Source organism: Paraburkholderia sp. MM5496-R1 (genome assembly GCF_050436205.1).
GTDB classification, from domain to species: Bacteria; Pseudomonadota; Gammaproteobacteria; order Burkholderiales; family Burkholderiaceae; genus Paraburkholderia; species Paraburkholderia tuberum.
The window spans coordinates 3,613,928-3,670,259 of record NZ_JBNDLT010000002.1 but is presented as its reverse complement, the minus strand read 5'-3'; the positions used below and the strand labels follow the sequence as shown (position 1 = coordinate 3,670,259).

Sequence of the window (56,332 nt, the reverse complement as noted above, 5' to 3'; positions counted from 1 at the left end):
TCGGAGAGCAGGCGCGCGAGCGCGAGCCGCGCGTTCTGCTCGGCCATCGCGAGCCACGCGCGCCGCTGTCCTTGCGGTTGACGCAGTACGGTCACCTTGTGGCCCGCCTGCTCGATCAGCACGTCGACGAGTTCGCGCGCCGGCGCGTGGCTGACCACCAGCACCGGCGGCACGCGATTGCCGAGGTAATGCTGCGCGATGAACGCTTCGAGCACTTCGGATTCGATGCCGCCTGGCGCGCGGCCGTTGCGGCGCTTCGCCGCGGGGCCGGACCCTGCGTTCCCGTCGGTGCCTTCGTCCGCGCCTTCGTCGCTGACGGCGTCCGGAGTCGCTTCGGCAGCCTCGTCGATCGCGTCTTCTTCACTACCATCGACGTCCTCGTCTTCCGACGGCATGTCCTGAGCGATCGCGAGCGCATCGGCCGAGGCGCTCGCCGCCGCGGCCGATGGCGCGACCGCTCGTGCATCCGCCGATGCATCGTCCTGATCGCCGTCTTCTTCGAGCCCGCCTTCCGCCGCCGTCAACGCGCTCTCCACGTGCGTGGGAAAGTACGCCTTGTCGCCGAGATGTCGTCCGCCGCGCACCATCGCGAGATTCACGCACACGCGGCCGCCCAGCGCGACTACCGCGAGAATGTCGACGTCGCTGTCGCTGCCGACTTCGATTGCCTGCTGATGCAGCACCGTCGACAGCGAACTCATCTGGTTGCGCACCGCCGCGGCCTGCTCGAACTTCAACTCGCTCGCGAACGCATGCATCTTCTGCTCGAGCTCCTTCATCACCTCGCCCTGACGGCCGAGCAGAAAGCGCGACGCGTTGGCGACGTCGCGCGCGTAATCCTCCTCGCTGATGTTCGCGACGCACGGCGCCGTGCAACGGCCGATCTGATGCAGCAGACACGGCCGCGTGCGGTTGTTGAACACCGAGTCTTCGCAGGTGCGCAGCTGGAACACGCGCTGCAGGATCTGGATGCTCTCGCGCACCGCCCACGCGCTCGGGAACGGGCCGAAGTACTGGTTCTTGCGATCGACTGAGCCGCGGTAATAGGCCATGCGCGGAAACTTGTGGCCGGTCAGCTTCAGATAGGGATACGACTTGTCGTCGCGAAACAGGATGTTGTAACGCGGCGTGAGCGCCTTGATCAGATTGTTTTCGAGCAGCAGCGCCTCGGCCTCGGAACGCGTGACCGTGGTCTCGATGCGCGCGATGCGCGTGACCATCATCGCGATACGCGGCGACAGCTGTGTCTTCGTGAAGTAGCTCGATACGCGCTTCTTCAGATCGCGCGCCTTGCCGACGTAGAGCACCGCGCCACTCGTGTCGTAATAGCGGTAGACGCCGGGCAGATGCGGCAGTTGGGCGAGCACTGTTTTCGGCTCGAAGGTGTCGGGGGCGTCGCTGGCTTCGGGTTCGGTCATGCGGGATCGATTGGGGTGGGACTGTCTCGCGCTGCCTCGCCGCTTGCACCGGTTGCACTGATTGCACTGATTGCACCGATTGCACCGATTGCACCGATTGCACCGATTGCACCGATTGCACCGCCGGGTGCCCGGCATCGTGCGCCGGGGGTCATGTCGCGTGTCGCCGATGCGGCCCGCATGGCGGACAAAGGGCGCGCGCGATCGCGAGCGAGGCTTTAGAATCGCCAGTTTAGAACATTACGCGTTCGTTCGAACCCGCTCCGTTCGCCGGAGTCACCGAGCCAGCCGAGCCGCCATGTCCTCCGTCGCGCCCGATTCCGGATCACCCGCCGCCCCTGCCAACCCGATCGCCTGCGATATCTTCTGCGCGGTGATCGACAACTTCGGCGACATCGGCGTGTGCTGGCGCCTTGCGCGCCAACTCGCGCGCGAGCACGGCTGGCAGGTGCGCGTGTTCGTCGACGATCTGCATGCGTTCAGGAGGCTGTGCCCGTCGCTCGAGCTGGAGCGTGCGCGGCAGACGCTCTACGGCATCGTCGTCGAGCATTGGCACGAGCCGTCCCACGCTGGCGATACGCTCGAAGTCGCCGACGTCGTGATCGAGGCGTTCGCCTGCGAACTGCCGCCCGTCTATATCGCGGCGATGGCAGAGCGAGCGTGCGTGCCGCTCTGGTTCAACCTCGAATATCTGAGCGCCGAGGACTGGATCGCCGATTTTCATCTGCGGCCATCACCGCATCCGCGCTACGCACTCAGCAAGACCTTCTTTTTCCCCGGACTCGGCCCCGGCACCGGTGGCGTCCTGAAGGAGCGCGATCTCGACGCGGCGCGCGCCGCGTTCGAAGCGTCGCCCGCCGCGCGCTCCGACTGGTGGCGCAACGTCACGGGCCACGCGCCGCCGCCCGCCGACGCGACGGTCGTGTCGCTGTTCGCCTACGAAAACCCCGCCGTCGACAGCCTGCTCGAACAATGGCGCGACAACGCAAGCCCGATCGTGCTGCTGGTGCCCGAAGGACGCATTTCCGGCGCGCTGGCGCGCTTTTTCGGCCTACCGTCGTTTGCAGCGGGCACCCATGCGACGCTCGGCAACCTCAGCGCGCACGCGCTCGCGTTCACCGAACAGCCTGGCTACGACGCACTGCTATGGGCAAGCGACGTCAATTTCGTACGCGGCGAGGACTCGTTCGTGCGCGCGCAGTGGGCCGCCAAGCCGTTCGTCTGGCACATCTACCCGCAGGCCGACGACGCCCATCTGCCAAAGCTCGACGCCGCACTTGCGCACTACACCCGCACGCTCCCAACTGACGCGCGCGCCGCGCTCGAGCGCTTCTGGCACGCGTGGAACGGCGCTGGTCAGCCGGACTGGGCGGAATTCCAGCGCCACTATCCGGCCCTGAAACGGCGCGCCGCGGGCTGGGCGGTCGAACTCGCGCAAGTCGGCGATCTCGCCGGAAATCTGACCTCGTTCGCAAAAACTCAGTTAAAATAAGCGGTTATCCAACGGCCGACGACGCAAGCGCGGCCCGATTAGACCAACTACCCCATGGTCAGCCCGTCTGACCGGTCCCCTCGAAAAACACAGCACGCGTCCCAATCTTCCGGTCGGGCACGCGAATGTCAAAAAAGGGACGTATGTTTGGGCGTGTTGCAGATCGGCGCCACTCGTGTACACGCCCGAACAGGGTAAAAATCAGGTAACGGACAGGTGGAACGCCGAGGCATCACGCCCCCGGGTTTTCGCCGCGAGCCGATCCCGTTTCACGCATGCGGGCTGCGCGGCCGCTTCACGCGGCGCGCGGCAGGCGGTGGGCGAAACGCCGAAGCCGCTTGCGCCGTATGCCGTTGAGCAACAGTGAAGCTATTTATCTCGTACAGGACAGTTTTATGAAGACCGCACAGGAACTCCGCACCGGCAACGTCGTGATGATCGGCGCAGACGCAATGGTCGTGCAAAAGGCCGAATACAACAAATCGGGCCGTAACTCCGCCGTCGTCAAGATGAAGTTCAAGAACCTGCTGACCGGCGCAGGCATGGAAACCGTGTACAAGGCGGACGACAAGTTCGACGTCGTCGTGCTCGAGCGCAAGGAAGTGACGTACTCGTACTTCGCCGACCCGATGTACGTGTTCATGGACGCCGACTACAACCAGTACGAAGTCGAAGCCGAAATGATGGGCGACGCGATGCACTACCTCGAAGACGGCATGGCTTGCGAAGTCGTGTTCTACAACGAGAAGGCGATCTCGGTCGAACTGCCGACCACGCTGGTTCGCGAAATCATCTACACGGAACCGGCCGTCAAGGGCGATACGTCGTCGGGCAAGGTGCTGAAGAACGCCAAGCTGAACACCGGCTTCGAACTGCAAGTGCCGCTCTTCTGCAACATCGGCGACAAGATCGAAATCGACACCCGTACGCACGAATACCGCAGCCGAGCCTAAGCGCCCGCCCGCGTCACCCCGCCAGCGCCGGCGCCCTGCCGGCCTGCACAAAAAGCGCTCAATTTTTTGGGCGCTTTTTCTTTTCTGTCGCGCCGTGTATGGTTTAGGAAAACTTTACCGGCAAATTTCTCAAAATTACCATCGCGACATCCGGATTTCGCGTTGCGCGCGCGGCAAGGCCTTGATCGATTTCATCCACACCCTTTGGCACGATCTCTGCTAGGTGGAGAGAGTTACGCGAGTACGCTCATTTTCCACTCCTGGAGAGGCACCATGAACAACGACATCGCTGAAGGTAAATGGAGACAGATGATCGGCAAGGCGAAGACCGCATGGGGCGAACTGACGGACGACGAGTTGACCAAGGCCGAAGGCCGGGCCGACAAGCTCGCTGGTCTGATTCAGGAACGCTATGGCAAAACCCGTGAACAGGCGGAACTCGAAGTGCGCCGGTTTTTCGATAGCAACCGGGATTTCTGACAGGACCAGTGAAGGAACTACAGGCGCCGGCCCGCGCGACTCAAGGCGCAGTGCCGGCGGCTGTCGTTTTTTCACCGCCCAGGGACCGTTGGTTTAGCCCTGTCATCGAGCCCCCAGAGTCCGCGGTGCGCGCCATCAGCGTTGGCGGCGCACCGGGCATTCAACCCATTCATAAAATTGCGCTCGCCATGCCACACGCCCTGATTGTTGAAGACGATCCCAATAGCTTGTCCGGTCTGTCGGCAATCCTCGCCGCCGACGGCTTTTCAGTCGACACCGCGACCACGCTCGCCGAGGCCCGCGGCGCATTGACGCGCTTCATCCCCGACGTCGTGCTCGTCGACCTGAATCTGCCGGACGGCAGCGGCCTCGATCTGTTGCAGCATCTGCCCGCGCATCCGCCGGGCGGCGCGCTTCCGGTGATCGTGATGACCGGCAATGCGACCGTCGAGAGTGCGATCGAGGGCTTGCGGCACGGTATCTGGGACTATCTGCTGAAGCCGGTCAACATTCCGCGCCTGCGCAGCCTGCTCGCGCGCATTCCGCGGCCTTATGAGCTGACCGAGGAGGTCCAGGCGCTGCGCGCGGCGCTGCGTCAGCTTGGGCGCTTCGGCGCGATGCTCGGTCGCAGCGGCGCCATTCAGCACGTGTACGACACGATCGAGCGTCTCGCGCCGACAGAAGCCGCGGTGCTGATCTCCGGCGAGGCTGGCACCGGCAAGCAGATCGCCGCGCGCACGCTGCACGACATGAGCCGCCGCCGCAAAGGCCCGTTCGTCACGTTCGATTGCCGCGGCGCGACCGCGGGCGGGCTCAATCGCTCGCTCGACAGCATGCTGCTCGGTCACGAACGCGGAGCGTTCGGCGGCGCCGAGCAGCGCGAGCCGGGCCTCTTCGAACAGGCAAGCGGCGGCACGTTGTTCATCAACGAAATCACCGAGCTGCCGCGCACGCAGCAGGAAGCGCTGTTGCGCGCGCTCGATTCGCAGACCTTCATGCGCGTGGGCGGTACCAGCCAGATCGTGACCGACTTCCGGCTCATCGCGTCGACGCGCAAGCCGCCGCGCGCGGCGGTCGCGGACGGCTCGCTGCATCAGGACCTCGCGCTGCGCCTCGAAGCCGCCGCGGTCATGCTGCCACCGCTGCGCGAGCGTGGTGAAGATCCGCTGCTGATCGCGCAGGCAGCCGTCGACGAACTGAATGTGGAAGCGACCGCGCGCGGTACGGCCGAGGTCGCGAAGCAGGCGGCGCCGAATTTCCTGCGCGAATGCCTCGCGTATGACTGGCCGGGCAACGTGCGCGAACTGCAGGAGCGCGTGCGGCGCGCTTATCAGGCATCGGGCGACGTGATCGAGTCGTTGCGCGCCGACGAAGCCAGCACGGCGAACGGCCGCGATCTGAACGGCAGTCGCGTGCAGGTGACCGTCGGTACGCCCCTCGCGGATGTCGAAGAAATGCTGATTCGCGCGACGCTCGACGCGGTCGGCGGCACGCGGCATCGAGCGGCGTCGTTACTCGGAATCAGCCCGAAGACGCTGTACAACAAGTTGCAGCGCATGCGCTTGAACTGAGCGATCGGATCGCGCGTGCTGCGGTTGTCAAGCAAAGCTTGACGGCGGCTCGCACCGTTCGAAGCTGTTAAAAAATGGCGCCTTGAATTGCTTCAAGGCGCCATTTCCGTTTATGCAAACGTACTGCGCAGCAGCCTCTGCGCTTCGGCGTACCGTGGCTCGGCCATCAGCTTGCTCCACCTGAGCGCTTTACCGCGCGGCCGCATGCGCTTCAGCCGCCGCTGCGATTCCCTCGCCGGCGTGACGCGCAGCGCGTCGAGCACCTTCTCCGCTTCGTCCGGCTGGTTGCAGATCAGCACCATGTCGCAGCCGGCCTCCAGGGCCGCTTGCGCACCTTCGGTCAGCGTGCCGCCCTGGCGCGCGGCTTCCATCGACAGATCGTCGCTGAAGATCGCGCCTTCGAAGCCAAGCTTGCCGCGCAGGATGTCCTGCAACCAGATGCGCGAGAAGCCCGCCGGCTTCGCATCGACGCGCGGATAGACGACGTGCGCGGGCAGCACCGCGCCAAGCGACAGACCGAGCCAGTCGTACGGCGCGACGTCGTTGCCGAGGATTTCCTCGATCGGGCGTTCGTCGACGGGCATCGCGACGTGCGAATCTGCCTGCGCGAATCCGTGCCCTGGAAAATGCTTGCCGCAATTGCTCATGCCGGCGAGCGCGAGGCCGTGGTTCAAACTCTTCGCGAGCAGCGCGACCACGCGCGCATCGCGATGGAACGCGCGATCGCCGATCACCTGCGAGTGTCCATAGTCGAGGTCGAGCACCGGCGTGAAGCTCATGTCGATACCGCACGCGCGCAGTTCCGCGGCGAGGATATAGCCGACCGCGGTCGTCACCTTGGTCGCGTGCAGCACGTCCTGGTCCCACAGCGCGCCGAGCTTACCCATCGACGGCAGCACCGTGAAGCCGTCGGTGCGAAAGCGCTGCACGCGGCCGCCTTCGTGATCGACGGCGATCAGCAGATCCGGGCGAATCGCGCGGATGGCATCGGTCAGCCCGACCAGTTGCGCGCGGCTCTCGTAGTGGCGCGCGAACAGGATCACGCCGCCGGTCATCGGGTGAGCGAGACGCCTTTTGTCATCGCGGTTCAACGTTTTGCCGACCACGTCGAGCATCACCGGTCCGGGTGTGGTTTTCATCGAATTCCGCGGGAAAACTGTGAGACAACACAAACGCGACCGCCAGTGGCCGCGCTCAACCTTTTCATTCTGTGGCGGAACGGGCGGACGAAGCCCGCGACGCCGACGCCGCCAACGAACCTTCCGTATCGCCCGGCCGCTGCGTCTCCGCGATCACGAACGACACCGCGTAGTCGCGCTCGTCGCTGATCGTCACGCGCGCCGTGATGCCGCGCGCGTCGAGCCAGTCGGCCAGCTCGCCAGAGGCGACCACCATCGGCTCGCCGCTCGGCCGGTTCAGCGTTTGCAGCGCGCGCCAGCTCATCGGCCAGTGCATGCCGAGGCCGATCGCCTTCGAGAACGCCTCTTTCGCCGAGAAGCGCGTCGCGAGAAACGCGAGACCGCGCGCCGCCGAACGGGCGTGGCGCGCGTGGTACACGCGTAGTTCGTCGGGACCGAGCACCTTCTCCGCGAAACGGCCATTGGTGCGAGTCATCACCGCTGCTACGCGGCTGACCTGAACGATGTCGGTGCCGATTCCGTAGATTGCCATGCGTGCGTCCGTCGCCAGGTTGCGTTACGCGCGCGCGCCGAGACGCGCGGCGACCATGATCGCCTTCATCTCGCGCACCGCGTTGTCCCAGCCCGCGAAGATCGCATGCGCGACGATCGCATGACCGATGTTGAGTTCGACGATGCCGTCGATCGCCGCGATCTGCTGCACGTTCGTGTAGTGCAGGCCGTGGCCCGCGTTCACTTTGAGGCCGAGCGTCGCGCCGAATTCGACTGCTCGCACGATGCGCTCGTATTCGCGCTGCTGTTCCGCGGGATCATGAGCTTCCGCGTAACGGCCTGTGTGCAGCTCGATCACCGGCGCGCCGGCTTCGTGCGCGGCGCGAATCTGCGTCTCCTCGGGGTCGATGAAGAGCGACACGCGCGAGTTCGCGTCCGCCAGTTGCTTGCATGCGGCGCGCACCGCCTCGAACTGTCCGGCGACGTCGAGACCGCCTTCGGTCGTCAGCTCCTCGCGCTTTTCCGGCACGAGGCAGACGTCGTGCGGTTGCACTTCGCACGCGATGTCGAGCATTTCCGGCGTGACCGCGCATTCGAGATTCATGCGCGTTTTTAGCAGCGGACGCAGCTTGTGTACGTCGGCGTCGACGATATGCCGGCGGTCTTCGCGTAGATGCAGCGTGATCGCGTCGGCGCCGGCTTCTTCGGCCATCAGCGCGGCGCGGATCGGATCGGGATAGGACGTGCCACGCGCGTTGCGCAGCGTGGCGACATGGTCGATGTTCACGCCGAGGTCGATCGCGGTCGGCGAAGTCAGGAAGAAGCTCATAGGTTCTGCAGGTCGATCAGGATCTGGCGGGTAGCAAGCGGCGCGCCGCCAAGATAGGTGTTGAGCAGGAAGCGCATCAGCGTTTTGCTTTGCGCGACGGTCTGCGCTCGATGGTAATCGTCCTTTTCCATATCGAGCAAGGTTTGTCCCGACACTACCGGCCACTGCGCGGGCCATTCGTCCGATGCCTCGCGTACCCCGCGCTCGGGATCGAACACGTAGCGGCCGTCGGCGAGCACCGCTTTGCGTGCGACCGTGCGGTCGAGCGCCATCGCATATCCGGTCTCGCGTAGCAGCACGCGTTCGAACGAGCGCAGCACCTGCACCGCCGGCTCATCGTGCGCGAGCCGCGTCAGCGTGACGACGTAGTGATGGAACAACTGAGGATGCGGGTCTTCGCGCGCGCAGAAGCGCACCAGCAGTTCGTTGACGTAGAAACCGCACAGCAGCGCGTCGCCGGTCAGCGGCAGCATGCCGCCGACCCATTCGGCGCCGGTCAGCGTGCGCATTTCGGACTTGCCCGACCACGCGAGCGACAGCGGCTGGAACGTTTGCAGCACGCCGCGCAGCGCGGAGTGCGGGCGCTTCGCGCCCTTTGCGACCAGCGCGAGACGGCCGTGATCGCGCGACAGCACGTCGATGATCAGGCTGGTCTCGCGATACGGATAGCTATGCAGCACGAACGCGGGCTGCTCGGTGATCCGATATTCGGATGTGGAGGTGCGCGGCGCGCGGCGCGCCGGCGTTTTGCGTGGCTCGCCATCGTCGGCGGGTGCGCTTTTCGCGCTTTTTGGGCTTTTTGCGTCGGCCGACGATTTCCTCGAGCTACGCGCGGGCCGAGACGGTTCGTGCTCCGGCTGATCCGAAGCCTCGTCTGAATTGAGCGTCATCCACGCGTCATTCGTACCCATACGCACGAAGCCCGGCTTCATTGTCGGCCCAGCCGCTCTTCACCTTGACGAAGGTTTCGAGGTACACCGGCCCGTCGAACAGCTTTGCCATGTCGAGGCGAGCCTCGGTGCTGATCTGCTTCAGCTTCGCGCCCTTCTGGCCGATGATCATCGCCTTGTGCATGTCGCGATCGACGAGGATCGTCGCGAAGATACGGCGCAGCCGCCCTTCGGTTTCGAACTTCTCGATCAGCACGGTGCTCGTGTACGGCAGCTCGTCGCCGGTCCAGCGGAAGACTTTCTCGCGCAGGATTTCGGCGGCAAGAAAGCGCTCGCTGCGATCGGTCAGGTCGTCCTCGCCGTAGATCGGCTCGCCTTCCGGCAGGAACGGCTTGACGGTGGCCATCAGACGTTTGATGTCGTCGGAATTTTTCGCCGACAGCGGCACGATCTCGTTGAACTCGCGCAGCGTGCTCATCTGCTGCATGAACGGGAACAGCGAGTCTTTATCCGACACGCGATCGAGCTTGTTCGCGATCAGCAGCGTCGGGACCTTCGCCGGGATCAGATCGAGTACCTTCTGGTCGTCAGGGCCGAAGCGGCCTGCTTCGATGACGAACAGGATCGCGTCGACCGAGGTCAGCGTCGACGTAACGGCGCGGTTCAGCGAGCGGTTCAGGGCGCCGCTGTGTTTGGTCTGAAAACCGGGCGTGTCGACGAAAATGTACTGGGCGTCTTCGAGCGTATTGATGCCGGTAATGCGATGGCGCGTGGTCTGCGCCTTGCGCGACGTGATGCTGACTTTCTGGCCGACCAGCGCGTTCATCAGCGTGGACTTGCCGACATTCGGGCGGCCGACGATCGCGACCATGCCGCAGCGAAAACCAGTGGGAGTGTGAGCGTTCATATTCGGACTACGGCAGGTTCAGTTCGGCGCGCGCGACGCGCACGCCGATGGCAATCAATGGCCCGCATCGGCGACGCGCGTTTGCACCGCGTCGGCGACGCCGGGTTCGTGTTCGGCAGGTGCCGGGGGCACCGAGACAACCGACGCGGGCGCGGCGCTCACGCTGGACGCAGCAGTCCCCGGCGCGGCTTCGCGGCTGCGCAGACGGTCTGTGCCGCGAGCGTGTGACGGCGTGTCGGCTTTGAGGTCGGGGGTTTTGTCCGCTGCGGGTTTTTCGGCCGGCTTGTCGACAGGTTTCTCGCCCGCGTGGATCGAAACCTTGTCGGCCCTCTCCGTCTTTTCGGACTTTTCGGCGCGCTCCGGCTTGTCCTGTCCGCTGTACTCCACATGCGCGGCACGAATTACAGCCAACGGCGCACCGGCGGGACCCGGCGCGGCACGCTCGGCCGCCGGTCTTTCAGCGGCTGATTTTTCCACGGAAGGTTTGTCGGCGTGCGCTTCCAGCGCGACAGGCGCGCGCCCTTCACCGCGCGCGCTCTTGCGATCCGGTGTGCGCAAATCCAGTGCGGCCTGTACGCCGGTCACGCCCGGCACGATTTCCTGCTCGGCATTTTTCGCGGCACGCGCGCCCTTCGAGCGCTTCGGCTTCGCGACCACGGCAGGCGCCGCGGCCATCACTTCATCGAGCGCCTTCTTTGCGGCCGCCTGCTCCGCCGCGCGACGGCTCGCGCCGGAGCCAGACACCTTGACGTCCAGCTTCGGCACCGTACATTCCACTTCGAACTGCTGATTGTGCGCCGCACCATGCGTGGCGACGACCGTATAAGTAGGCAACGCGATCTTGTGGCCTTGCAGATACTCCTGCAGCAGCGTCTTCGCGTCCTTGCCAAGCGTGCGCGGGTCGATATGGTCGAGAATCGCTACGTAAAGGCGCTTGATGACCGTCTGCGCAGCCTCGAATCCGCCGTCCAGAAATATCGCACCGAGCACCGCCTCGAGTGTATCCGCGAGGATCGACGGGCGGCGGAAGCCGCCGCTGCGCAACTCGCCCTCGCCGAGGCGCAGGCCCTCCGAAATATTGAGTGCCTGAGCAATCTCGTAGAGGGACTGCTGTTTGACCAGATTGGCGCGCACGCGAGACAGGTCGCCTTCGTCGAGTTTGCCGAAACGTTGGAACAAAAGCGCAGCCACCGCGCAATTCAGAACGGAGTCGCCGAGAAATTCGAGCCGTTCGTTATGCGTGGAGCTATGACTGCGGTGTGTTAGAGCCTGGCGCAGCAATTCCGCATTGCGAAATTCGTAGCGCAAACGGCTTTCCAACGGAGATAGGGGCATGGGCAGAGTATAACGCGGGCGCCTGACCCGGCGGAAACACGGGGCGCCAGCGGAAAAAGCGTGGTGAACCGACGTTACCGCGAGTTCTTAAAGTAGCATGACAACACGCCGCGACCGAGATAACCGGGTGCCGGTTATTCGCGCGGCGTGTGAGAAGCGCTCATGAAGCGATCGATGCATGCGACTCACTGGAAAGGGCCGATGCGCCGCAGATCGCTGAAGTTCATCCAGATGAAAAATGCGCGGCCGACGATATTGCGTTCAGGCGCAAAACCCCAGTACCGGCTATCCGCGCTGTTGTCGCGGTTATCGCCCATCATGAACAAATTGCCCGGCGGCACTTTGCAGATCACGCCACGCGCGTTGTACTGGCAGTTGTCGCGATACGGATAATCTTCCGCACCGACGATGAACGGCGGCACCGCCGGATTATTCAGAATCGCGTTCTTGCGGCCGTCGATATCTTCCTCGAACTGCTTCGCATAACCGAGACGCTCTTCGTCGAGATAATCGGGCAACGGCGTTTCAGGCACCGGCTTGCCGTTGATCGTGAGTTTCTTGTCCTGATACTCGATCACGTCGCCGGGCAGACCAATGACGCGCTTGATGTAGTCGACCGATTCGTCTTTAGGATAACGGAACACCACCACGTCGCCGCGATGGACCGGACTGCCCTGCGTGATCCTCGTGTTGGTAATCGGCAAACGTAGACCATATTCGAATTTATTGACGAGGATGAAGTCGCCCACCAGCAGCGTCGGCACCATGGAGCCCGATGGGATCTTGAACGGCTCGATCACGAACGAGCGCACGGCGAACACCACAAGAATCACCGGAAAAAAGCTCGCCGTATATTCGAGCCACCACGGCTGACGCAGCTTGTCGTCGCGCAGACGCGCGCGCGTTTGCGCGGCGTTTTCATCGGCGAAGCGCTCGCCGATGCGTGCCTGCTGACGATCGAATTCGGCGACTGCGGCTTCCGCCTCGCGGCGCCGTTTCGGCAGGAAAACCAGTTTGTCCGCGACCCATGCGACACCCGTCAAAACGACGAGCACAAAAAGAATCAGCGCAAAATTCATAGGGTTCCGTTATTCAACTTATTTGTCTTCGACACGCAGAATAGCGAGGAAAGCCTCTTGCGGGATTTCAACCGAGCCCACCTGCTTCATTCGCTTCTTGCCTGCCTTCTGCTTTTCAAGCAGCTTCTTCTTACGCGTGATATCACCGCCGTAGCATTTTGCCAGCACGTTCTTACGCAACGCTTTAATGTTTTCGCGCGCAATAATGTTCGAACCGATCGTGGCTTGAACCGCTACGTCGTACATCTGACGCGGAATCAGCTCGCGCATTTTCGCCGCCACTTCGCGGCCGCGGTACTGGCTTTGCGACCGGTGCACGATAACCGACAGCGCATCGACCTTGTCGCCGTTGATCAGCATGTCGACCTTCACGACGTCCGACGCGCGGTATTCCTTGAACTCGTAATCCATCGACGCATAACCGCGCGAAATCGACTTCAAACGGTCGAAGAAATCGAGCACGACTTCACCCATCGGAATTTCGTACGTAAGCTGAACCTGACGACCGTGATACTGCATGTTGATCTGGTTGCCGCGCTTCTGCGTACATAACGTGATCACCGCGCCGACGTAGTCTTGCGGCATGTACAGGTTCACGGTGACGATCGGCTCGCGCACTTCCTCGATCTTCGACGGCTCCGGCATCTTGGCCGGATTCTCGACCATCAGGGTCGTGCCGTCGCGCTGCAGGACTTCGTAGACCACGGTCGGCGCCGTCGTGATCAGGTCCATGTCGAACTCACGTTCGAGACGTTCCTGCACGATTTCCATGTGCAACAAACCAAGGAAGCCGCAGCGGAAACCGAAACCGAGCGCCTGCGACACTTCCGGTTCGTACTGCAGCGACGCGTCGTTCAGCTTCAGCTTTTCGAGCGAATCGCGCAGCGCGTCGTACTGATTCGCTTCGACCGGATACAGACCCGCGAACACCTGCGGCTTCACTTCCTTGAAACCCGGCAGCGGCACGGCCGCCGGCTGGTTCACGAGCGTAACCGTGTCGCCGACCTTCGCCGCCGCGAGTTCCTTGATGCCGGCGATGATGAAGCCCACCTGCCCCGCCGACAGTGATTCGAGATCTTTCGACTTCGGCGTGAACACGCCGATATGTTCAACCGGATACTGCGCGCCGGTTGCCATCAGCCGGATCTTGTCCTTCGGACGCAGCGTGCCGTTGACGATGCGCACCAGCATCACGACGCCGACGTAGTTGTCGAACCACGAGTCGATGATGAGAGCCTGCAGCGGCGCTTGCGGATCGCCCTTCGGCGGCGGCACTTTCGCGATCAGCGCTTCGAGCACGTCTTCGACGCCGAGGCCCGTTTTCGCGCTGCAATGCGTCGCGTCGGTCGCGTCGATGCCGATCACGTCCTCGATCTCGGCGATCGCGTTTTCGGGGTTCGCCGCCGGCAGATCGATCTTGTTCAACACCGGCACCACTTCGACGCCGAGTTCGATGGCCGTGTAGCAATTGGCGACGGTTTGCGCCTCCACACCCTGGCTCGCGTCGACGACGAGCAGCGCGCCTTCGCACGCGGACAGCGAGCGGCTGACTTCGTACGAGAAGTCGACGTGCCCCGGGGTGTCGATCATGTTCAGGTTGTAGAGCTGCCCATCGCGCGCGCGATACGACAACGCGGCGGTTTGCGCCTTGATGGTAATGCCGCGCTCGCGCTCGAGATCCATCGAGTCGAGCACCTGAGCTTCCATCTCGCGGTCGGACAAACCGCCGCAAATCTGGATGATGCGATCGGCGAGCGTCGACTTGCCATGGTCGATGTGCGCGATGATCGAGAAGTTACGAATATGATCCATTCAGTGCCGATCAAGCGAAAAGGCGCGCCCCGGACAATAGCGGAGCACGCCTTGTAAGTAGGTGAAAATCTTATCTATTTTAGCCGAAAAGCCCATCGGCCGGCGCATCTTGCGAAGCGCGGGCCTCAAGACGGCGTAGAGGATGCGAGAAAATTACCGCGCGCATCGCAGTGAGCCGAGGCAAAAATGCGCATGGATCGCGCGAAACCAGATGCCGCGCGGGTGCGTATCAGGATGCCGCCGCGACACGCGACGCATGTGCAGCCAATGCTGCCCGCACGGCCGCTTCGTCGAGGTGATAGTGGCACAGTTCGACGCCATCGCAAACCAGCACCGGCACCAACTCGGTGTAACGCGCTTCGAGCAACGGATCGCTGTCGACGTCGATCACCGCCAGCTGCGCTCCGAACTCGGCCAGCATTGGCTCGAGCGCAGCGCGCATGTCCTCGCACAGATGGCACCACGCGCGCCCATAGAGCGTGAGCAATGCCGTCTTCGTCATTTCTGCGCGCTGCGCGGACGAATCGGCACGAACTGCGTGTTGTCGCCGCGACGAACCAGCAACGCGACCATCTTCTGCGAATCGAGGTGTGAGGTCAGCTCGTCGAACTGTTTCGTGCTCGTCACATCCGTATCGCCAATCCGCAGGATGATGTCGCCCTTTTGGAGCCCGACACGCGCGGCCGGACCGTCGACCGCGTCGATCTGCACGCCGTTCTGAATCTTCAGCGCTTTCTGCTGATCGGCGGGAATGTCGCTGACCGCGATGCCGAGCGCGTTGGTCGCGCGCTGCTGCGGCGCTTGCGGCTTCTTCTGATCCGCCTTCGCGACCTTGTCCGGCTGCATTTCTGCGATCGTGACCGGCAGTTCGCGCGTTTGACCCTTGCGCCAGATCGTGATCGACGTCTTCGTGCCCGGCTTCGTATCGCCGACCATGCGCGGCAGGTCCGTCGCCGTGTCGACCGAATGACCGTTGAACTTCAGGATGATGTCGCCCGGCTGCACGCCGGCCTTATCGGCGGGTCCGCCCGGCTCCACGCTGCTCACAAGCGCGCCCTGCGCCTTCGGCAAACCGAGCGACTCGGCGACGTCCTTCGTCACTTCACCAATCGCCACCGCGATGCGGCCGCGCACCACCTTGCCCGAACTCTTCAGCTGATCGGCCACGCGCATCGCCTCGTCGATCGGAATCGCGAACGAAATGCCCATGAACCCGCCGGTGCGGCTATAGATCTGCGAATTGATGCCGATCACCTCGCCCTGCATGTTGATCAGCGGACCGCCCGAATTGCCCGGATTGACGGCCACATCAGTCTGGATGAACGGCAGGTAGTCGCCGGTGTCGCGTCCCTTCGCGCTGACGATACCGGCAGTCACCGTGTTTTCGAGACCGAACGGCGAACCGATCGCGACGACCCATTCGCCGACGCGCACCTTGTTCGAGTCGCCGATCGTGATGGTCGGCAGGTTCGACGCGTTGATCTTCACGACCGCGACGTCGGTACGGTCGTCGACGCCGATCAGCTTCGCCTTGAATTCGCGCTTGTCGGTCAGCGTCACGTAGATCGTGTCCGCGTCGTCGATGACGTGCGCGTTGGTCATCACGTAGCCGTCCGCCGACAGGATGAAGCCCGAGCCTACCCCGCTGTTCTGTTCGGCGTCCGAGTTGTCCGGTGAATCCGGGCTGCCGCCACTACCGCCGCCGCCGCCGTTATCACCCCCGTGCGGCGATTGCGGTGACTGCGGCAACGGAATCCCGAAGAAGCGCCGGAAGAACTCCGACATGTCGCCGTCGTCCATACCCGGCGGCAGGCCGCCGCGGGAACTACCGTTCGACACGCGCGTTGTCGTGCGAATGTTGACGACCGCCGGGCCAACCTTGTCGACGAGGTCGGTAAAGTCGGGCAGGTTGGCAGCGGGAGCCGCCGATGCCATATGCGGCACAAGCGGCAAACACGCCGCCACTACTACGGCCGCGAGGAATTTGCGCACCGAGAAAGTCGTCATATCGTAGCAAGCCGAGGGATTTCAGGATTCGGAAGGGTTACTTCGGAGCTTTGTATTCTATGGCAGACGCGAACTGCTGCAATGTGGTTTGAGGCACTTCACCGAGCAGGGTAATCCAGAAGTCGCCCTGACGCTTGACCAGTACGTGCGTCGCGCCGCTATCGCCCGTGCCTTCCTTACGCGTATTTTTCTCGACGGGCTCGACGAACACCGAAATCGCTGCGAGGCCGTCGGAAAACACGGCCTGGTCGACCGGGATCGGAGGCTGCCCCGCCTCGCGCGACGCCATCGGACGACGCAACTGGCGGATCATATGGAAGCCCGGTACCGGCGGCATGATTTGCCAACCCTGCGCGGCCATGTCGACCGGCTCGACTGGCGGACGCACTACCGTCCAGCCCGTGAGATTGCGGATGCCGTTGACGATGCCCGTTTTGTCGACCGGCACGCCGATGCGGACCTGCGAAAACGACAACTGCTCGAGCACCTGACCGCTCGGGTCGAGCGTCTGCGCGCGCAACAGCAGACCGGTCTTTTTGTCTGCCCACAGCTTGTACGCGAAGCGGTACGCGTCTTTCGGATCAAGTTCCATCACGAGGCTGTCGACGCCCGCGACGCGGTCGTCGTCAAGCATCTTCGGCTCGTAGACGGACAGCACCTGCTCGCCGTTCACCGACAGCAGCGCAGGGAATGAGTCCTTGTTCTGCCGTTTTTCGAAGACCACGATACGCCGCTCCGGCAAGAACGTGTACATGTCGTCGTTGTGACGCAGCATTTTGCGCGGCTTGCCGTCGAGGCTTTCGAGCTGCTCGAACTCGCCGTCCGTACGCGTGGAGTAATGTGCGATGCGCGACGTCTGCACGAAACTGCCGCGCTGATAGACGAACGCGCCCTCGTAGTTCTGCTGCTGGGCGGCCTGATGGATGCGATCGAGCAGTTCCGCGGCCGCGCGACGGGCGACGGCAGGATCGTCTTGTGCGAAGACCCGCGGTGTAGCGGACAACAACACGGCTGCGCAGAACAGAAATGCTGGCAACCGCCCCCAGATAGTCGTTTTATTGAACCGCGGAGTCTGCATCAAACTATTGGCCCTGCGTGGAGACTGAGGCAGCGCGAATCAGCGGCATCGAGCCTGCCATCGCCGGTTGTTGCGCGAATTGCTGATGAGCTTCGAGGTACTGATCGAGGCTCGCGTCGCGGATGATGTTGGAGTCTTGCGCGGGCACCGAGGCCATGGCGACACGCTGCACCGCGTCGCCGTGCGATTGGAGCGAAGCGAGCTGGGCACCCGGACCACCCGGCACGCCCTGCAGCTGCGGCACGACGATCCAGGTCAGCGTAGCGGCCGCGGCAGCGACGGCAAGAGCCGGCACGACTCTGCGGCGCAGCCCGAGCAGGCGGCGCGCGACCGATGCAGACGCGGCGGCGGGCGCCAGCACATGCGGCTCGCTTTCAAGACGCGCGGCAAACCCGCTCAGAAAGGCACTGCTCCGTGCGGGGCTGACTGCCAGATCGTCGGAACGTAGCGCGTCGCCGATCAGGTGGTAGCTCGACCAGGCAGCGCGATCATCGCCGCCCAGCTCCGCAAGAAACTTGTCCAGATTCAGATGCTCTTCGCCGAACAACTCACCGTCGACGAAAGCGGACAGACGCTCGCCGTGCGAGCCTGCTTGCGATTGCATCGAGACCGACCCCATGATGCTCCCCATCTTCCAAATACCCCGTAGTGACACCACTAATCCAGATATTGCACCGCTGCCCCGCCAAGCCAGCCGGACGTTCGGAAACGTCTACCAACGCTTGCCTTCGGGGGTGTCAAGCAACGGTCGCAATTTTGCCGCAATGGCTTCGCGAGCGCGGAAAATTCGTGATCTGACTGTGCCAATCGGGCAACCCATCATCTCGGCGATTTCCTCGTAGCTCAAACCCTCAATTTCTCGGAGAGTAATGGCGGTGCGCAATTCTTCCGGTAAAACCGCCATCGCAGCATTGACCGTCTCAGCGATCTGCTTGCTCATCAACATCGACTCAGGCGTGTTGATATCCCTTAGTTGGTCGGCATCGGAGAAAGTTTCAGCTTCTTCAGCATCCGCTTCGGTTGAGGTCGGCGCGCGCCGGCCCTGGGTTGCAAGGTAGTTCTTCGCGGTATTGACCGCAATCCGGTACAACCACGTGTAAAACGCCGACTCGCCGCGAAACTGCGGCAACGCGCGATACGCCTTGATAAAAGCGTCTTGCGCGACGTCTTCGACTTCGGCGGGGTCCCGCACGAGACGCGAGATCAGCCGGAGAATCTTGCGGTGGTATTTGGAGACCAGAAGCTCGAACGCGGCCTTGTCGCCCTTCTGGACGCGCTCGACCAGCACCTGATCAATTTCTTTTTCGCTCACCTGATAAATCCGTTAACTTAACTATAGGGCGCACGGCGGGGGACCATTGTAGCGTCCCCCTGGTGAGGGCACGTTACTACGGTAACAGCGGTTACAGTCGTTACAGTCAGGCGCCGGCCGCACGCCGGCCCAGCACGGAAAGTTCGCGGAAAACAGTGGACGGCAGCGCGTCCGCGGCGAGCAGCAGGGAGCGCCTGCGACCCGACGGTGCGCGCATGAGGCCGCGCCTGCGACCACCCTCGGGCTCGAGCTCAAGCACCAGCAAACGGCCGCTCCACTGCGCGCAACCGACCATGCGGCCCCGCGCGAGCAACTCACCCGCGTGGTTCCAGGCGGAAATCTCGCCCATCGCGACATGCAGCGCGATGGCCTGCGCCGCGTCATGCCTCGCCGCGCAGAGCATGAGCAGTGCTGCGACGGCGAGCGTCAACGGAGCGGCCTGCCAAGCGCCCACTCGCGGCGCGAGACAGGTATAAACGGCTAACGTCGCAATCAGCACGAACGCTCCCACCGCGGCACGCATTGCGATAGAGCGACGCAGCGCTATCCGCTGCGCTGCCCTACCCAACGTTGCCGGTGCGGGGGAAAGCGCCGGCGAAGCCGGCGTCGTGAACCGACGCGTCACCCGAGATCAGGCGATCCGGCGCGCTTGAACACCAGCGTGCCGTTCGTGCCGCCGAACCCGAACGAGTTCTTCAGCGCGACGTCGATCTTCATTTCCCGCGCGGTGTTCGCGCAGTAATCGAGATCACAGGCCGGGTCCTGGTTGAAAATATTGATGGTCGGAGGCGACACCTGGTGATGCACGGCGAGCACCGTGAACACCGACTCCAGACCGCCAGCGCCGCCCAGCAGGTGACCCGTCATCGACTTGGTCGAGTTGACGACCATGTTCTTCGCGTGGTCGCCGAACGCCCGCTTGATGCCGGTCGTTTCCGCCAGATCGCCGAGTGGCGTGGACGTGCCGTGCGCGTTCAGGTAGCTCACCTGATCGCCGTTGATGCCCGCGTTCTTCAGCGCTGCGAGCATGCAGCGGCGTGCGCCGTCACCGTCTTCGAGCGGCGCCGTCATGTGATACGCATCGCCGCTCATGCCGTAGCCGCCGATTTCCGCGTAGATCTTCGCGCCACGCGCCTTCGCGTGCTCGTATTCTTCGAGCACCATTACGCCGGCGCCTTCGCCCAGCACGAAGCCGTCGCGGTCCATGTCCCACGGACGGCTCGCGGTAGCCGGATCGTCATTGCGTTGCGACAGCGCGCGCGCCGCCGCAAAGCCGCCGATACCGAGCGGCGACACGGTCGATTCCGCGCCTCCCGCGATCATCACGTCGGCGTCGCCATATTCGATCAGGCGCGAAGCCTCGCCGATGCAGTGCAGACCGGTCGTACACGCGGTAACGATCGACAGATTCGGACCCTTGATGCCGAACTTGATCGACAGGTGGCCGGAGATCATGTTGATGATCGAAGCCGGCACGAAGAATGGCGAAATGCGACGCGGGCCGCGATTGAGCAATTCGGTTTGGGTGATTTCGATCATCGGCAGACCGCCGATGCCCGAACCGACCACCACGCCAATGCGCTCCGAATTCTCCTCGGTGACTTCGAGGCCGCTGTCCCGCATCGCCTGGATGCCCGCAGCCACGCCGTAATGGATGAACGTATCCATGTGGCGCGCTTCCTTACCGGGGATGTAGTCCTCGATATTGAAGCCCTTCACCTCGCCGGCGAAACGAGTCGAGAAGTTCGACGCATCGAACTTCGTGATATTGGCAATCCCAGACTTGCCGGCGACCAGATTGGCCCAGCCATCGGCAACATTATTGCCAACAGGCGAAATCAGCCCCAGGCCTGTAACAACAACACGACGGCGGCTCACGGTAACCCCTTTTTCATAGATGACAAAAAGCAAAAGCCACAGCGGCCACAGGAATCGCCCTGTGTGCCCTGTGGCTGTTTAAGTCGGCAATCGCGCGGAAAGTTGCGCTGTCAACATCGCTGGCTCCTGCGTGGCAAGCGGCGCGACGTATGGTGTGCCAATGGACACGCCCGATAGCGTCGACCCTGCTGGCGCCGGCAAGCGGCACGGCAGGGCGTCATGCGCGGCCCGTGCAGAAACGCAGGCGCGAATGACCTTAGGCCTTGACGTTTGCGCGAGCGTAGTCGATCGCTTGCTGAACGGTGGTGATCTTCTCGGCTTCTTCATCTGGAATTTCCATGCCGAATTCGTCTTCGAGGGCCATCACGAGTTCAACGGTGTCGAGCGAGTCGGCGCCGAGATCGTTCACGAACGACGCTTCGTTCTTGATTTCCGCTTCCGCAACGCCCAGTTGTTCCGCGACGATCTTCTTGACGCGCTGTTCGATATTGTCCATTACCCCTCCAAGGGAAAAGAAGTTCAAAAATACAGGTGCGCGCATTTTATCAGGTTTGACCCGGCAAAAAAGCGGCGCATCGGGTTCCTGTCAACGCATGCGCCTCGTGCTTTCCGCAAACGCATCAAGGCGCGGATAGTAACCGAAATTGGTTACTGCATATACATGCCGCCGTTCACGTGCAGCGTCGTGCCGGTGATGTAGCCCGCTTGCGGCGACGCGAGGAACGCGACCGCGTGCGCGATGTCTTCCGGGCTGCCTAGACGGCCGAGCGGAATCTGCGTTTTCAGCGCGGTCTGCTGCTCTTCGGGCAGCGCCTTCGTCATGTCGGTATCGATGAAACCAGGTGCCACGCAATTGACCGTGATGCCGCGGCTGCCGATCTCGCGCGCGAGTGCGCGCGTCATGCCCGCGACGCCCGCCTTCGCGGCCGCGTAGTTGATCTGCCCCGGGTTGCCGGCCGAGCCGACCACCGACGTGATATTGATGATCCGACCGCCCTTCGCTTTCATCATCGGGCGCAGCACCGCACGCGACAGACGGAACACCGACTTCAGGTTGGTGTCGACCACGGCGTCCCAGTCGTCGTCCTTCATGCGCATCGCCAGTTGATCCTGCGTGATGCCGGCGTTGTTCACCAGCACGTTCAGCGCGCCGAATTCCTTGACGGTGCCGTCGATCAGCGCTTCGGCCGCGGCCGCGTCGTTGACGTCGAGCACCGCGCCGCGGCCGTTCACGCCCGCCGCCTTGAACGCTTCGGTGATCGCTGTCGCGCCGCTTTCGCTCGTCGCGGTGCCGATCACCGTCGCGCCCTGACGCGCGAGTTCCATCGCGATCGCACGGCCGATGCCGCGCGATGCGCCCGTCACGATTGCGATCTGCTTGTCGAGAGTCTTTTCCATCTGTCAGTCCGGATGCCCTTCAAATAGGGCTCATTGATTCTTGTTGATTCGTCTGTCGAGCAATGCCGCGCCAGCGCGGTATTGCTCTGTCGATACCCGTTCGCGAATGCGCGCTCAGTCTGCCGTCACGAGTTTCAGCGTTTCTTCGAGCGACGCCGGATCGAACACCGACGCGCCGACGAGATCGCCCTCGATGCGCCTCGTCAAACCCGCAAGGACCTTGCCCGGGCCGCATTCGATCACGTGCGTGACGCCCTGCGCTGCCATTGCCTGTACGCATTCGACCCAGCGCACCGCACCAGCCGCCTGGCGCACGAGCGCGTCCTTGATTTTGGCCGGCTCGTTGACCACGGCGACGTCGACGTTGTTGATGACGGGAATCGACGGCACCTGCACGTCGATGCTCGCGAGGTATTCGCGCAATTGATCCGACGCCGGCTTGAGCAGCGACGAGTGGAACGGCGCCGACACCGGCAGCGGTAGCGCGCGCTTCGCGCCCTTCGCCTTCGCGACTTCGCAGGCTTTCTCGACCGCGGCTTTGTGGCCCGCGATCACGACTTGCGCCGGCGCATTGAAATTGACCGCTTCGACGACGCCCGCCGCCGACGCTTCCGCGCAGACCGCGCGCACCGTGTCGTCGTCGAGGCCGAGAATCGCGGCCATGCCGCCTTCGCCCACCGGTACCGCGGTTTGCATCGCCTGCGCACGGAAACGCACGAGCGGCACCGCGTCGCGGAACGCAAGCGCGCCGGCCGCGACGAGCGCCGTGTATTCGCCAAGGCTATGGCCGGCGACGAGCGCCGGCGCCGGGCCGCCCGCCTGCTGCCACGCGCGATAGATAGCGTAGGCCGCGGTCAGCATGACCGGCTGGGTATTGGTGGTGAGATTGAGATCTTCGGCGGGGCCTTCGGCGATCAGCTTGCCGAGGTCCTGGTTGAGTGCGTCGGAGGCTTCCTGAACCGTCTCACGCACGATCGCGTAATCGGCGAATGCGTTGAGCATGCCGACCGCCTGCGAACCCTGCCCAGGAAAAACGAACGCGAATTTCATATCGTCCCCAAAATCTGTTTAATCGGATGTGGCGGCCGGCCACGGCTGCCAGATGGCGCGCGGTGTTATTCCGGCCGCACGGGCGCCGCCAGCGACGCCCCGGAATGCGTCGTCCCGCTCAGTAGCGGATGACCGACGCGCCCCACGTGAAGCCGCCGCCGACGCCTTCGATCAGCACGTTATGGCCGCGCTTGATGCGGCCGTCGCGCACCGCGACGTCGAGTGCAAGCGGAATGGACGCCGCCGACGTATTGCCGTGCTCGCCCACCGTGACGACCATGCGCTCCTGCGGCAGGCCGAGCTTGCGGCAGGTGCTTTGCATGATGCGGATGTTGGCCTGATGCGGAATCAGCCAGTCGATCTGCTCGGGCTTCAGATCGGCTTTTTCCAATGCTTCGATCGCGACCTTCTCGAGCACGTTGACGGCAAGCTTGAACACCGCCTGACCGTCCATGTGCAGGAAGGCGCTGCCGGCGACCACGCCGCCATTCACGTTGCCCGGCGTGCACAGAATGTTCGAATGGCTGCCGTCCGCGTGCAGCGCGCTCGAAAGCACGCCCGGTGCGTCGGACGCCTGCAGGATCACTGCGCCGGCGCCGTCGCCGAACAGCACGCAGGTGGTGCGGTCGTTGAAATCGAGAATGCGCGAGAAAGTTTCCGCGCCGACCACGAGCGCCGTGCGATGCTGGCCGCTGCGAATCAGGGCGTCCACCATCGCCACCGCATAGGCGAAGCCGGAGCAGACCGCCTGTATGTCGAACGCGGCACCGTGATTCTTGATCCTGAGCTTGTTCTGCAGCAGGCAGGCGGTGCTCGGGAACACGAAGTCCGGCGTGGAGGTGGCGACGACGATCAGGTCGATGGACTGCGGATCGATGTCCGCCGCTTCGATCGCTCGCTGCGAGGCGATCAACGCGAGGTCGCTGGTCGTGACGTCCGGCTCGGCGAAGTGACGCGCATGGATGCCCGTGCGCGCGACGATCCATTCGTCGCTCGTTTCAACGCCTTGCCTGGCGAGACGCTCAGCCAGATCCTGATTGGTGACGCGGTTGGGCGGCAGACAGCTGCCGGTGCCCAGCACGCGGGAGTAGATTGTGGATTGAGCCATTATGCCTTCGAGGATTGCGCAGCGTAGGGCTCGGCCGGCTGGCCTGCGATCGGGCTTGCGTGACCCGCACCGCTTGCGTCGCGCGCCGCCTGTTCGAGAGAACTCGCGTTCTCTTCCATCGCTCGCGCAAGGCGCTCCAGCACGCCGTTTTTGACGGCATCATACCCGCGTTTGATAGCCCACTCAAACGCGTAGGCATCGGCTGAACCGTGGCTTTTGATCACGAGACCGCGCAAGCCGAGCAGCGCGGCGCCGTTATATTGCCGATGATCGACGCGTTTCTTGAAGCGCATCAATACCGGCAGCGCGAGCACCGCCATCACCTTGGTCAGCCACGAACGGCCGAACTCTTCCTTGATGATGTTGGACAGCATCTGCGCGAGACCTTCCGACGTCTTCAGCGCGACATTGCCGACAAAGCCATCGCAGACGATCACGTCGACGGTGCCCTTGTAGATGTCGTCGCCTTCGACATTGCCATGAAAGTTGAGTGTACTCGCACGCAGCAGTTCGCCGGCGCGCTTGATGATGTCGTTGCCCTTGATGACTTCTTCGCCGATGTTGAGCAGGCCGATGGTGGGCCGCTCCTTTCCTTCGAGCGCGGACACGAGCGCGTGCCCCATCTCGGCGAACTGCAGCAGATGCTGCGGCTCGCAGTCGACGTTGGCGCCCAGGTCGAGCATCATCGTATAGCCGGTGGGATTAGGCAGTGCAAACGCGATGGCCGGGCGTTCGATGCCCGACAGCGTTTTCAGCACATAGCGCGAGACCGCCATCAACGCGCCGGTATTGCCGGCGGAAATGCAGGCTTGCGCCTCGCCTTCCTTGACGCGGTTCAGCGCCACGCGCATCGACGAATCTTTTTTCTTGCGCAGCGCGACCTCGACCGGGTCGTCCATCGCGACGACCTCGGTAGCAGGTACGACGGTCAGCGCCGGCAGATCCTGAGCCTTGAGCTTCTTCAGCTGCGCACGAATCGCACTTTCAATGCCGACGAGCAGCAATTGCGCGTCGGGATGCGAACGAACGAAGTTGACGGCAGCGGGAACGGTCACGGACGGGCCGTGGTCGCCTCCCATGCAATCTATCGTGAGCTTTACTGTCATGGAGTGCGACGAATTTCAGACACAAAAAAGCGGCAGTTGAATGCCGCCTTTTTGCCGAACCGGGAAAATGTCAAGCGAGCCGATCGCTACGCGAAACGCCACAGGGCGCATCGCAGTCAATGATTAGTCGTTCTTCGTCTTGACGACTTTCTTGCCGCGATAGTAGCCGTTCGGGCTAATGTGGTGACGTAAATGCACTTCGCCCGTGCTCGGCTCGACGGCCATCGGCGCTGCCGTCAGGAAATCGTGCGAACGGTGCATGCCGCGCTTCGACGGCGACTTCTTGTTTTGTTGAACTGCCATGACTAAAACTCCAAAAAATTTTCCGAATTCTAACACAGCCCGACACGGACTTAACCACTGGCCGAATGGCCAATGCGCCCGCATCGCGCCCCCTGCAACTGTTTAGCGCTTCTTGCCGCCCGGTTCGTCGCGTTTCAGACTTTCGAGCGCCGCGAACGGATTGCGCCGCTCGCTGGACTGGTCCGGCTTGCTGGCATCGCCAGCTTCTTCCTGCGCGGCTTCGTCGCCCTCGCCTTCGCTACCGTCCGTGCCCGAGACAAGGCTCTCGTGCACTTCGGGACAGACCTCGTGTTTGGGCACGAGCGGCAAGGAAAGCAGCAACTCTTCTTCGATCAAGTCGATGAGATCGAACTGGCGCGAGCCGACGACCACCTCGACTTCATCCTCGTCCAGCGGAAACTCTTCGGCTTCCGCCTCCGTATTGACGATCCGGTAAGTTGCATCGACGTTGAACGCCTGCGAATACGCCGTCAAGCACCGCTGGCATTCGAGCCACGCGGCACCGTGAATCGCCAGCCGCAGATAAGGCTGGGAACCTTCGGTGCCATCGTCCTGCAACTCCGGCTGCATCGTCCCTTCGGCCTGCCATGTGAATGCGGTGTCGCGATCTGGCGCTTCCGCCGGGACTTCGTTTAACATGCGCGGCAGTTGCGAGACGCGCACGACACCCGCGGCCTGACGCCCACTCCGCGCAAATTCGAACAGATCGAGTTCATGCGGGTCGGACAGACCTGCAGGTTTGCCAGGATGTTGAGTCATGTGCGCTCCTGCGTCGGCAAGCATGTTGCCGGGGTGATTCGCGAAGGATGATCAGATCCGCCGCGACGATAATCCGGTGTGCGGGGCAGCCAGTGGGGCCCGCGGCCGTTGCGTTCACCCTGCCGGGCTTTCTTCAACCTTCCGACTGCCGAAAGTGCCGAAAGCCGCTGAACGCGCCGAGACCCTTCAAGTGCAAGCATACCGTGAAAAGCCCGAAATCATATCCGTTTTGTCTTTTCGAGTCAAACACTTAAGCCCGTACGTACGGGAGCCTCGCGCGACCCCGTACGACCCGCCGCTCCCGTTGCCCGCAAACTATGCCTGAATCCTCCAAACGCCCGCCACGCCTGATTCTGGCGTCGAGTTCGCGGTATCGCCGCGAGTTGCTCGAACGCCTGCGCGTGCCGTTCGACGTCGTCGTGCCTGCGATCGACGAAACCCCGCTCGCCGCCGAAACGCCCGAAGCCACTGCGCTGCGCCTCGCCGAAGCCAAAGCGCGTGCGGTCGCCCAAGGCCTCGCCGCCGACGAACACGCGTTCGTGATCGGCTCCGACCAGGTCGCCACCTACGACGGCCTGCAGATCGGCAAACCCGGCACGCACGACAGGGCGCTCGCGCAATTGCAGGCGATGCGCGGCCGCGACGTGTTGTTCCACAGCGCGCTGTGTCTGTTCGACAGCGCGACGGACAGCGCGCAAACGATCGACGTGATCACCCGCGTGCGCTTTCGCGATCTGCCGGACGCGGCGCTCGACGCCTACCTGCACGCTGAAACACCGTACGACGTGGCCGGCAGCGCCAAATCCGAAGGGCTTGGCATCGCGCTGCTGGAGGCCATCCATTCCGACGACCCGACCGCGCTCGTCGGCCTGCCGCTTATCGCGCTGTCGCACATGCTGCTCGCGGCCAACTACCCGCTTTTGGGGGCCCGATGACCGGTACGCTCTATCTCATTCCCAACACGCTCGGCGAAGGCGACGCAAGCGCGCTCGATCTGGTACTGCCCGCGCCCGTACGCGCCCGCGCGGCGTTGCTGCACTATTACATTGGCGAAAACGCCAAAACCACGCGCGCGTTCCTGAAGAAAGTCGGCCCCGATCGGCCGATTCAAGAAATCGAGATTCGCGAACTGAACGTCAATACGCCGGCCGGCGAAATCGACAAGCTGCTCGCGCCGCTGCTGTCGGGCACCGATGCGGGCCTCGTCTCGGAGGCTGGCTGCCCGGCAGTCGCGGACCCGGGCGCGCTGCTGGTGCGACGCGCGCACGAGCGCGGCGTAAAGGTCGTGCCGCTGGTCGGGCCGAGTTCGATTCTGCTCGCGCTGATGGCATCGGGGCTGAACGGCCAAAGCTTCGCGTTTCACGGCTACCTGCCCGTCGACGCCACCGAGCGCGCCAAACGTCTGCGCGATCTCGAGCAGCAGTCGCGCAAGAGCAAGCAAACGCAGATCTTCATTGAAACGCCGTACCGGAATCGCGCGCTGCTCGATACCTTGCTCGCGACCTGCGCGCCGTCGACGCTGGTCTGCGTGGCGGTCGATCTGACGCTGCCGAGCGAACTGATCGCAAGCCGGAGCGTCGCCGACTGGAAAAAGAAGGCGGAGATCGACCTGCATAAGCGGCCGGCGATTTTTCTGATTCTGGCGGCCTGAACGTAGACACCGGCCAGGCAACCGAGGGCGACCAGGCCCGAAACTCACAACGCAAAGTCCGCGCGATCGGCCAAAACCGACCGCGCGGGCGTCTTTTTAAAACTGTGGATTCAACGCAGATTCATTTTCGCGCCGAGCGCCATCGCCCGAACCGCGCCGGCGCCGATGGCCGCGCCGAATTTGCGGGCAACGCGATCCGCAATGCTCTCTTTCACCGTGTAATCGACGATATCCGGCGCCTTGAAGATCTCACGCGCGACGTAATCTGCATCGCCAAAACCGTCCGCGAGTCCAAGTTCGACGCTCTTCTGCCCCGTCCAGAATAGACCCGAGAACATGTCCGATGTCTCATGCAGACGCTTGCCGCGCCCTTGACGCACCGCGTCGATGAACTGCGCGTGGATCTGATCGAGCATAACCTGCGCATGTTCGTCCATCTTCGGCGTTTCGGGCGAAAACGGATCAAAAAAGCCTTTGTTCTCACCCGATGTGTGCAGTCGGCGCTGAATCCCCAACTTGTCCATCAGGCCGGTGAAACCAAAGCCGTCCATCAGCACGCCGATCGAACCGACGATACTCGCCTTGTCGACATAGATCTTCTCCGCCGCCGCGGCCGCGTAGTAGCCGCCGGACGCGCACATGTCGCCGACCACGACATACAGCGGAATAGACGGATATTTGCCGCGCAATCGCCGAATTTCGCTGTTGATAATGCCCGCTTGCACTGGACTGCCGCCCGGGCTGTTGCAATAAAGAATCACGCCGGCTGTATCGGAATCCTCAAACGCGGAATCGAGTGCAGTGTTGATATCTTGGGCGTTCGCACTCGTATCGGTCGCGATCTCGCCATCAAGCGAAACCATTGCCGTATGACGGCCAGTCGTGGCGACCCGCTCGCCCGAGAAGTTCAGCGCACCCCATACCGCCAGTGCGAGCACTACGAGGAACAGGAAGCGGAAGAAAATCCGCCAACGTCGCGAGGCGCGTTGCTCGTTGATCGCGGCCAGCGCGATGCGCTCGAGCGCGGCCCTTTCCCAGCCGGGCTGGTCGGCGGGTGCACGGGAGCCGCCTCCCGAGGCAGGGTCTTTTTCGGGGGTCAAGTTGTCGGACATGCGGACAGTGGAAAATTGGAAGAGGAAATCAGCGCGTAACCGGCAGCAAATCGCCGTCAGGCAGCCAGAATACCGCACGGCCCTCGAGCGTGTCGCGTTCCTCGACCTGCACGGGACGCAATCTGCCCCCGCGACACGGACCACCGACGCATTTGCCCGTATCCGGCGCGTAAATCGCGCCATGTGTCGCGCACATCAAGTATAAGCCGGACGATTCGAAGAACTGCCCTTCCTGCCAGTCGAGCTCCATCGGCACATGAGCGCAACGGTTCAAATAGCCGTAGGCGCAGCCATCATAGCGGACGAAAAACACCACGGCATCCTGCCCGCCGAGCCGCGCGCCGCGCCGGATGCCGTCGCCACCGTCGACCAGCTCGTCGGCCGCGCAAATGCGCACTGCCTGCGCAGCCGCGGCAGTAGCAGTATCCACGCCGTCGGCGCTCATGCGTTCTCCCGCAGCCAACCGGACAGATCGCTGATGCTCGACGCCACGAACTTCGGTGACATCGCATTCAGCGAATTCGCCGGATGCGCGCCATAAGTCACGCCAATGCCCGCCACGCCGGCGTTGAGCGCCATCTGCAGATCGTGTGTCGTATCGCCGATCATGACCGTGCGCGCCGTATCCTGCCCCAATTCGCGGGTGAGCTCGTGCAGCATGGCCGGATGCGGTTTCGAGAAGGTTTCGTCAGCGCAGCGCGTGCCGTCGAACAGGCTCGTCAGGCGCGCCTGGTCAAGCGCGCGATTGAGCCCGACGCGGCTCTTGCCGGTCGCGACCGCGAGCAGATAGCCGACGTCGCGCAACTCCTGGAGCATCTCGCGCACGCCGGGGAACAGCTCCGTAGTCTGGTCTTTTACAAGAAAATGAAAGCGGTAACGCTCAGAAAGCCGCGGGTAGTCGGCCGGATCGAGCGTCGGCGCGGCAATCTGCAGCGCGTCGCGCAGGCCGAGGCCGATGACGTAGCTCGCGGCTTCGTCCGCGGGAACCGGCAGGCGGAGATCGCGGCACGCCGCCTGGATGCTGCGCGTGATATGCGCGGTGGAATCCATCAGCGTGCCATCCCAGTCAAACACGATCAGATCGAATTGCTCTCTAGCCATGCAAGGTCGTCTCCGGGTTGAACCCAGTGCGTAGTTCGTTGAGTTGTTCTATAAAGCCGCGGCAGTCGGCAGGCAGCGGTGCCTCCAGCTGCAGCGGCGCGCCCGTCGCCGGATGCGTGAGCTTGAGCCGGTAAGCGTGCAGAAACATCCGCTTGATGCCGGGCTTCGCGTTGGCGCGCGCAAGCGCCTTGTTCAGCGCGAAATCGCCATATTTGGCGTCACCGACGATCGGTAGTGCCAGATGCTGCAGATGCACGCGAATCTGGTGCGTACGCCCCGTCTTCAGTTCCGCCTCAAGCAGCGCATATTCCGGCCAGCGCTCGACCAGATTGAAGATCGTGTGCGAAGCGAGGCCATCGGCCTGCACGCGCACGCGGCGCTCGCCGTCGGCGGTCAGGTACTTGTGAAGTGGCTCCTTTACCGCGCGGCGGCGACCCCAGTCGCTCGCCCATTCGCCGTGCACGCACGCGTAGTAGCGCTTGTCCATCCGGTTATCGCGAATCTGCTCGTGCAGATTGACGAGCGCCGCGCGCTTCTTCGCGAGCATCAGGATGCCCGAGGTCTCTCGATCCAGCCGATGAACGAGTTCCAGGAATTTCGCCTGCGGCCGCGCCTCGCGCATCTGCTCGATCACACCGAACGCGACACCGCTGCCGCCGTGGACCGCAACGCCGGCCGGCTTGTCGATCACGAGCAGATGCTCGTCTTCGAACAGGATGTGAAAGCGCGGCGCGGGCACGGGCACGCGGGCTGCGGCCTGATTCGGCTGCGCGACGCGGATCGGCGGCACACGCACCAGATCGCCCAGTTCGAGCCGGTACTGCGCGTCGATCCGGCCCTTGTTCACGCGCACTTCACCGCTGCGCAGGATGCGATAGATATGGCTTTTCGGCACGCCCTTGCAGACGCGCAGCAGGAAATTGTCGATGCGCTGACCAGCCGAGCGGTCGTCGATTTCGATCAGCGAAACCTGGTCGCTTGAAACCGAGTCTTCGACCGCGCCTGCAACCGATCTCTGGGATGTTTTGCCTAACTCTTTCATTCTGAATATAATTTGCCCAGCAGTCCGCGACGGCCGGCGCAGTGTCCGGAATGCGGCGGATTGCGCGAGCGCAAGCGATAAACCGTTATTTTACTTGCGCCGGGGTCTGGTTGCTCGCCCTGAAAATGAGATGCAACAAGTTGCACGCACGAAGTCAGCTCCCGGCAGGGACGGCGCCCGCAGGCGCGTTCGGTCAAGGTCGGCTTCGACGGTAACGGAATTTTGGTAAAAAAGAATTTAGCTTTCAGCTTCGTGATCCGGGTGGTATGACGCCCAGCTGGACGAAGCTGCAAGTCGCGAAAATACGGCGTGCGCCCAAGGCGTCTTGTAGAAAGTACAAGACATGGCGACGTCAAAAGAAGGCGAGACACCCCCAGCAGGAAAAGACGCGCCGCCTGCGCGAACTTCCCGTTGCGGCATGACCGCGGACTTCGGCCCTTTGCTCGCGCGCCCATTTGGCGCGCCGGCTTCAGAGGGCGAAGACTTATGAAGGTCTGCTGGCTAAACGCGGCGTGTCAGGCCATGATTTGAAGCCGTGTTCGCATGTGCCCTGCGGCACCGTGCCCTTTTTTTTATCGGGCTGGGCCCTCTCAGGCAATTCTCCCGCCATCTTTCCCGCTCCAGCGTGTTTGTGAAAACACAATAAGACGCGGCACGCCTACTCTCCCCGCTCTCGCGACTGACAACCGCGCAGCTGGGCTGGCGAGGCCGCTCTGGAGCCGTTCAATGAAACGAATGTTGTTCAACGCGACGCAGCAGGAAGAGCTGCGCGTCGCCATCGTCGATGGGCAAAAACTCATCGACATCGATATCGAAACCGCCGGTCGCGAACAGCGCAAAGGCAATATTTACAAGGGCATCATCACGCGCATCGAGCCGTCGCTCGAGGCCTGCTTCGTCAACTACGGCGAAGACCGTCACGGCTTCCTGCCGTTCAAGGAAGTCGCCCGCCAGTACTTCCGCGACGGCGTCGACATGCGTTCCGCACGCATTCAGGACGCATTGAAGGAAGGTCAGGAACTGATCGTCCAGGTCGAAAAGGAAGAACGCGGCAACAAGGGCGCAGCCTTGACCACGTTCATCTCGCTCGCCGGCCGCTATCTGGTGCTGATGCCGAACAACCCGCGCGGCGGCGGCGTGTCGCGCCGGATCGAAGGCGACGACCGTCAGGAACTGCGCGAAACCATGGCGCAGCTGCAACTGCCGGAAGGCATGAGCATCATCGCGCGCACGGCCGGCATCGGCCGCAGCGCCGAAGAGCTGCAGTGGGACCTGAACTACCTGATGCAGCTGTGGCGCGCAATCGAAGCCGCGTCGCAAAGTGGCACGGCCGGCCAGCCGATGCTGATCTATCTCGAATCGAGCCTCGTGATCCGCGCGATTCGCGACTACTTCCAGCCCGATATCGGCGAAATCCTGATCGACACGACCGAAATCCATGACCAGGCCCGCGCCTTCATGGACATCGTGATGCCGGACAACGTCGGCAAGGTAAAGCGCTACCACGACGACGTGCCGCTTTTCTCGCGCTTCCAGATCGAGCACCAGATCGAAACCGCGTACTCGCGCACCGTGCCGCTGCCGTCGGGCGGCGCGATCGTCATCGATCACACCGAAGCGCTCGTCGCGATCGATGTGAACTCGGCGCGCGCCACCAAAGGCGCGGACATCGAGGAAACGGCCGCGCGCACGAACCTCGAAGCCGCCGACGAAGTCGCTCGCCAGCTGCGTCTGCGCGACCTGGGCGGCCTGATCGTGATCGACTTCATCGACATGGAATCGGCCAAGAGCCAGCGCGAAGTCGAACAGCGCCTGAAAGACGCGCTGAAGCACGACCGCGCCCGCGTCCAGATGGGCAAGATCTCGCGCTTCGGCCTCATGGAGCTGTCGCGTCAGCGTCTGCGTCCGGCGCTGTCGGAAGGCAGCCACGTCACGTGTCCGCGCTGTAACGGCACGGGCCACATCCGCGATACCGAATCGTCCGCGCTGCAAGTGCTGCGGATCATTCAGGAAGAAGCGATGAAGGAAAACACCGCGGCGATCCACTGCCAGGTGCCGGTCGAAGTGACCGCCTTCCTGTTGAACGAGAAGCGCGCCGAAATCAACAAGATCGAGTCGCGTTTCAAGGTCAACGTCGTGCTGATCCCGAATAAGCACCTCGACACGCCGCACTACAAGCTCGAGCGTCTGCGTCACGACGACGCGCGCCTCGACGAGCCGCGCGCATCGTGGAAGATGGCCGAAGAAGCGGCCCGCGAACTCGAATCGGAAACCGGCTACAGCAAGCGCGCTGAGGAAGTGAAGCCGAAGCAGGAAGCGGCGGTCAAGGGCATCACGCCCGAGAAGCCGGCTCCGAGCGCGCCGGCCCGCCCGGCGGCCATCCCCGCTCCGGTCGCGGTGACGCCGGCCAGTGGCGGCTTCATCGGCTGGCTGAAGAATCTGTTCGGCATGCAGCCGGCTGTTCCGGCACCTGCGGCGCCGGCCACCACCGACAAGCAGGCCCGTCCGCAACGCGGTGAACGCACCGAGCGCGGTGAGCGCACGGGCGAGCGCGGCGGCGATCGAAACCGCAATCGCCGTGGCGGCGCCGGCGGTCGCGACGCGGCAGCGCGTGGCGAAGGCGTGACCGGCGGCCGTCAGGCGCAAGGTCAGCAGCCGTCGCCGCGTCGCGAGGAACGCGAAGGCCGCGAGGCACGCGAGGGCCGCGAACCGCGCGCGCCGCGTGAGCAACGCGAACCGCGTGAAGGCCGTGAACCGCGTGAGGCTCGCGAGCCGCGTGAAGCGCGTGAACCGCGCGAGGCTCGCGAACGCGACACCCGCGGCGCCGAGCGCGCGGAAGCCGTCGAAGGCACGGCACGCGGTGAGCGTCGCGAGCGTGGCGAGCGCGCTGAACGCGTCGAGCGTGGCGAGCGTCGCAAGCCGCAGGCGGAAGTCGCCTCGGCGCTGACGCAAACCGACACGCAAGCTGCCGACGAACTGGCGCGCAACCGCGCCGCAGCGGGTGAAAACGGCGTGCCGGTCGATCAGGAAACAGTCGCACGTGACGGCGAAGAGCGTCGTCGTCGCCGCCGTGGCCGTCGTGGTGGTCGTCGCGAGCGTGAAGAGGACGTGAATGGCAATCTCGCGGCGGATGTCGCGGAAGCAGAAGGCGACAACGTTGCCGCCAGCGACGAAGCGCCGGTGCGCACCCAGCAGCCGGTCGAGCACACGCCTGCAGCCAGCGAAGCGAAGGAAGTGACCCCGCTCGAAGTGGTGGTCGCCGCTGTCGCAACGGAAAGCGCCGTCGTGGCCGAACTGCATGCGGCAGCCGAAACGCCGGCTCTCGCCGCGGAAAATGCCGCGAAGACCGAAAAGGTCGTGCCGGTCGAAGAGGCCCCGGCGGCGTCGATCGAACCCGTGGCGGCGGAGCCGGCTATCGAAGCGCCAGCGCAGGCAGAGCAAGCCGCGTCGGCCGCGAGCGAACCGGTTACGCCGGCCGCTTCGGTCGAATCCGCCGCGCGTGCCGAATCCCCGGCAGTCGAGCCGGCCCTGGAAGTGCAGCCGACCGTCCCGACCGAACCGCGAGCCGTCCCGGCTGCGCTCGACACCGCGGCTCCGGCCACGATCGTCGAAGCACCGGCAGCCGTGCCGGCACCGCAGGCCGAAATCGTCGAGCCGCAACCGGTCGTCGCATCGGAACCGGCCGTGGTCGAACCGGCGCCCGTCGCCGCGGCCCCGCAGCCGGCCCCCGTCCACAGCGCAGCCCCCGCCGCCGCGTCGGCCGACGCCTTGCAGCCGGTCCTCGAGCAGGCTGGCCTGGTCTGGGTGAACACTGACGCCGACAAGCTGCGTGCCGCGCAGGAAGCGGCGGCGCAGACGGTCAAGCCGCCGCGCGTGATCCGTGAGCGCAAGGCGCTGCCGCCAGACGACCACGCGCCGATGCAACAGGTAGAAACGATCAAGCATCCGCAGTAAGCCGCGTCGTTGTTCGTGAAAAAGCCCGCCCTTTCCGGCGGGCTTTTTCTTTAGGCGGTCGTTTGTCGCCGCGAGCCGCGCCGCTCCCCGTATACCCCCACAACGTCCGTCGCGCATCTGCCGCCACCGGCATTTCCGATAGAATCAAATCATCCCCGTCCGTTAAAGCACCTGACGAACCATTTCATGTCACGACGCATCATCCCTGTTGCCGATCTCAGCGCGGCGCCGGTCATCACCGGCCCAGTGCAGACACCTAGCGGCGTGCTGCACGATGCGCTCGCGCGTCCGCTGCACGATCTGCGCATCTCGGTGACGGACCGCTGCAACTTCCGCTGCGTGTATTGCATGCCGCGCGCCGTGTTCGACAAGGACTATGCTTTCCTGCCGCACAGCGCGTTGTTGAGTTTCGAGGAGATCGAGCGGCTCGCGCAGTTGTTCGTCGCGCATGGCGTCGAGAAAATTCGCCTGACCGGCGGCGAGCCGCTACTGCGCAAAAACCTCGAATTCCTGGTCGACCGGCTCGCCCGGTTGACCACGCCTGCGGGCCGTCCGCTCGATCTCACGCTGACCACCAACGGCTCGCTGCTCGCGCGCAAGGCGCGCAGCCTGAAGGACGCCGGCCTCACGCGCGTGACCGTCAGCCTCGACGCGCTCGACGACGCGCTGTTCCGCCGCATGAACGACGCCGACTTCGCGGTCGCCGACGTGCTCGATGGCATCGCCGCCGCGCACGCGGTCGGACTCGCGCCGGTCAAAGTCAACATGGTCGTCAAACGCGGTACCAACGACGGCGAAATCGTCCCCATGGCGCGTCATTTCAAAGGCACGGGCGCGGTACTGCGCTTCATCGAGTACATGGACGTCGGCACCTCGAACGGCTGGAACATGACCGAAGTGCTGCCTTCCGCCGACGTCGTCACGCGCATCGCCGAGCATTTCCCGCTGGTGCCGCTCGAAGCGCACAGCGCCGCCGAAACTGCGCAACGCTGGGGTTATGTCGACGGCGGCGGCGAGATCGGCGTCATTTCGAGCGTCACCCGCGCGTTCTGCGGCAATTGCACGCGCGCGCGTTTGTCGACCGAGGGCAAGCTATACCTGTGCCTGTTCGCATCGACCGGACATGACTTGCGCGCGCTGTTGCGCGGCGGTGCGAGCGATGCCGGGATCGCCACCGCCATCGCCGAAATCTGGCAGGGCCGCGGCGACCGCTACTCGCAGCTGCGCGGCAGCCAGCCGGCCGATCAGGGCGAGCCGGCCAAGCGTCGCGTGGAAATGTCCTACATCGGCGGCTGAGCGGCCGACGCATGTCCATCCCCCGCGAACAGATCACTGGCCTCGTGCTCGCGGGCGGGCGCGGCACGCGCATGGGCGGCGTCGACAAGGGGTTGCAGCCGCTGCACGGCGAACCGCTCGCCGCTCACGTGCTGCGGCGCCTCGCGCCGCAGACCGGCCCGCTGATGATCAGCGCGAACCGCCATCCCGACACCTATGCGGCGCTCGGCGCGCCATATCGCGCAACGCTCGTCGCCGACACCCTCCCCGACTTTCCCGGCCCGCTCGCCGGCATGCTCGCCGGACTGCGCGCCGGCGGCACGGCGTACCTGCTGAGCGCGCCCTGCGATTCGCCGTGGCTACCGGCCGACCTCGCCGCGCGCCTCGCGGATGCGCTCGACGCGAACCACGCCGACATCGCAACGGTCACCACCGTCGACACCGGTGGAGAAACCTCCCTGCACCCGGTATTCGCGCTGATGCGCACCGCCGTCGCGGACGACCTGGCCGCGTTTCTGGCCTCCGGCGAGCGCAAGGTCCGCGCGTGGTACGCGCGCCACAAGACGGTCGAAGTCGTCTTTGCCGACGAGCGCGCGTTCTACAATGCCAACTCGTTACAAGAACTCGCCGACCTCGAACGCAATCGGGGCCCCGGCTGACATCCGCTCCGGCCGCACGGCAACAGCCGCGCCCGTCACCGGTCGCGACGCCCAGCCATTCATGACCACGCTCAACGACTTTTCCCGCTGCGTCGCGCAGTACGATCCTCATGCGCTACCCGTCCCGGCCGCTCAGGCGATCGTCCGGCAGTGGGCGACGCCGGTCGCGGCCGTCGAGCGCCTGGCGTTGCGCGATGCACTCGACCGCGTGCTAGCCGCCGACATCGTGTCGCCGATCGACGTGCCCGCGCACGACAACTCCGCGATGGACGGCTACGCGTTCAATCACGCGGCGCTCGCGGCCGCTATGCGAGGCGGCGCGGACAGCGTCGAGCTGACGGTCGCCGGCAAGGCGCTCGCCGGTCATCCGTTCGCGGGCCGCGTCGCGGCGAACCAGTGCGTGCGCGTGATGACGGGCGCCTGCATGCCTGCCGGTTGCGACACCGTCGTGCCGCAGGAACAGGTGGAGCGCGACGGTGCGGAGTCCACGTCGATCCGCTTCGCCGCCAGCGCGGCGGCGGCGGGTGCGAACCGCCGCCGCGCCGGCGAAGATCTCGCGCGCGGCCACGTCGCGCTGCATGCCGGCCGCATCGTGCGCGCGTCGGACCTCGGCCTGCTCGCGTCGCTCGGCATTGGCGAAGTCAGCGTGCGGCGGCGTTTGCGCGTCGCGTTCTTTTCGACCGGCGACGAACTGCGCTCGCTCGGCGAGCCGCTCGACGCGGGCTCGGTTTACGACAGCAACCGCTACACGCTGTTTGCGATGCTGCGGCACCTGAACATCGACGCGCTCGATCTCGGCGTCGTGCGTGACGAGCCGGCCGCGCTCGAAGCCGCGCTGCGCAGTGCCGCGGCCAACGCCGACGTGGTGCTGACTTCGGGCGGCGTGTCGGTGGGCGAAGCGGACTTCACGAAGCAGCTGCTACAGACCTTCGGCGACGTCGCCTTCTGGAGTCTCGCGATGCGCCCCGGCCGGCCGCTCGCGTTCGGCCGCCTGTGGTCCGGCGCACATCCCGGGCTCGGCAAACCTGCGCTATTCTTCGGCCTGCCCGGCAATCCGGTCGCCGTGATGGTGACGTTCTATCAGATCGTGCGCGAAGCGCTGCTGCTGATGGCCGGCGCGACGCCGCGGCCGCTGCCGGTGATTCACGCGACGAGCCGCGTGGCGGTGGGCAAGCGCGCGGGCCGCACCGAATTCCAGCGCGGCATCGCCGAACAGGACGCGCACGGACACTGGCATGTGAGCCCGACCGGGTCGCAAAGCTCAGGCGTGCTGAGCTCGATGAGCGAAGCGAACTGCTTCATCGTGCTCGGCCACGACGAGGGCGACATCGACGTCGGCGATCGCGTGTCGATCATGCTGTTCGACGGTCTCATCTGACGTTCCAGGCGGCGCATCGATCGCACGACATCGGCACCACAGCAGCACTTCATCGACACGCCACCCACTATCACTACTACGACACACGGGTTTGACTTACATGAAAAAACAGATCTCGTTCATCGCACCGGGACAGACGGCCAAAGCGCTGATTCTCGTGTATCTGACGTTCTCGGTGCCGATCGTGCTGCTCGGCGTGGTGGTCGCGTTCGTGCGCTATGGCTCGGTCGAGCTGAGCACGGTGTTCAGCGCGCTGCTGCTGAACGCGATCCTCGGCTTCGTGCTGTTGTGGATCGCGTGCCACGCCTACAACTGGGTCGCGTCGCGCTTCGGTGGTATCGAAATCCATCTGGCCGACGCACCGGAAGAAACGTAATGCCCGCGACGATCCGCGCCGCCAAGCCCGCGGATACCGGCGCGAATCAGCCGGCGATCAGCTTCTATCAGAAGATGGGGGCGACGGTGTTGCCGGACTGGCGCGTCGTGCGCGTGACGGGCGATGCGCTGGCGCGGCTGGCTGCAAGGGCGTGAATTCCAGCGCCTCGCCCCTCATTGCTCATCAGGCTCCACATTCGACAGCGCATCGCCGAGCAACCCGCTCGCCTCGTCGCCCGGTAACGCCTCGACGTCGCGCAGCTTGCGGTTCATCATGCGCGTGCGCGTTTCCGCGGCCTCGATCGAACGCGTGACGGTTTCGAGCTGAGCCTTGGTCTTCGCGAGCACGTCGCCGAATTTGCCGAACTCCGTCTTCACCGCGCCGAGTACCTGCCACACCTCGCTCGAACGCTTTTCGATCGCGAGCGTGCGGAAGCCCATCTGCAGACTATTGAGCAACGCGGTCAGCGTGGTCGGCCCCGCAATCGTCACGCGATAGTCCCGCTGCAGCAGATCCGTGAGTCCCGGTCGGCGCAGCACTTCCGCGTACAGGCCTTCGGTCGGCAGGAACAGCAGCGCGAAGTCGGTCGTATGCGGCGGCGCCACGTACTTCTCCGCGATCGTGCGCGCCTCCGCGCGAATTCGCACTTCGAGCGCGCGCGATGCTTCCTCGACCGCGACCGGATCGGCGCGCTCCTGCGCTTCGATCAGCCGCTCGTAGTCCTCGCGCGGGAATTTGGCGTCGATCGGCAGCCATACCGGCGTATTCGCGCCGCCGGGCTCCGGCCGCCCCGGCAGACGAATCGCGAACTCCACGCGATCGGCGCTCTTCGGCACCGTCGCGACGTTCTTCGCGTATTGATCGACGGTCAGCACTTGTTCGAGCAAGGCTTCGAGCTGCACTTCGCCCCACGTGCCGCGCGTCTTCACGTTGGTCAGCACGCGCTTCAGATCGCCGACGCCGGCCGCCAGCGTCTGCATTTCACCGAGGCCGCGATGCACCTGTTCGAGCCGGTCGGACACGAGCTTGAACGACTCGCCGAGACGCTGCTCAAGCGTTGCGTGCAGTTTTTCGTCCACGGTGCGGCGCATTTCCTCGAGCCGCGTCGCGTTGTTCGCCTCGATGTCCTTCAGACGCTGCTCGATCGTCGCGCGCACTTCGGCGAAGCGCCGGTCGTTCGCCTCGGTTAGTTGCCCGAGTTGCAGGCTCAGCGTGTCGCCGAACTGCTTCAGCGAGCGGCCCTGCTCGTCGCGCGCCTGCTGCGCCTGTGCCTGCAGGCTGTGACGCACGGCGTCGAGCTGTTGCGCGAAGCCGTCGATCTTGCCGCCCTGCACCGTCGTCATGCTGCTGAACTGCGCGGCGAGCGTCTGCTGAAAATGCGCGAAGCCGCTGCTTTGCTCGGTGCGCGACACGCGCGCGGTCTCGGCGATGTCGTTGCGCAGTTGCCGCTCGAGCCGCTCGGCGGCATGCGCCTGCGCGTCGACGACGGCATCGACGCGTTCGTTCAGCATCTCGAACTGTTCGCGCTGCTCCGGGCGGTCGTGACCGCGTAGCAGCAAGGCGAGTGCGATCACGAGGGCAACCGCCAGCACCGCGACGGCCGCCACCAGAATCATTGTCATGAACGCGCCTTGCCGATCACGTCGGGGTTGATCGGATTCGGCGGCTGACCGGCGCGCGGTCCTGCGCCGAGGCCGGCGATCAGGTTGTCCGCGGCGAGATTCGCCATGGCGCGGCGCGTGGTTTCGGTCGCGCTCGCGATGTGCGGCGTCAGCACGACGTTCGGCACGTTCAGCAGCGCCGGGTGCAGCTGCGGCTCGCCTTCGAACACGTCCAGACCGGCCGCCGCGATGCGCCTGTCACGCAGCGCGTCGGCCAACGCCGCATCGTCGACGATGCCGCCGCGCGCGATGTTGGTGAGCGTCGCGCGCGGCTTCATCAGCGCCAGTTCGGCCGCGCCGATCGTATGGTGGTTGCCTTTGTTGTACGGCAGCACCAGCACGACGTGGTCGGCGCGCCGCAGCAGATCCTCTTTCGACACGTACTCCGCGTTCAGCTCGGCCTCGATTTGCGGCGCGACGCGCGAGCGATTGTGATAGATGACCCGCATGTTGAAGCCCTGCGCGCGCCGCGCGAGCGCCTGGCCGATGCGGCCCATGCCGATCACGCCGAGCGTCGAACCGTATAGGTCGCTGCCGAGGAAGCCATCGTAGCTCCACTTCTGCCAATGTCCGGCGCGCAGCCAGTGCTCCGATTCGGCGATGCGGCGCGCGGCGGCCATCATCAGCGCCCAGCCGAAATCGGCGGTCGATTCGTTCAGCACGTCCGGCGTGTTGGTGCCGAGTACGTTCGCCGCGTTGAACGCGGCCATGTCGAAGTTGTTGTAGCCGACCGCCATGTTCGACACGACGCGCAGACGCGGCGCCGCGGCGAGCACGCCCGCGTCGATCATCTCGCCGGCCGTCAGCGCGCCGTCCTTGTCCGCGAGACGGCGCTTCAGTTCGTCGGCGGGCAACACGTCGCCCTCGTTCCAGTCGACGTCGAAGTACTGCTTGAGCCGGTCGATCACGTCGGGAAAGATCGAACGGGCAACGAGGATTTTCTGCAATGCAAGTCTCCGTATCGCACGTCGAGGGATTGTCTCGGCGTTGCAGAGTCAGCGTTCAAAAAAGAGCCAGCCGGTCAGCGCGAACAACGGCAGCAGCACCGCGCCGGACCAGCCCAGATACGCAAAAAAGCTCGGCATGCGCACGCCGCGCGATTGCGCGATCGCCTTCACCATGAAGTTCGGCGCGTTGCCGATGTAGGTGTTCGCGCCCATGAACACGGCGCCGGCCGAAATCGCCGCGAGCGTGGTCGCGCCGGTGGTCATCAAGGTCTGCGCATCGCCGCCGGCCAGGTTGAAGAACACGAGGTAGGTCGGCGCGTTGTCGAGAAACGAAGATAGCAGGCCGGTCGCCCAGAAGTACATGATGTCGCGCGGCTCGCCTGACGAATCATTGACCAGATGGACGATGCCCGCGAACGCGCCGGCTTCTCCCGCGCGCAGGATCATGATGACCGGCACGATCGTCACGAAGATGCCGGCGAACAGTTTGGCGACTTCCTCGATCGGCGCCCAATTGAAGTCGTTGCCCGCGCGGGCCGCGCGCGGTGTCCACGCGAGCGATAGCAGCGTGACGACGATCAGCGCGGCGTCGCGCACGATGTTTTGCAACGCGACGTGCGTGCCGAGCACGTCGAATGTGATTTGCGGGCGCCACAGTCCGCTCATCAGCACGAACGCGATCAGCGCGGCGAGCAGCACGAAATTGATCTTGCCGTCGATGCCGAGCGGCGCGCCGTCGGGCGTCGGATCGAGGAAAGCTGAACGCACCTCCTCGCGCTTGTGAAAGTAGTACGAGTCGAGCGCATAGAACGCGGCGAGCAGCATGCCGCTCACGAACAGCATCGGCCGCGCGAGATGCGTGGTGGTCCAGAAAAAGCTCACGCCTTCGAGAAAACCGAGGAACAGCGGCGGGTCGCCGAGCGGCGACAGCGCGCCACCGACGTTCGCGACGAGGAAGATGAAGAACACGACCACGTGGGTCACGTGGCGGCGATTGTCGTTTGCGCGCAGCAACGGGCGGATCAGCAGCATCGCCGCGCCGGTCGTACCCATCACGCTCGCGAGCAAGGTGCCGAGCGCGAGAATCGCGGTGTTCAGACGCGGTGTGCCATGCAGGTTGCCGCGCACGCAGATGCCGCCCGCGACGGTATAGAGCGCGGTCAGCAGGATGATGAACGGGATGTACTCGTCGAGCATGGCATGCGCGAGCGCGCCGAGCGCCGCGCTCGCGCCGAAGCTCACGGCAAGCGGCACGATGAACGCGAGCGCCCACGCCGCGGCGATCTTGCCGAAGTGGTGATGCCAGAGGGCTGGCGCGATCAGCGGAAGGATCGCGATCGACAGCAGCACACCCGCGAAGGGCAAGCCCCACAACGCCGACAAGCGCGCGCCGTCGAGGAGCGTCTCAGCCTGCACGGACGGCGAGCACAGCGCAAGCATCGACGCAACGGCGAGCCACCGGCCCGCGCGGCCGGCCTGCGAATTCATGCCGATACAGGCCGCGCGACGGCTTGCAACCGCACGCACGACAGATAACGCGTGTGTCGCGTATGCGCTGGCACGCCGCCGCGCGACGCGTTCAAGCATCCTGCACGACGATCGCATGCACCCGGTAGGGGCCGTGCGCGCCCAGCACGATGGTCTGCTCGATGTCGCCGGTGCGCGATGGTCCCGACACGAAATTGACCGCGCGCGGCAGCTCGCCGCGTTCCTTGCGGATCAGGTCGAACGCCTCTTCATGACCCGCGACGATCCGCGAGCCCGGCACGATCGCGATGTGCGTCTCCGGCAGCAGCCCGGCCGACGCATACGTCTCGGGACCGGACAGCAACACGAGCGTGCCGGTCTCCGCGGTCGCGCAGAAACAGCCGGTGAGACCGACCACGTCATTGTCTTGCGGTTTGCGATATTCGACGGCGAGGCCGGCTGCGGCCCACGGCAGATCGCGCAGCGTTTGCCACGCGATGGCCTGCAACGGCAAACCGTGTTGCGTCAGATAGCGATGCGCGGCGGCGGGTACATCGGCGAAGGTTTGAACGGTGTCGACAGTACTCGCCATTTTCTGCGCTTCCTCGATGAAGCGCGCGCGCAGATCGGTGGGCATGTCCGGACGCGGGCCGGCCGGATGACGCGCGAGATAGTCCGCCGCGGCTTCGCGCTCGGCGGCGCTCGGTTCGGGCTCGCGCCCTTGCGCGGCGCGGATGCGCGCCAGGATGTTGCGGCGGGCAATCGATGTGTCCATGGGCGAAATCCTCGTGTCGACGGCCGTGCGATATGGCGAGGATTATACCGGCCGCGCTCCGCGCGAACACCCTGGCCGAACGGCATATTGCCGCCAGTCGGTAGCGCGGCGACACTGTTCGCCGTGCCCCCGAACGCGAGCAGATCATGGTCAGGCGATGAACCGAAAAGCAGTCCGCACAGCGCGCTACCTGGCCGCCTCTTCTTCCGGCTGCGCGATGCCGAACACCTGGCGCAGATACGCGAGATACGCCTTGTCCTCGCACATGTTCTTGCCCGGCGAGTCCGACAATTTCGCGACCGGCTGACCGTTGCAACGAACCATCTTGATCACGATCTGCAGCGGGTTGTAGCCGAGGTCGTTGGTCAGATTGGTGCCCACGCCGAACGCGAGCTTGCAGCGGCCGCGGAAGCGCTCGTATAGCTGCAGCACCTTCGGGATGTCGAGCGCGTCGGAGAACACGAGGACCTTGGTGCGCGGGTCGCAACGATTCGCCTCGTAGTGTTTGAGCAGGCGCTCGCCCCAGTCGAATGGGTCGCCGGAATCGTGGCGAGCGCCGTCGAACAGCTTGCAGAAGTACATGTCGAAGTCGCGCAGGAACGCCTGCATGCCGTACACGTCGGAGAGCGCGATCCCGAGGTCGCCGCGATATTCCTTCGCCCACATCTCGAAGCCGAAGATCTGCGAGTCGCGCAGCCGCGGACCGAGCGCCTGGCAAGCCTGCAGGTACTCGTGCGCCATCGTGCCGAGCGGTGTCAGGCTGTGCTTCATCGCGTAGAAGACGTTGCTCGTGCCGGCGAACTGCTCGCCGAGACCGTCCTTCAGCGTGAGGATCACTTCCTCGTGCCACTGCTTCGAGAAGCGGCGGCGCGTGCCGTAATCGGCGATCTTGCAGTCGGCGAACTCCGGACGAGCGCCGAGCAGTTGAATCTTGTCGAGCAGACGGCCACGGCCTACGTGATAGTCGGGCGTTTGCTGGGTGTTGCGGAAATAGACTTCGTTGACGATCGCGAGCACCGGAATTTCGAAGAGGATCGTATGCAGCCACGGCCCCTTGATGTCGATGTCGATTTCGCCATTGCCCTTCGGCGACGGCGTGATCGAAATGTACTTCTCGTTCAGATGGAACAACGCGAGGAACTCGATGAAGTCGCCCTTGATGAAGCGCATGCGGCGCAGGTAGTCGAGTTCGTCGTCGGTGAAACGCAGTTCGCAGAGCTTGCGCGTTTCGTCGCGAATCTCGTCGATGTACGGCACCAGATCGACGTTCGGCGTGCGGCAGCGGAAGCGGTACTCCACGTTGGCGGCGGGGAAGTGATGCAACACCACCTGCATCATCGTGAACTTGTACAGATCGGTATCGAGCAGCGAAGTAATAATCATGATGGTACGAACTGGACCGCTGAAAAAACGAAAAGGGCTCACTGCACCCTTGCAACGGACGCGCTGAGCCGAGCGGCGCGCCAACCTGATGCATGTTACCCGAATGCGTCCGCATCCAGCGTGCCACCGGGCCTTCGCCGCCATTGCGCGGCCGCTCGCGGCACCCCATAAACTAATCACGAAAACATATAAGACGCACGGCCCGATGCTTTATGCGCCTGTTGACGTTACGTTACAATAGTGCTTTTGGCGTCCGCGCCCTCCCCGATTCCGCATGCAGGAGCTGCCTGAATGACTCACGTTGTGACCGAAAGCTGCATCAAGTGCCGCTATACCGACTGCGTCGATGTGTGCCCGGTGGACTGCTTTCGCGAAGGTCCCAACTTCCTCGCGATCGACCCCGATGAATGCATCGACTGCGCCGTGTGCGTGGCCGAGTGCCCGGTGAACGCCATCTATGCCGAAGAAGACGTGCCGGGCGACCAGCAGGACTTCATCGCGCTGAACGCCGACCTGGCGAAAGCGTGGCCGAGCATCACGAAGACCAAGGCACCGCTGCCGGAAGCCGAGGAATTCAAGGATGTGAAGGAAAAGCTCGCGCTGCTCGCGCGCTGAGCGCGAGCCGCCTGTCACCTGCCTTGGCCGTTCAGGTTCAGTATCAGGATGAACGCCGAGGTATTGACAGACGTTTCAGCTGCCTCTAAAATTTCGTTTCTCTGCTGTTGTTGTTCTGTTCCTCGATAGCTCAGTCGGTAGAGCGCCGGACTGTTAATCCGTAGGTCCCTGGTTCGAGCCCAGGTCGAGGAGCCAAGAATTGCAAAAGCCCGTTAATCAAGACGGGTTTTTTTATGTAGATCAAGTTGTACTGCTGTTCCTCGATAGCTCAGTCGGTAGAGCGCCGGACTGTTAATCCGTAGGTCCCTGGTTCGAGCCCAGGTCGAGGAGCCAAAAAATTTGAAAGGCCCGCATCCATGCGGGCCTTTTTGTTTTTGTGCCACGATGGACAGCCTCACGCGCGCCGCGCGCCGTTATACGATGGCGCCTTCACGGCGCACGTTTCGCCCCGCTCTGGCGCCGGCCCACTCCAGACACTCAACCGGCACGCTCATGAAATCCACCTCGCTACGCATCGCGCTCGCGGCCGCCGGCGCCCTGCTGCTTTCTTCGGCGCGCGGCGAAGAAATCGCCAGCGTCAATACGGATTTTCACGTTACCGGCTCCGACCGCGTGGTCGTGGAGGCCTATGACGATCCCATCGTGCAAGGCGTCACCTGCTACGTGTCGCGGGCGCGGACGGGCGGCGTCAAAGGCACGCTCGGCATCGCCGAAGATCCGACCGAGGCTTCGATCGCGTGCCGCCAGCTCGGGGAGTTGCATTTCACCGGCCCCGTCAAGCAGAAGGACGACGTGTTCTCGGTCAGCATGTCGCTGATCTTCAAGTCGCTGCACGTGGTGCGCGTGGTCGACACGAAGCGCAACGCCCTGGTCTATCTGACCTACAGCGACCGCGTCGTCAGCGGCAGCGCGAAAAACAGCGTGAGCGCCGTACCGATGCCCACTGGCACGACGATTCCGGTCAAGTAAGGGCAAGTCAGGACAAGTACCGGCAATCGACGGCACCAGCGGCACGCGGCGCGGCGCTGCACACCCGCCGCCGTCCCCGACAACGACGCGTTAAACTGACCGGTCCAGCTAGACTTTCGTCATGACCGCCACCCCTCGTTTCCGCGATTCCGCCCGCTACTGGCGCACGCCGCTACTGCCCGGCGCGGATCTGCTCACCGCCGAATATCACGATCACGAGTTCGCGCCGCATTGGCACGACGCCTACACGATCCCGGTGATCGTCGCGGGTGCGGAATGCTATCGGTATAGCGGCGAGCACCATGTCGCCGAAGCGGGCAGCGTGCCGGTCATCAACCCGGGCGAGTTGCATACGGGGTCGAAGGCGGTCGAGGCGGGCTGGCGGTATCGCGTGATGTATGCGCCGGTCGGGTTCCTCTGCGCGCTGGCCGACGAAGTCGCCGGCAAGCCGCAGGCCTTACCGTGGTTTGCGCCCGGCGTGATCCGCGATTCCGATCTCGCGACGCGGCTCGCGCACGCCCACCGTCTGCTCGAAACCGGCGACGACGCGCTCGCCGCCGAAACCGCGATGCTCGACGCGCTGTCCACGTTGCTGGTCCGCTATGCGCGGACGCGCCCCGCCGCCGCGCGCGTCGCCACCGACGACACTCGCGTCGCACTGATGCAGGAGCGTCTGACCGGCGACCTCGTCGAACCGGTGACGCTCGCCGAGGTCGCGAAGGCAGCGGGTCTGTCGCCGTTCCACGCGGCGCGGCTATTCACCCAATCGACCGGCCTGCCGCCCCACGCGTGGCGCAATCAGGTGCGCCTGCAGCGCGCGCTCGCGCCGTTGCGCGCCGGCGTCCCGGTGACCGACGTCGCCGCCGCGAGCGGCTTCACCGATCAGAGCCATTTCACGCGGCATTTCCGGCGCATGTTCGGCGTGCCGCCGGGCCAATGGCAAGGAACGCAGCGCGGTTCGTAACCCGATGCGGCACCGCCGGCGCCTGCGCCGCGCGCCGTGAGCGTGCCGCCGCAATCCGTCAGCCCGTCATCAGCCATCCCCCCGCTACACCGTAGCACCCCATCCGCAACCCGCCGCAAGAACGTACAAGTCCGAACGCCGGTCAGCCGCTATGCTTCCGACATCAAGGAGGCTTAGATTGACCGATTCCACCCAAGGCCAGCCCACCCGGGGCGCCCATCTCAAAGAGTTCGCCGCCGGCGCGCGCGACATCATCCCGATGATGGTCGGCGCCGCGCCGTTCGGCGTCATTTTCGGCACGCTCGTGACCTCCAGCCCGCTGCATCTGTGGCACGGCCAGTTGATGTCGCTCGTCGTTTTCGCGGGCTCCGCGCAGTTCATCGCGCTCGGGCTGATCGCCGGACATGCGAGCTTCGCCGTGATCTGGGCGACCACGCTCGTCGTCAATCTGCGTCACGTGCTGTATAGCGCGACGCTCGCACCGCACGTCGCGCATCTGCCGAAGCGCTGGCGTTGGGCGCTCGGCGCGCTGCTCACCGACGAAGTCTTCGCGGTCGCGTGGGAGCATTACCGGCATCGCGAGCCGGGCACGGTCGGCCCGTACTACTTCTTCGGCGCCGGCGTCGCGATGTATCTGAACTGGCAGCTATGGACCGTCGCCGGCCTGCTGTTCGGCGCGGCCTTCCCCGGCCTGCAGTCGCTCGGTCTCGACTTTGCGATGGTGGCGACGTTCATTGCGATCGTCGTGCCGCAACTGGTCGCGCTGCGCTATATCGCGGCGGCCGTCACCGCCGGCACGCTGGCGTTTTTCTGGCAGGCGTGGCCGTACAAGCTCGGCCTGCTCGGCGCAGTGTTCGCGGGAGTCGCGGTCGGCGTACTGCTGTCGATGTCGCGTCTGAACCTGCGTGGCGCGCGCCGTCCCTTGGAGGCCACGCGATGAGCTACGTCGTTCTGATCGTCGGCATGGCCGCGATTACGTGGTTGATCCGCGCGGCCGTGTTCGTGCTCGGCGACCGGCTCGTGTTCCCGCCGCTTCTGCGCGCCGCGCTTAGCTTCGTGCCGGTCACCGTGCTGACCGCGATCATCGTCCCGATGGCCGTGTCGCCGCACGGCAACAACGCCGAGCTGAGCTGGCGCAATCCGCAACTGGTCGGCGCGCTCGCCGCGATCGTCGTTAGCGCGCTGACGCGCCGGCCGCTGCTGACGATCGCAGTCGGTCTAGGCGTGTTCTTCGTCTGGCAGTGCGTGGTGCTGAAGTAAGCGCGCCCTGTCTCTACGCTCATCGACTCATCAGCGGTCCCGTCGACACCTCGCCGCCTCGCGGGCCGCGCACTCCCGTTCAAGCGACTCCCAAGCGGGCCTTTGCCCGAAGCTTCCCTCCAAAGCGTCCGCGCGTCGCCGGGCCGCCCTCAAGTTTCCCGCCACCCCGCCGATATGCAGTCGAGGTCCGCTCATCGGGAGTCGTCCCGCTGGTTACGCGGCAACAGGCTGGAATCAAGCGCGTCGGCAACCGGCGTCGCATCGCCTCGGTCCGCGAGCGGCCGGGCGATCTTGCGACGGCGCGCCGCGCGCGGCCGCATTAAACGGGATAACACATGGGTCAAATCACCCTGAAGCTCAAGGACGAGACCGTCGCGTCGCTGCGCAAGGACTTCGAGGCCTTTTTACGGGTCTCGCTGAAGCTCGATCCGCAGTTCGCGACGCCGTCGTTCGAGGATTTCTTACGCGCCAAGCTACTCGACAACATGGTGCCGCTCACCGAGCACGCGGTACAGCGGATGCTGCAAGGCGGCCAGTACGCGTGGGCCAAACGCACGCTCGACAAGGAATTCCCGGACGTCGTGTCGATCCTGATGCGGCAGGCGGGCGAGTTCGGCTTCGGTTTCGCGGCGCGCTCGGAATGGACGCCCGAGGAGCTCACCAAGCAATGCCGCGACTGGGCCGCCGCAATCGTCAAGGAAGCGGAAGGCGACGCGACGCTGGTCGACCCCCTCGCCTCGCAGATCAAGAGCACGGTGCAGGACATTCAGGCGCTCGAGGAAGTGATGCAGACGCCGGCATGGCGGCTCGTCGAATCGCTGCGCCAGCGCGTCTACGAGGCGAAGGTCGCGTGCGAGACGAGCGTGGGCAGCACCGCGCGCGAGAAGCTCGGCGAACTGCGTGGGCTGTTGCGGCTAGGCATTTCGCACGGCACGTTCCAGAAGCAGGAAGCGCAGCAGATCATGGAGTATCTGCGGCTCTTGAAGCCGGAGATTTTCGTCGAGGAGCCGTACGACGTGTTCTCGCGGCTCGCGGCATGGCTGCGCAATTTCTTCGTGCCGCCGCCTCCGGTCGCGCAGCAACAGCAGCGGCAGTCGCGCTGAGCTTCCACTGACCCGCGCGGCGCGCGTCCCTTCGTCGGATCGACGCGCCCCCTGCCCGCGCGTCGATCCCAACGCGCGGTGCTAGCGGCTCAATCCCACATCTTCCTGAGCTTCGCCGCGATCTCGATCTTCGCCTGCGCGGCCGCGGCGAACCCCGCCGCGCTCGGCGCGCTCGCCACCGCAATGCGCGGCCATGCATAGGCGTCGAACAGCGGCAGCATCGGCGTGGCGATGAAGCGCGTGCGCGACGCCCACACATGGCGGTCGCCCAGATGCGTCTGGTTGTGCACGTAAAAGCGCTGCGGCACGACGATGTGCAGGTCTTCCTTCGCGCGCGTCATCGCCACGTAGAGCAGGCGCCGCTCCTCGTCGATTTCCTCGTCGCTGCCGGTGCCGAGATCGGACGGAATGCAGCCGTCGACGCCGTTCAGCACGAACACGTTGCGCCACTCCTGACCCTTCGCCGAATGGATCGTCGACAGGATCAGGTAGTCCTCGTCGATCAGCGGCACGCCGGATTCGTCGCTGGTCGCGTCGGGCGGATCGAGCGTCAATTCGGTCAGGAAGCGTTCACGCGACGGATACGTACCCGCGATGCTTTCCATCTGCAGCAGGTCCGCGTGACGGATCGCGGCGTCCTCGTGGTTGCGCTCCAGATGCGGCTCGTACCAGCGCCGCACCATCTCGAACTCGGCGGGCCACGGCGTTTGCCGGCCGTACACGCTCGACATCAGCTTGACGAACGGATGCCAGTCTTCCTGCGTGCGCGCGGGCGCCGCAAACGCGGCCAGCACACCGCCCGCGGTCGCGACCGGATCGCCGCCGTCCGCGCGCGCGACGATGTCGTCGAGCACCTTCGCCGCGGTGGCCGGGCCGACGCCCGGCAGCAGCTGCACGACGCGAAAGCCGGCGACGCGATCGCGCGGATTCTCGGCCCAGCGCAGCACCGCGAGCACGTCCTTCACATGCACCGAGTCGAGAAATTTGAGCCCGCCGAACTTGACGAATGGAATGTTGCGGCGCGTGAGCTCGATCTCGAGCGCGGCGCTGTGATGCGCGGCGCGAAACAATACCGCCTGCGACTTCAGCTTCACGCCCTGCTCGCGCGCCTCGAGCACCTGCTCGACGACGTAGCGAGCTTGCGCGGCATCGTCGGCGACCGTGACGAGGCGCGGGCGCTGCGCTGACGCCTTGTCGGTCCACAGATTCTTGGTGTAGCGCTCGCTCGCGAGTTCGATCACCGCGTTCGACGCGGCGAGAATCGGCTCGGTCGAGCGATAGTTGCGCTCGAGCGTGACCTGCCTGGCGGGCGGCTCGAACTGCGTGGGAAAGTCGAGGATATTGCGCACCGTCGCGCCGCGAAACGAATAGATCGACTGCGCGTCGTCGCCGACCACGGTCAGGCCACGGCCGTCCGGCTTCATTGCGAGCAGGATCGACGCCTGCAGGCGGTTGGTGTCCTGGTATTCGTCGACCAGAACATGATCGAAACGCGCCGACAGATCGGCCGCGATGCTGGGCTCGGCGGCCATGTGCGACCAGTAGAGCAGCAGATCGTCGTAGTCGAGCACGCTCTGCTTCTGTTTGGCGTCGACGTATGCGGCGAACAGCCGGCGCAGATCGTCCTCCCACTCGCGACACCACGGAAACGCGCGGTCCAATACCTGGCCGAGCGATGCGCCGGTGTTGACGACACGCGAGTAGATCGCGAAGCAGGTGCCCTTCGCCGGAAAGCGCCGCTCCTTCGCGGACAGTCCAAGCTCGTGGCGCACGAGGTTCATCAGGTCGGCGGAGTCTTCGCGGTCGTTGATCGTAAACGCGGGCGCGAGGCCGATCAGATCCGCGTATTCGCGCAACAGCCGCGCGCCGACACTATGGAAGGTACCCGCCCACGTGAGCCCTTGCGCGAGCGCGGCGCGTGGGCCGACGGTAGTGGCCGCGGCGCCCGCGATGCGGGTCACGCGGCGGATCATTTCGAGCGCCGCGCGGCGCGAGAAGGTCAACAGCAGGATGCGCTGCGGATCGGCACCCTTCACCACCAGATTGGCGACGCGGTGCGCGAGCGTGTTGGTCTTGCCGGAGCCGGCGCCCGCGATCACGAGCAGCGCGCCGGGCAGCGCGTCCGGCGTGTCGGTCCCGTATTCGACGGCTTCGCGTTGGGCGTCGTTGAGCTTCGCTAGCCAGGCGGCGGTATCGAACGACGGTGCGGATTCGGCGACGGTGGACACTGATCGGTTTCGCGGGTTGGATGGATTTTCAGGATGCGACGCACACTGTATATCCATACAACCTCATGCGACAAGCGCCCCTTTTTTCGGGCGCCGATCCGCCGGTCTACGCCGCGCACTACTGTTTCTTCGCGTCCTTCAGGTTGGCAGCAGCGCTGGCCTTGTCGGCGTCGGCCTGCGCGTCGGCTGTGGTCTTGTCCGCTTTCGCCTGGGCGAGCGCGGCTTTCTTGTCGGCCTTCGCCTGACGCCCGCGGCGCGCGAGCCTCGCAGACCCGCGCGCCGCGGCATCCAGCAGGGCTTAGTGCTTGACGTCCGCGCCGTCGCCCTGCGCGGCAGCCTGCCCTTCCATGTTCATCTTCATTTCGTTATTGGCGGTCTGTTTGTCCGCCTTCTGGTTCAGCTTCGCGCCGCGCACCTGCTCCTTGTACTGGTCCTTCGCGGCCTTCTGCTCCGCCTTCAATTCCGCTTTCGAGGACTTCCTGGCCGCGCGATACTCGGCGTTGGCCTTCGCGTCGGCGTCGCGCTTCTGCACGAGCGGGTCGGTGGAGCCCGAAGCCGTCAAACGGGCCGGCGGCGGCGCCATGTCGGCGGCGCCCTGGCTCTGGATCTGCGGCTGAGCGCCGATGCCTGCTGCCGGCTGCGCGGTCTGCGCAACGGCCGCCGTCGCGGCAAAAGCAGTGAGGGCGGTACCGAACAGGAGCGAACGAATCTGGGTCATGGTTATCCTCTCTGGAGTTGTTGTGACACGGGCGGACTCTCTGGCGTCGTGATGACGGGACGTCGCGCGCGCCTCGTCCGGTCTGTGCGTCGCTGGATGGGCGGCCGGGGAGCGATCCCGGAAGCCAGCGGGCTTTGCTGCTGAAACTGCACTCTAAGAGTGAAATCCGTCCGGTGCGACCAGCGTTACGGAACGTTTCACTTTCCGACAACTGAATAACATCTACTTTCATTTGCTTGCGCGAAGGGCTCGCCGGATGGCCGCGCCGCCGCTCCGGGTGCGCTTGCTTTATGATGCGAACCCCAACGCGACCCCGTGCCCAAAGGTGCAAACGCCATGCCCAACCTCAATTTCACGCTGACCGGCGAATACGTCGAACTCCACAATCTGCTGAAGATCACGGGCCTCGCGGATAGTGGCGGCGCCGCGAAGATGATGGTTGCCGACGGCGCCGTGATGGTCGATGGCCGGGTCGAGACGCGTAAGACCTGCAAGATCCGCGCGGGCCAGGTCGTGCTGCTCGGCGATACGCGGATCGCGGTCCACGAAGGCTGACGCCAGTCCGGAAAATCGCAGGACGGCACGCACCAGAATTGTGCGTCGTCCATCGACAGCGGCCGGGGGAGGCAATAAGCTGTCGGTTTCGACAGGTAAACGACGGACCGCGCCACGGGCGAGGAGTCGGCTGACCGGCTCGGCGCCGCGTCGCGGTTTTTTCCCGCCGGCTGCCCGGCCGCTCCAACGCCCGTCGGAGCGCGCGGCGAGATGCAATGCGGCGCCGCTCGCGCCCGCCTTTCGCTGACGCCACCGCTGTTGCCACCGCTGCCACTTTTCGCCGTCAGGCATTCGATGACTCAACCCAGCTTCGCCCGCGCGGCCAGCCGGCCGCCGACCCTATCCCGCCACGCGGCCGACACCGCGCGGCTCGCCGCGCCGCTTGCGATCGCGCAACTGTCGCAAATGGCGATGAGCGTCACCGACACGATCCTGCTCGGCTCGCTCGGCCCCGATGCGCTCGCCGCCGGCGGCCTCGGCGCGAACCTCTTTTTCGTCGTCGTCACGCTGCTGCAGGGCGTGCTGACCTCGGTCAGCGTCAGCGTCGCGCACGCGCGCGGCGCGCGGGACGACGGCCGGGTGCCGCATATTTACTGGACCGGTTTCGTGCTGTCGGTGCTGCTGTCGGTGCCGGCGTTCATCCTGCTGTCGTTCGCGTCGAGGATCCTGCTCGCGGTCGGCGAGCCGGGCCTGCTCGCGCACAACGTCGGCCGATACGCGGCGGTGTTGCGCTGGGGCGCACCCGCGAGCCTGATCGGCGTCGGCCTGATGCGCTCGTTTCTGCCGGCGATCGGCGCGGCACGGCGCCTGTTGTGGGTGTCGATCGCGAGCGTCGGCGTGAACGGCTTCCTGAACTACGGGCTCATCCACGGCGCGTACGGGCTGCCGCGGCTGGGTTTTCTCGGCTCGGCGGCCGCGACCACGATCACCGTGTGGCTGACCGCGCTCGTGCTGATGGCCCTGCTGCATCTGCGGCCGCGCTTCCGCCATTTCGTCGTCGCGACGCGGCCGAAGCTGCCGTTGATGGGCGAATTGTTCGGCATCGGCTGGCCGGTCGCGATCACCTACGGCGTCGAGTCGACGCTGTTCCTCGCCACTGGCCTGATGGTCGGCCTGCTCGGCGAATCGCAACTGGCCGCGCATCAGATCGCGCTGAACGTCGCGTCGGTCGCGTTCATGGTGCCGCTGTCGATCGGCCAGGCGGCCAACGTGCGGGTCGGCTACTGGGCCGGCGCCGGTCAGCCGCTCGCCGCGCGCCACGCGGGCTTCGTCGCGCTCGCACTCGGCGTCGGCTTCATGTCGATGTCGGGCCTCGTGCTGATCACCGCGCCGCACTGGATCGTCGGTCTGTATCTGCATCTGGACGACCCGGCCAACGCGCCGACCATCGCGCTCGCCAGTTCGCTGCTCGGCGTGGCGGCGATTTTCCAGATCGTCGACGGGATGCAGGCGGTGAGCTCCGGTTGTCTGCGCGGCCTGAAGGACACGCGCGTGCCGATGATCGCCGCCGCGTTCGGCTACTGGGTGATCGGTTTTCCGACCGGCTATCTGCTCGCGTTTCACGCCGGCCTCGGCGCGCGCGGCTTGTGGTGGGGGCTCGCCGCAGGTCTCGCGAGCGTCGCGCTGCTGATGACGCTGCGTTTTCACAGGCTGAGCCGACGGCAGGCGCCGACGGCGGCATCGGCCACGCCGCCCGCGCGCTCGGTTTGAGCGAAGTAGCCGTACGCTCCACTCCTGAAGCACTCCCTGTAAAAGGTAAAATGGCCGCCGCGGCACGCGAGCGCTAACCCGCGCTCACGCGCCACGAACCGCACGACGGCGCGCCTCACGAAGGCAGGCGCCGGACTGGCGCCGCTCGCGCGCTCACCATTGCCCGCTTCGCGTGCGGCTTCAATTGGCCGGCCGTTTTTGCCGCGCTTTCGCCACGGCGCTTGCCGCAGCCGCTTCACCCGCTTTGGCGCGGCAAACGCCGCAACGCCAGCCGCCAGCCGCCAGCCGACACCCGGCCGCGCCGCAGCCCCAATTTCCCGCGATACAACATAACCAAGGACCACCCGCCATGCTTGCCCGCGTCACCCGCCTGTTCCCGCTCTGGGCCGTGCTCGTCTCGGTCGCCGCGTACTTCTCGCCGGCCTCGTTTTCCGGCGTTGCGCCGCACGTCACCACGCTCCTCACGATCATCATGCTGGCGATGGGCGTCACGCTGTCGGCCGGCGATTTCCTGCGCGTGTTTTCGCGGCCCGCGCCGGTGATCGCCGGCATCGTGCTGCACTACCTCGTGATGCCGCTCGCCGCGTGGGTCATCGCCAGGGCGCTGCGCATGCCGCCCGAGCTGACCGCCGGCATGGTGCTGGTCGGCAGCGTCGCCAGCGGCACCGCGTCGAACGTGATGATTTATCTCGCGCGCGGCGACGTCGCGCTGTCGGTGACGATCAGCGCGCTGTCGACGCTCGTCGGCGTGTTCGCGACCCCGCTGCTCACGCGCCTTTACGTCGACGCGTCGATCGTCGTCGACGTGCACGGCATGCTGATGAGCATCCTGCAGATAGTCGCGCTGCCGATCGTCGTCGGTCTCGTCGTCAATCATCTGTTCGGCAAGCTCGTGCGCAAGATCGAACCGATCCTGCCGCTCGTGTCGATGGTCGCGATCGTGCTGATCATCGGCGCGGTGGTGGGCGGCACGCAGAAGAGCATCGCGTCGGTGGGCCTCGTCGTGATGGTCGGCGTCATCCTGCACAACGGC

The 56,332-nt window shown here is 64.7% G+C and carries 54 protein-coding genes, 2 tRNA genes and 1 pseudogene (2 of these 57 cut by a window edge); 23 read left to right on the top strand and 34 right to left on the bottom strand.

Annotated elements, in window-relative coordinates:
• Positions 1-1,418 carry the 5' portion of an excinuclease ABC subunit UvrC gene (gene uvrC / locus OKW38_RS24150; protein ID WP_429363346.1) on the bottom strand. Its footprint begins 814 nt before the window's first position, so 1,418 of the gene's 2,232 nt are visible here — the first part of the coding sequence; it begins with the start codon at positions 1,416-1,418; its stop codon lies off the left edge, out of view.
• A 298-nt stretch (positions 1,419-1,716) separates the two neighbouring features.
• On the opposite strand from uvrC, the gene earP reads away from it, so the two are divergent.
• From earP to OKW38_RS24130, 4 genes are all read left to right on the top strand, one after another.
• A complete protein-coding gene (gene earP / locus OKW38_RS24145) occupies positions 1,717-2,910 on the top strand; it encodes an elongation factor P maturation arginine rhamnosyltransferase EarP (RefSeq protein WP_429363344.1) in 1,194 nt (397 codons plus the stop codon).
• Between the two features lie 395 nt (positions 2,911-3,305).
• Positions 3,306-3,863, top strand: coding sequence for an elongation factor P (efp, locus tag OKW38_RS24140; RefSeq protein WP_008919334.1), 558 nt, complete (start codon positions 3,306-3,308; stop codon positions 3,861-3,863).
• A 273-nt stretch (positions 3,864-4,136) separates the two neighbouring features.
• Entirely contained in the window at positions 4,137-4,343 is a 207-nt protein-coding gene (locus OKW38_RS24135) for a CsbD family protein (protein WP_090801149.1), read from the top strand.
• Between the two features lie 188 nt (positions 4,344-4,531).
• Complete coding sequence (locus OKW38_RS24130; protein ID WP_429363343.1) at positions 4,532-5,914, top strand: sigma-54-dependent transcriptional regulator; 1,383 nt, start codon at positions 4,532-4,534, stop codon at positions 5,912-5,914.
• A 110-nt stretch (positions 5,915-6,024) separates the two neighbouring features.
• Here OKW38_RS24130 and nagZ read toward each other — a convergent pair whose 3' ends face one another.
• The 22 genes from nagZ to OKW38_RS24020 all read right to left on the bottom strand — a co-directional run bounded on the left by nagZ (position 6,025) and on the right by OKW38_RS24020 (position 26,396).
• Entirely contained in the window at positions 6,025-7,053 is a 1,029-nt protein-coding gene (nagZ, locus tag OKW38_RS24125) for a beta-N-acetylhexosaminidase (RefSeq protein WP_429363341.1), read from the bottom strand.
• Positions 7,054-7,117: 64 nt separating this feature from the next.
• Positions 7,118-7,585, bottom strand: a complete 468-nt coding sequence (acpS, locus tag OKW38_RS24120; RefSeq protein ID WP_187612368.1) for a holo-ACP synthase — start codon at positions 7,583-7,585, stop codon at positions 7,118-7,120.
• A gap of 24 nt (positions 7,586-7,609) precedes the next feature.
• On the bottom strand, positions 7,610-8,374 hold the full coding sequence (gene pdxJ, locus OKW38_RS24115; RefSeq protein WP_429335072.1) for a pyridoxine 5'-phosphate synthase: 765 nt from the start codon (positions 8,372-8,374) through the stop codon (positions 7,610-7,612).
• Entirely contained in the window at positions 8,371-9,285 is a 915-nt protein-coding gene (gene recO, locus OKW38_RS24110; RefSeq protein WP_429363339.1) for a DNA repair protein RecO, read from the bottom strand. Before recO ends, pdxJ begins: the two co-directional genes overlap by 4 nt.
• Positions 9,272-10,171, bottom strand: coding sequence for a GTPase Era (gene era / locus OKW38_RS24105; protein ID WP_429363337.1), 900 nt, complete (start codon positions 10,169-10,171; stop codon positions 9,272-9,274). Before era ends, recO begins: the two co-directional genes overlap by 14 nt.
• 54 nt (positions 10,172-10,225) lie before the next feature.
• The gene (rnc, locus tag OKW38_RS24100; RefSeq protein WP_429363336.1) at positions 10,226-11,506 is read right to left on the bottom strand and encodes a ribonuclease III; all 1,281 of its coding nucleotides are present in this window, start codon (positions 11,504-11,506) and stop codon (positions 10,226-10,228) included.
• Positions 11,507-11,691: 185 nt separating this feature from the next.
• Complete coding sequence (lepB, locus tag OKW38_RS24095) at positions 11,692-12,585, bottom strand: signal peptidase I (protein ID WP_090801160.1); 894 nt, start codon at positions 12,583-12,585, stop codon at positions 11,692-11,694.
• Between the two features lie 18 nt (positions 12,586-12,603).
• Positions 12,604-14,397 carry a translation elongation factor 4 gene (gene lepA / locus OKW38_RS24090; protein WP_090801163.1) on the bottom strand — a complete coding sequence of 598 codons (1,794 nt, stop codon included), beginning with the start codon at positions 14,395-14,397 and terminating at the stop codon, positions 12,604-12,606.
• Positions 14,398-14,626: 229 nt separating this feature from the next.
• Entirely contained in the window at positions 14,627-14,899 is a 273-nt protein-coding gene (locus tag OKW38_RS24085; protein WP_090801165.1) for a glutaredoxin family protein, read from the bottom strand.
• The gene (locus OKW38_RS24080) at positions 14,896-16,404 is read right to left on the bottom strand and encodes a DegQ family serine endoprotease (protein WP_090801167.1); all 1,509 of its coding nucleotides are present in this window, start codon (positions 16,402-16,404) and stop codon (positions 14,896-14,898) included. Before OKW38_RS24080 ends, OKW38_RS24085 begins: the two co-directional genes overlap by 4 nt.
• A gap of 37 nt (positions 16,405-16,441) precedes the next feature.
• Positions 16,442-17,482: a MucB/RseB C-terminal domain-containing protein gene (locus tag OKW38_RS24075; RefSeq protein ID WP_090805408.1), complete on the bottom strand. Its 1,041-nt coding sequence runs from the start codon at positions 17,480-17,482 to the stop codon at positions 16,442-16,444.
• 4 nt (positions 17,483-17,486) lie between these two features.
• Positions 17,487-18,101 carry a sigma-E factor negative regulatory protein gene (locus tag OKW38_RS24070; protein ID WP_429335075.1) on the bottom strand — a complete coding sequence of 205 codons (615 nt, stop codon included), beginning with the start codon at positions 18,099-18,101 and terminating at the stop codon, positions 17,487-17,489.
• A 93-nt stretch (positions 18,102-18,194) separates the two neighbouring features.
• Positions 18,195-18,794 (bottom strand): RNA polymerase sigma factor RpoE, encoded by a 600-nt coding sequence (gene rpoE / locus OKW38_RS24065; protein ID WP_006051939.1) that lies wholly within the window; start codon positions 18,792-18,794, stop codon positions 18,195-18,197.
• 106 nt (positions 18,795-18,900) lie between these two features.
• Positions 18,901-19,293: a hypothetical protein gene (locus OKW38_RS24060; RefSeq protein WP_429335076.1), complete on the bottom strand. Its 393-nt coding sequence runs from the start codon at positions 19,291-19,293 to the stop codon at positions 18,901-18,903.
• 122 nt (positions 19,294-19,415) lie between these two features.
• On the bottom strand, positions 19,416-20,672 hold the full coding sequence (gene fabF, locus OKW38_RS24055) for a beta-ketoacyl-ACP synthase II (protein WP_090801172.1): 1,257 nt from the start codon (positions 20,670-20,672) through the stop codon (positions 19,416-19,418).
• A 256-nt stretch (positions 20,673-20,928) separates the two neighbouring features.
• Positions 20,929-21,168, bottom strand: a complete 240-nt coding sequence (gene acpP, locus OKW38_RS24050; RefSeq protein ID WP_004197638.1) for an acyl carrier protein — start codon at positions 21,166-21,168, stop codon at positions 20,929-20,931.
• A 152-nt stretch (positions 21,169-21,320) separates the two neighbouring features.
• Entirely contained in the window at positions 21,321-22,070 is a 750-nt protein-coding gene (fabG, locus tag OKW38_RS24045) for a 3-oxoacyl-ACP reductase FabG (protein ID WP_090801174.1), read from the bottom strand.
• A gap of 114 nt (positions 22,071-22,184) precedes the next feature.
• Entirely contained in the window at positions 22,185-23,120 is a 936-nt protein-coding gene (gene fabD, locus OKW38_RS24040) for an ACP S-malonyltransferase (protein WP_429363334.1), read from the bottom strand.
• Positions 23,121-23,238: 118 nt separating this feature from the next.
• On the bottom strand, positions 23,239-24,228 hold the full coding sequence (locus OKW38_RS24035) for a beta-ketoacyl-ACP synthase III (RefSeq protein ID WP_090801177.1): 990 nt from the start codon (positions 24,226-24,228) through the stop codon (positions 23,239-23,241).
• Positions 24,228-25,334: a phosphate acyltransferase PlsX gene (gene plsX, locus OKW38_RS24030; protein WP_090801179.1), complete on the bottom strand. Its 1,107-nt coding sequence runs from the start codon at positions 25,332-25,334 to the stop codon at positions 24,228-24,230. The genes OKW38_RS24035 and plsX overlap by 1 nt, the downstream gene beginning before the upstream one ends.
• A gap of 123 nt (positions 25,335-25,457) precedes the next feature.
• Positions 25,458-25,637, bottom strand: coding sequence for a 50S ribosomal protein L32 (gene rpmF / locus OKW38_RS24025; RefSeq protein WP_027198353.1), 180 nt, complete (start codon positions 25,635-25,637; stop codon positions 25,458-25,460).
• Positions 25,638-25,739: 102 nt separating this feature from the next.
• Positions 25,740-26,396 carry a DUF177 domain-containing protein gene (locus OKW38_RS24020; RefSeq protein ID WP_429363332.1) on the bottom strand — a complete coding sequence of 219 codons (657 nt, stop codon included), beginning with the start codon at positions 26,394-26,396 and terminating at the stop codon, positions 25,740-25,742.
• 317 nt (positions 26,397-26,713) lie between these two features.
• Between OKW38_RS24020 and OKW38_RS24015 the strand changes: the two genes are divergently transcribed.
• Both OKW38_RS24015 and OKW38_RS24010 read left to right on the top strand, forming a co-directional pair.
• Positions 26,714-27,331: a Maf-like protein gene (locus OKW38_RS24015; RefSeq protein WP_429335079.1), complete on the top strand. Its 618-nt coding sequence runs from the start codon at positions 26,714-26,716 to the stop codon at positions 27,329-27,331.
• A complete protein-coding gene (locus tag OKW38_RS24010; RefSeq protein WP_429335080.1) occupies positions 27,328-28,047 on the top strand; it encodes an SAM-dependent methyltransferase in 720 nt (239 codons plus the stop codon). Before OKW38_RS24015 ends, OKW38_RS24010 begins: the two co-directional genes overlap by 4 nt.
• Before the next feature lie 110 nt (positions 28,048-28,157).
• On the opposite strand, the gene OKW38_RS24005 is transcribed toward OKW38_RS24010, so the two are convergent.
• Genes OKW38_RS24005 through OKW38_RS23990 form a run of 4 tightly spaced genes read right to left on the bottom strand, consistent with a single transcriptional unit; the run spans position 28,158 to position 31,302 of the window.
• Positions 28,158-29,159, bottom strand: a complete 1,002-nt coding sequence (locus OKW38_RS24005) for a S49 family peptidase (protein ID WP_429335081.1) — start codon at positions 29,157-29,159, stop codon at positions 28,158-28,160.
• A gap of 28 nt (positions 29,160-29,187) precedes the next feature.
• Positions 29,188-29,604 (bottom strand): Rieske (2Fe-2S) protein, encoded by a 417-nt coding sequence (locus tag OKW38_RS24000; protein WP_429363331.1) that lies wholly within the window; start codon positions 29,602-29,604, stop codon positions 29,188-29,190.
• A complete protein-coding gene (locus OKW38_RS23995) occupies positions 29,601-30,260 on the bottom strand; it encodes an HAD-IA family hydrolase (RefSeq protein WP_184027976.1) in 660 nt (219 codons plus the stop codon). The genes OKW38_RS24000 and OKW38_RS23995 overlap by 4 nt, the downstream gene beginning before the upstream one ends.
• Complete coding sequence (locus OKW38_RS23990; protein WP_090801189.1) at positions 30,253-31,302, bottom strand: RluA family pseudouridine synthase; 1,050 nt, start codon at positions 31,300-31,302, stop codon at positions 30,253-30,255. Before OKW38_RS23990 ends, OKW38_RS23995 begins: the two co-directional genes overlap by 8 nt.
• Before the next feature lie 726 nt (positions 31,303-32,028).
• Between OKW38_RS23990 and OKW38_RS23985 the strand changes: the two genes are divergently transcribed.
• The 6 genes and pseudogenes from OKW38_RS23985 to OKW38_RS23960 form a co-directional block, all read left to right on the top strand.
• Positions 32,029-35,256 (top strand): Rne/Rng family ribonuclease, encoded by a 3,228-nt coding sequence (locus tag OKW38_RS23985; RefSeq protein ID WP_429363330.1) that lies wholly within the window; start codon positions 32,029-32,031, stop codon positions 35,254-35,256.
• A gap of 186 nt (positions 35,257-35,442) precedes the next feature.
• Positions 35,443-36,552: a GTP 3',8-cyclase MoaA gene (gene moaA, locus OKW38_RS23980; RefSeq protein WP_429335084.1), complete on the top strand. Its 1,110-nt coding sequence runs from the start codon at positions 35,443-35,445 to the stop codon at positions 36,550-36,552.
• An 11-nt stretch (positions 36,553-36,563) separates the two neighbouring features.
• On the top strand, positions 36,564-37,190 hold the full coding sequence (mobA, locus tag OKW38_RS23975; RefSeq protein ID WP_429335085.1) for a molybdenum cofactor guanylyltransferase MobA: 627 nt from the start codon (positions 36,564-36,566) through the stop codon (positions 37,188-37,190).
• Positions 37,191-37,251: 61 nt separating this feature from the next.
• Complete coding sequence (gene moeA, locus OKW38_RS23970; protein ID WP_429363329.1) at positions 37,252-38,568, top strand: molybdopterin molybdotransferase MoeA; 1,317 nt, start codon at positions 37,252-37,254, stop codon at positions 38,566-38,568.
• A gap of 100 nt (positions 38,569-38,668) precedes the next feature.
• Positions 38,669-38,944, top strand: a complete 276-nt coding sequence (locus OKW38_RS23965) for a hypothetical protein (protein WP_429363327.1) — start codon at positions 38,669-38,671, stop codon at positions 38,942-38,944.
• Between the two features lie 44 nt (positions 38,945-38,988).
• Positions 38,989-39,099 (top strand): annotated as a pseudogene (locus OKW38_RS23960) (GNAT family N-acetyltransferase); the annotation flags it as partial.
• Between the two features lie 18 nt (positions 39,100-39,117).
• On the opposite strand, the gene OKW38_RS23955 reads toward OKW38_RS23960, so the two are convergent.
• The 5 genes from OKW38_RS23955 to pncB form a co-directional block, all read right to left on the bottom strand.
• Positions 39,118-40,566, bottom strand: a complete 1,449-nt coding sequence (locus tag OKW38_RS23955; protein WP_429335087.1) for a DNA recombination protein RmuC — start codon at positions 40,564-40,566, stop codon at positions 39,118-39,120.
• Positions 40,563-41,552, bottom strand: coding sequence for a 2-hydroxyacid dehydrogenase (locus OKW38_RS23950; RefSeq protein ID WP_429363326.1), 990 nt, complete (start codon positions 41,550-41,552; stop codon positions 40,563-40,565). The genes OKW38_RS23955 and OKW38_RS23950 overlap by 4 nt, the downstream gene beginning before the upstream one ends.
• Before the next feature lie 48 nt (positions 41,553-41,600).
• Positions 41,601-42,992 carry a sodium:proton antiporter gene (locus OKW38_RS23945; RefSeq protein ID WP_429336587.1) on the bottom strand — a complete coding sequence of 464 codons (1,392 nt, stop codon included), beginning with the start codon at positions 42,990-42,992 and terminating at the stop codon, positions 41,601-41,603.
• A 139-nt stretch (positions 42,993-43,131) separates the two neighbouring features.
• Complete coding sequence (locus OKW38_RS23940; RefSeq protein ID WP_184073768.1) at positions 43,132-43,794, bottom strand: LutC/YkgG family protein; 663 nt, start codon at positions 43,792-43,794, stop codon at positions 43,132-43,134.
• 186 nt (positions 43,795-43,980) lie between these two features.
• Positions 43,981-45,177, bottom strand: a complete 1,197-nt coding sequence (gene pncB, locus OKW38_RS23935) for a nicotinate phosphoribosyltransferase (protein ID WP_429363324.1) — start codon at positions 45,175-45,177, stop codon at positions 43,981-43,983.
• Between the two features lie 291 nt (positions 45,178-45,468).
• Here pncB and fdxA point away from each other — a divergent pair, with 291 nt between their 5' ends.
• From fdxA to OKW38_RS23895, 8 genes are all read left to right on the top strand, one after another.
• Positions 45,469-45,792: a ferredoxin FdxA gene (fdxA, locus tag OKW38_RS23930; protein WP_090801209.1), complete on the top strand. Its 324-nt coding sequence runs from the start codon at positions 45,469-45,471 to the stop codon at positions 45,790-45,792.
• A 119-nt stretch (positions 45,793-45,911) separates the two neighbouring features.
• A tRNA-Asn gene (locus OKW38_RS23925) sits at positions 45,912-45,987 on the top strand.
• Positions 45,988-46,049: 62 nt separating this feature from the next.
• Positions 46,050-46,125: transfer RNA gene (locus OKW38_RS23920), tRNA-Asn, on the top strand.
• Positions 46,126-46,284: 159 nt separating this feature from the next.
• Entirely contained in the window at positions 46,285-46,761 is a 477-nt protein-coding gene (locus OKW38_RS23915; protein WP_429363322.1) for a CreA family protein, read from the top strand.
• Between the two features lie 121 nt (positions 46,762-46,882).
• Positions 46,883-47,725, top strand: a complete 843-nt coding sequence (locus OKW38_RS23910; RefSeq protein WP_429363320.1) for an AraC family transcriptional regulator — start codon at positions 46,883-46,885, stop codon at positions 47,723-47,725.
• 178 nt (positions 47,726-47,903) lie between these two features.
• Complete coding sequence (locus OKW38_RS23905) at positions 47,904-48,665, top strand: AzlC family ABC transporter permease (RefSeq protein WP_429335089.1); 762 nt, start codon at positions 47,904-47,906, stop codon at positions 48,663-48,665.
• Positions 48,662-48,985 carry an AzlD domain-containing protein gene (locus OKW38_RS23900; protein ID WP_090801215.1) on the top strand — a complete coding sequence of 108 codons (324 nt, stop codon included), beginning with the start codon at positions 48,662-48,664 and terminating at the stop codon, positions 48,983-48,985. The genes OKW38_RS23905 and OKW38_RS23900 overlap by 4 nt, the downstream gene beginning before the upstream one ends.
• A 335-nt stretch (positions 48,986-49,320) precedes the next feature.
• Positions 49,321-50,088: a DUF4088 family protein gene (locus OKW38_RS23895; RefSeq protein WP_090801217.1), complete on the top strand. Its 768-nt coding sequence runs from the start codon at positions 49,321-49,323 to the stop codon at positions 50,086-50,088.
• Between the two features lie 89 nt (positions 50,089-50,177).
• Here the strand turns inward: OKW38_RS23895 and OKW38_RS23890 are convergent, their stop codons facing one another.
• Together OKW38_RS23890 and OKW38_RS23885 are read right to left on the bottom strand one after the other, a co-directional pair.
• Positions 50,178-52,373: an ATP-dependent helicase gene (locus OKW38_RS23890; protein ID WP_429363318.1), complete on the bottom strand. Its 2,196-nt coding sequence runs from the start codon at positions 52,371-52,373 to the stop codon at positions 50,178-50,180.
• A 241-nt stretch (positions 52,374-52,614) separates the two neighbouring features.
• The gene (locus OKW38_RS23885; protein WP_429335092.1) at positions 52,615-53,034 is read right to left on the bottom strand and encodes a hypothetical protein; all 420 of its coding nucleotides are present in this window, start codon (positions 53,032-53,034) and stop codon (positions 52,615-52,617) included.
• 336 nt (positions 53,035-53,370) lie between these two features.
• Here OKW38_RS23885 and OKW38_RS23880 point away from each other — a divergent pair, with 336 nt between their 5' ends.
• From OKW38_RS23880 to panS, 3 genes are all read left to right on the top strand, one after another.
• A complete protein-coding gene (locus tag OKW38_RS23880; protein WP_187612393.1) occupies positions 53,371-53,589 on the top strand; it encodes an RNA-binding S4 domain-containing protein in 219 nt (72 codons plus the stop codon).
• Positions 53,590-53,883: 294 nt separating this feature from the next.
• Positions 53,884-55,299 carry an MATE family efflux transporter gene (locus tag OKW38_RS23875; RefSeq protein WP_429335093.1) on the top strand — a complete coding sequence of 472 codons (1,416 nt, stop codon included), beginning with the start codon at positions 53,884-53,886 and terminating at the stop codon, positions 55,297-55,299.
• Positions 55,300-55,648: 349 nt separating this feature from the next.
• On the top strand, positions 55,649-56,332 hold the 5' portion of the coding sequence (panS, locus tag OKW38_RS23870; protein WP_429363316.1) for a ketopantoate/pantoate/pantothenate transporter PanS. Its footprint extends 276 nt past the window's final position; only the first 684 of its 960 coding nucleotides appear in the window; the start codon lies at positions 55,649-55,651; its stop codon lies beyond the right edge, outside the window.

Excerpts from the sequence above, each read along its gene's own strand:
- OKW38_RS23890 (WP_429363318.1), bottom strand. The coding sequence starts at position 52,373 with ATGGATATACAGTGTGCGTCGCATCCTGAAAATCCATCCAACCCGCGA.
- rpmF (WP_027198353.1), bottom strand. The coding sequence starts at position 25,637 with ATGGCAGTTCAACAAAACAAGAAGTCGCCGTCGAAGCGCGGCATGCAC.
- lepB (WP_090801160.1), bottom strand. The coding sequence starts at position 12,585 with ATGAATTTTGCGCTGATTCTTTTTGTGCTCGTCGTTTTGACGGGTGTC.
- OKW38_RS24035 (WP_090801177.1), bottom strand. The coding sequence starts at position 24,228 with ATGGCTCAATCCACAATCTACTCCCGCGTGCTGGGCACCGGCAGCTGT.
- era (WP_429363337.1), bottom strand. The coding sequence starts at position 10,171 with ATGAACGCTCACACTCCCACTGGTTTTCGCTGCGGCATGGTCGCGATC.
- pncB (WP_429363324.1), bottom strand. The coding sequence starts at position 45,177 with ATGATTATTACTTCGCTGCTCGATACCGATCTGTACAAGTTCACGATG.
- plsX (WP_090801179.1), bottom strand. The coding sequence starts at position 25,334 with ATGACAGTAAAGCTCACGATAGATTGCATGGGAGGCGACCACGGCCCG.
- OKW38_RS24000 (WP_429363331.1), bottom strand. The coding sequence starts at position 29,604 with ATGAGCGCCGACGGCGTGGATACTGCTACTGCCGCGGCTGCGCAGGCA.
- OKW38_RS24070 (WP_429335075.1), bottom strand. The coding sequence starts at position 18,101 with ATGGGGTCGGTCTCGATGCAATCGCAAGCAGGCTCGCACGGCGAGCGT.
- efp (WP_008919334.1), top strand. The coding sequence starts at position 3,306 with ATGAAGACCGCACAGGAACTCCGCACCGGCAACGTCGTGATGATCGGC.
- fabD (WP_429363334.1), bottom strand. The coding sequence starts at position 23,120 with ATGAAATTCGCGTTCGTTTTTCCTGGGCAGGGTTCGCAGGCGGTCGGC.
- OKW38_RS24075 (WP_090805408.1), bottom strand. The coding sequence starts at position 17,482 with ATGCAGACTCCGCGGTTCAATAAAACGACTATCTGGGGGCGGTTGCCA.
- OKW38_RS23985 (WP_429363330.1), top strand. The coding sequence starts at position 32,029 with ATGAAACGAATGTTGTTCAACGCGACGCAGCAGGAAGAGCTGCGCGTC.
- lepA (WP_090801163.1), bottom strand. The coding sequence starts at position 14,397 with ATGGATCATATTCGTAACTTCTCGATCATCGCGCACATCGACCATGGC.
- moaA (WP_429335084.1), top strand. The coding sequence starts at position 35,443 with ATGTCACGACGCATCATCCCTGTTGCCGATCTCAGCGCGGCGCCGGTC.
- acpS (WP_187612368.1), bottom strand. The coding sequence starts at position 7,585 with ATGGCAATCTACGGAATCGGCACCGACATCGTTCAGGTCAGCCGCGTA.
- OKW38_RS23880 (WP_187612393.1), top strand. The coding sequence starts at position 53,371 with ATGCCCAACCTCAATTTCACGCTGACCGGCGAATACGTCGAACTCCAC.
- fdxA (WP_090801209.1), top strand. The coding sequence starts at position 45,469 with ATGACTCACGTTGTGACCGAAAGCTGCATCAAGTGCCGCTATACCGAC.
- OKW38_RS23945 (WP_429336587.1), bottom strand. The coding sequence starts at position 42,992 with ATGCTTGCGCTGTGCTCGCCGTCCGTGCAGGCTGAGACGCTCCTCGAC.
- OKW38_RS23990 (WP_090801189.1), bottom strand. The coding sequence starts at position 31,302 with ATGAAAGAGTTAGGCAAAACATCCCAGAGATCGGTTGCAGGCGCGGTC.
- OKW38_RS24010 (WP_429335080.1), top strand. The coding sequence starts at position 27,328 with ATGACCGGTACGCTCTATCTCATTCCCAACACGCTCGGCGAAGGCGAC.
- recO (WP_429363339.1), bottom strand. The coding sequence starts at position 9,285 with ATGGGTACGAATGACGCGTGGATGACGCTCAATTCAGACGAGGCTTCG.
- OKW38_RS23875 (WP_429335093.1), top strand. The coding sequence starts at position 53,884 with ATGACTCAACCCAGCTTCGCCCGCGCGGCCAGCCGGCCGCCGACCCTA.
- OKW38_RS23910 (WP_429363320.1), top strand. The coding sequence starts at position 46,883 with ATGACCGCCACCCCTCGTTTCCGCGATTCCGCCCGCTACTGGCGCACG.
- mobA (WP_429335085.1), top strand. The coding sequence starts at position 36,564 with ATGTCCATCCCCCGCGAACAGATCACTGGCCTCGTGCTCGCGGGCGGG.
- OKW38_RS23955 (WP_429335087.1), bottom strand. The coding sequence starts at position 40,566 with ATGACAATGATTCTGGTGGCGGCCGTCGCGGTGCTGGCGGTTGCCCTC.
- OKW38_RS23965 (WP_429363327.1), top strand. The coding sequence starts at position 38,669 with ATGAAAAAACAGATCTCGTTCATCGCACCGGGACAGACGGCCAAAGCG.
- OKW38_RS24020 (WP_429363332.1), bottom strand. The coding sequence starts at position 26,396 with ATGACTCAACATCCTGGCAAACCTGCAGGTCTGTCCGACCCGCATGAA.
- fabG (WP_090801174.1), bottom strand. The coding sequence starts at position 22,070 with ATGGAAAAGACTCTCGACAAGCAGATCGCAATCGTGACGGGCGCATCG.
- OKW38_RS24005 (WP_429335081.1), bottom strand. The coding sequence starts at position 29,159 with ATGTCCGACAACTTGACCCCCGAAAAAGACCCTGCCTCGGGAGGCGGC.
- OKW38_RS23940 (WP_184073768.1), bottom strand. The coding sequence starts at position 43,794 with ATGGACACATCGATTGCCCGCCGCAACATCCTGGCGCGCATCCGCGCC.
- OKW38_RS23915 (WP_429363322.1), top strand. The coding sequence starts at position 46,285 with ATGAAATCCACCTCGCTACGCATCGCGCTCGCGGCCGCCGGCGCCCTG.
- pdxJ (WP_429335072.1), bottom strand. The coding sequence starts at position 8,374 with ATGAGCTTCTTCCTGACTTCGCCGACCGCGATCGACCTCGGCGTGAAC.
- OKW38_RS24135 (WP_090801149.1), top strand. The coding sequence starts at position 4,137 with ATGAACAACGACATCGCTGAAGGTAAATGGAGACAGATGATCGGCAAG.
- acpP (WP_004197638.1), bottom strand. The coding sequence starts at position 21,168 with ATGGACAATATCGAACAGCGCGTCAAGAAGATCGTCGCGGAACAACTG.
- moeA (WP_429363329.1), top strand. The coding sequence starts at position 37,252 with ATGACCACGCTCAACGACTTTTCCCGCTGCGTCGCGCAGTACGATCCT.
- OKW38_RS23885 (WP_429335092.1), bottom strand. The coding sequence starts at position 53,034 with ATGACCCAGATTCGTTCGCTCCTGTTCGGTACCGCCCTCACTGCTTTT.
- rnc (WP_429363336.1), bottom strand. The coding sequence starts at position 11,506 with ATGCCCCTATCTCCGTTGGAAAGCCGTTTGCGCTACGAATTTCGCAAT.
- OKW38_RS23900 (WP_090801215.1), top strand. The coding sequence starts at position 48,662 with ATGAGCTACGTCGTTCTGATCGTCGGCATGGCCGCGATTACGTGGTTG.
- nagZ (WP_429363341.1), bottom strand. The coding sequence starts at position 7,053 with ATGAAAACCACACCCGGACCGGTGATGCTCGACGTGGTCGGCAAAACG.
- OKW38_RS24085 (WP_090801165.1), bottom strand. The coding sequence starts at position 14,899 with ATGACGAAGACGGCATTGCTCACGCTCTATGGGCGCGCGTGGTGCCAT.
- OKW38_RS23895 (WP_090801217.1), top strand. The coding sequence starts at position 49,321 with ATGGGTCAAATCACCCTGAAGCTCAAGGACGAGACCGTCGCGTCGCTG.
- earP (WP_429363344.1), top strand. The coding sequence starts at position 1,717 with ATGTCCTCCGTCGCGCCCGATTCCGGATCACCCGCCGCCCCTGCCAAC.
- OKW38_RS24130 (WP_429363343.1), top strand. The coding sequence starts at position 4,532 with ATGCCACACGCCCTGATTGTTGAAGACGATCCCAATAGCTTGTCCGGT.
- OKW38_RS23995 (WP_184027976.1), bottom strand. The coding sequence starts at position 30,260 with ATGGCTAGAGAGCAATTCGATCTGATCGTGTTTGACTGGGATGGCACG.
- OKW38_RS24080 (WP_090801167.1), bottom strand. The coding sequence starts at position 16,404 with ATGACGACTTTCTCGGTGCGCAAATTCCTCGCGGCCGTAGTAGTGGCG.
- OKW38_RS24015 (WP_429335079.1), top strand. The coding sequence starts at position 26,714 with ATGCCTGAATCCTCCAAACGCCCGCCACGCCTGATTCTGGCGTCGAGT.